General features: G+C 71.9%; 63 protein-coding genes (1 of these 63 running past the window's edge). 31 read left to right on the forward strand and 32 right to left on the reverse strand.

Translation table 11 applies throughout. The features are described from left to right. Window positions 1-292 (reverse strand): DnaJ domain-containing protein (locus N2041_RS09395; RefSeq protein ID WP_297678114.1); only part of this gene is annotated, 292 nt, incomplete at its 3' end. A gap of 196 nt (window positions 293-488) precedes the next feature. On the opposite strand from N2041_RS09395, the gene N2041_RS09400 reads away from it, so the two are divergent. The 7 genes from N2041_RS09400 to N2041_RS09430 all read left to right on the forward strand — a co-directional run bounded on the left by N2041_RS09400 (window position 489) and on the right by N2041_RS09430 (window position 6,433). After that, window positions 489-926 (forward strand): Rrf2 family transcriptional regulator, encoded by a 438-nt coding sequence (locus N2041_RS09400; protein ID WP_297678116.1) that lies wholly within the window; start codon window positions 489-491, stop codon window positions 924-926. Continuing rightward, the gene (cysK, locus tag N2041_RS09405) at window positions 923-1,858 is read left to right on the forward strand and encodes a cysteine synthase A (RefSeq protein WP_297678118.1); all 936 of its coding nucleotides are present in this window, start codon (window positions 923-925) and stop codon (window positions 1,856-1,858) included. The genes N2041_RS09400 and cysK overlap by 4 nt, the downstream gene beginning before the upstream one ends. 85 nt (window positions 1,859-1,943) lie before the next feature. After that, a complete protein-coding gene (gene moeB / locus N2041_RS09410) occupies window positions 1,944-3,050 on the forward strand; it encodes a molybdopterin-synthase adenylyltransferase MoeB (protein ID WP_297678120.1) in 1,107 nt (368 codons plus the stop codon). 42 nt (window positions 3,051-3,092) lie between these two features. Beyond that, complete coding sequence (locus N2041_RS09415) at window positions 3,093-3,389, forward strand: MoaD family protein (protein ID WP_270057483.1); 297 nt, start codon at window positions 3,093-3,095, stop codon at window positions 3,387-3,389. A gap of 10 nt (window positions 3,390-3,399) precedes the next feature. Next, a complete protein-coding gene (locus N2041_RS09420) occupies window positions 3,400-4,344 on the forward strand; it encodes a PLP-dependent cysteine synthase family protein (protein ID WP_297678123.1) in 945 nt (314 codons plus the stop codon). Between the two features lie 90 nt (window positions 4,345-4,434). Beyond that, window positions 4,435-5,460 (forward strand): DUF4328 domain-containing protein, encoded by a 1,026-nt coding sequence (locus N2041_RS14920; RefSeq protein WP_367187716.1) that lies wholly within the window; start codon window positions 4,435-4,437, stop codon window positions 5,458-5,460. A gap of 52 nt (window positions 5,461-5,512) precedes the next feature. Next, the gene (locus N2041_RS09430; protein WP_297678127.1) at window positions 5,513-6,433 is read left to right on the forward strand and encodes a DUF4328 domain-containing protein; all 921 of its coding nucleotides are present in this window, start codon (window positions 5,513-5,515) and stop codon (window positions 6,431-6,433) included. Window positions 6,434-6,508: 75 nt separating this feature from the next. Here the strand turns inward: N2041_RS09430 and N2041_RS09435 are convergent, their stop codons facing one another. Continuing rightward, window positions 6,509-7,051 carry a ferritin gene (locus N2041_RS09435; RefSeq protein ID WP_297678129.1) on the reverse strand — a complete coding sequence of 181 codons (543 nt, stop codon included), beginning with the start codon at window positions 7,049-7,051 and terminating at the stop codon, window positions 6,509-6,511. A 166-nt stretch (window positions 7,052-7,217) separates the two neighbouring features. On the opposite strand from N2041_RS09435, the gene N2041_RS09440 reads away from it, so the two are divergent. Beyond that, complete coding sequence (locus N2041_RS09440) at window positions 7,218-7,991, forward strand: type III pantothenate kinase (RefSeq protein ID WP_270057478.1); 774 nt, start codon at window positions 7,218-7,220, stop codon at window positions 7,989-7,991. A gap of 17 nt (window positions 7,992-8,008) precedes the next feature. Beyond that, window positions 8,009-9,232: a bifunctional phosphopantothenoylcysteine decarboxylase/phosphopantothenate--cysteine ligase CoaBC gene (coaBC, locus tag N2041_RS09445; protein WP_297678131.1), complete on the forward strand. Its 1,224-nt coding sequence runs from the start codon at window positions 8,009-8,011 to the stop codon at window positions 9,230-9,232. A 12-nt stretch (window positions 9,233-9,244) separates the two neighbouring features. Here the strand turns inward: coaBC and N2041_RS09450 are convergent, their stop codons facing one another. Beyond that, window positions 9,245-10,150, reverse strand: a complete 906-nt coding sequence (locus N2041_RS09450) for a TVP38/TMEM64 family protein (protein ID WP_297678133.1) — start codon at window positions 10,148-10,150, stop codon at window positions 9,245-9,247. An 87-nt stretch (window positions 10,151-10,237) separates the two neighbouring features. Between N2041_RS09450 and N2041_RS09455 the strand changes: the two genes are divergently transcribed. From N2041_RS09455 to N2041_RS09465, 3 genes are all read left to right on the forward strand, one after another. After that, entirely contained in the window at window positions 10,238-10,798 is a 561-nt protein-coding gene (locus tag N2041_RS09455) for a GNAT family N-acetyltransferase (RefSeq protein WP_297678134.1), read from the forward strand. A 118-nt stretch (window positions 10,799-10,916) separates the two neighbouring features. Further along, the gene (locus N2041_RS09460; RefSeq protein WP_297678136.1) at window positions 10,917-11,537 is read left to right on the forward strand and encodes a hypothetical protein; all 621 of its coding nucleotides are present in this window, start codon (window positions 10,917-10,919) and stop codon (window positions 11,535-11,537) included. Then, complete coding sequence (locus tag N2041_RS09465) at window positions 11,534-11,764, forward strand: hypothetical protein (protein WP_297678138.1); 231 nt, start codon at window positions 11,534-11,536, stop codon at window positions 11,762-11,764. The genes N2041_RS09460 and N2041_RS09465 overlap by 4 nt, the downstream gene beginning before the upstream one ends. Here the strand turns inward: N2041_RS09465 and N2041_RS09470 are convergent. Together N2041_RS09470 and N2041_RS09475 are read right to left on the reverse strand one after the other, a co-directional pair. Further along, window positions 11,761-12,597 carry a hypothetical protein gene (locus tag N2041_RS09470; protein WP_297678139.1) on the reverse strand — a complete coding sequence of 279 codons (837 nt, stop codon included), beginning with the start codon at window positions 12,595-12,597 and terminating at the stop codon, window positions 11,761-11,763. The genes N2041_RS09465 and N2041_RS09470 overlap by 4 nt on opposite strands. Beyond that, window positions 12,594-13,016 carry a DUF983 domain-containing protein gene (locus N2041_RS09475; RefSeq protein ID WP_297678141.1) on the reverse strand — a complete coding sequence of 141 codons (423 nt, stop codon included), beginning with the start codon at window positions 13,014-13,016 and terminating at the stop codon, window positions 12,594-12,596. The genes N2041_RS09470 and N2041_RS09475 overlap by 4 nt, the downstream gene beginning before the upstream one ends. Before the next feature lie 32 nt (window positions 13,017-13,048). Between N2041_RS09475 and metH the strand changes: the two genes are divergently transcribed. Beyond that, window positions 13,049-16,588 (forward strand): methionine synthase, encoded by a 3,540-nt coding sequence (metH, locus tag N2041_RS09480; RefSeq protein WP_297678143.1) that lies wholly within the window; start codon window positions 13,049-13,051, stop codon window positions 16,586-16,588. A gap of 66 nt (window positions 16,589-16,654) precedes the next feature. Next, window positions 16,655-17,587 carry a TIGR03619 family F420-dependent LLM class oxidoreductase gene (locus tag N2041_RS09485; RefSeq protein ID WP_297678145.1) on the forward strand — a complete coding sequence of 311 codons (933 nt, stop codon included), beginning with the start codon at window positions 16,655-16,657 and terminating at the stop codon, window positions 17,585-17,587. Window positions 17,588-17,624: 37 nt separating this feature from the next. On the opposite strand, the gene N2041_RS09490 is transcribed toward N2041_RS09485, so the two are convergent. The 5 genes from N2041_RS09490 to N2041_RS09510 are packed head-to-tail and all read right to left on the reverse strand — an operon-like array spanning window position 17,625 to window position 20,181. After that, a complete protein-coding gene (locus N2041_RS09490; protein WP_270057468.1) occupies window positions 17,625-17,813 on the reverse strand; it encodes a hypothetical protein in 189 nt (62 codons plus the stop codon). After that, window positions 17,813-18,316 carry a GNAT family N-acetyltransferase gene (locus N2041_RS09495; RefSeq protein WP_297678148.1) on the reverse strand — a complete coding sequence of 168 codons (504 nt, stop codon included), beginning with the start codon at window positions 18,314-18,316 and terminating at the stop codon, window positions 17,813-17,815. Before N2041_RS09495 ends, N2041_RS09490 begins: the two co-directional genes overlap by 1 nt. A gap of 4 nt (window positions 18,317-18,320) precedes the next feature. Further along, on the reverse strand, window positions 18,321-19,106 hold the full coding sequence (locus N2041_RS09500; protein ID WP_270057466.1) for an enoyl-ACP reductase: 786 nt from the start codon (window positions 19,104-19,106) through the stop codon (window positions 18,321-18,323). Between the two features lie 44 nt (window positions 19,107-19,150). Continuing rightward, complete coding sequence (locus N2041_RS09505; protein WP_297678150.1) at window positions 19,151-19,552, reverse strand: TIGR03618 family F420-dependent PPOX class oxidoreductase; 402 nt, start codon at window positions 19,550-19,552, stop codon at window positions 19,151-19,153. After that, complete coding sequence (locus N2041_RS09510) at window positions 19,537-20,181, reverse strand: MBL fold metallo-hydrolase (RefSeq protein ID WP_297678152.1); 645 nt, start codon at window positions 20,179-20,181, stop codon at window positions 19,537-19,539. The genes N2041_RS09505 and N2041_RS09510 overlap by 16 nt, the downstream gene beginning before the upstream one ends. A 121-nt stretch (window positions 20,182-20,302) precedes the next feature. Between N2041_RS09510 and N2041_RS09515 the strand changes: the two genes are divergently transcribed. After that, window positions 20,303-20,518, forward strand: coding sequence for a hypothetical protein (locus N2041_RS09515; RefSeq protein ID WP_297678154.1), 216 nt, complete (start codon window positions 20,303-20,305; stop codon window positions 20,516-20,518). Here N2041_RS09515 and N2041_RS09520 read toward each other — a convergent pair. Further along, window positions 20,485-21,081: an AAA family ATPase gene (locus N2041_RS09520; RefSeq protein ID WP_297678156.1), complete on the reverse strand. Its 597-nt coding sequence runs from the start codon at window positions 21,079-21,081 to the stop codon at window positions 20,485-20,487. The genes N2041_RS09515 and N2041_RS09520 overlap by 34 nt on opposite strands. Further along, the gene (locus N2041_RS09525) at window positions 21,071-21,949 is read right to left on the reverse strand and encodes an alpha/beta fold hydrolase (RefSeq protein WP_297678158.1); all 879 of its coding nucleotides are present in this window, start codon (window positions 21,947-21,949) and stop codon (window positions 21,071-21,073) included. Before N2041_RS09525 ends, N2041_RS09520 begins: the two co-directional genes overlap by 11 nt. 65 nt (window positions 21,950-22,014) lie before the next feature. On the opposite strand from N2041_RS09525, the gene N2041_RS09530 reads away from it, so the two are divergent. After that, window positions 22,015-22,299 (forward strand): type II toxin-antitoxin system Phd/YefM family antitoxin, encoded by a 285-nt coding sequence (locus N2041_RS09530; protein ID WP_297678160.1) that lies wholly within the window; start codon window positions 22,015-22,017, stop codon window positions 22,297-22,299. Next, complete coding sequence (locus N2041_RS09535; RefSeq protein WP_297678163.1) at window positions 22,296-22,679, forward strand: type II toxin-antitoxin system VapC family toxin; 384 nt, start codon at window positions 22,296-22,298, stop codon at window positions 22,677-22,679. Before N2041_RS09530 ends, N2041_RS09535 begins: the two co-directional genes overlap by 4 nt. 3 nt (window positions 22,680-22,682) lie before the next feature. Here N2041_RS09535 and N2041_RS09540 read toward each other — a convergent pair whose 3' ends face one another. The 3 genes from N2041_RS09540 to N2041_RS09550 form a co-directional block, all read right to left on the reverse strand. Continuing rightward, window positions 22,683-23,846, reverse strand: coding sequence for an acyl-CoA dehydrogenase family protein (locus N2041_RS09540; RefSeq protein ID WP_297678165.1), 1,164 nt, complete (start codon window positions 23,844-23,846; stop codon window positions 22,683-22,685). Between the two features lie 78 nt (window positions 23,847-23,924). Next, the gene (locus tag N2041_RS09545) at window positions 23,925-25,814 is read right to left on the reverse strand and encodes a PAS domain-containing sensor histidine kinase (protein ID WP_297678167.1); all 1,890 of its coding nucleotides are present in this window, start codon (window positions 25,812-25,814) and stop codon (window positions 23,925-23,927) included. Between the two features lie 74 nt (window positions 25,815-25,888). Next, the gene (locus N2041_RS09550; protein ID WP_297678169.1) at window positions 25,889-27,208 is read right to left on the reverse strand and encodes an acetyl-CoA hydrolase/transferase C-terminal domain-containing protein; all 1,320 of its coding nucleotides are present in this window, start codon (window positions 27,206-27,208) and stop codon (window positions 25,889-25,891) included. 87 nt (window positions 27,209-27,295) lie between these two features. Between N2041_RS09550 and N2041_RS09555 the strand changes: the two genes are divergently transcribed. Continuing rightward, a complete protein-coding gene (locus tag N2041_RS09555) occupies window positions 27,296-27,856 on the forward strand; it encodes a DinB family protein (RefSeq protein WP_297678171.1) in 561 nt (186 codons plus the stop codon). Here N2041_RS09555 and N2041_RS09560 read toward each other — a convergent pair. The 3 genes from N2041_RS09560 to N2041_RS09570 are packed head-to-tail and all read right to left on the reverse strand — an operon-like array spanning window position 27,850 to window position 31,371. Beyond that, window positions 27,850-29,241, reverse strand: coding sequence for a hypothetical protein (locus tag N2041_RS09560; protein WP_297678173.1), 1,392 nt, complete (start codon window positions 29,239-29,241; stop codon window positions 27,850-27,852). The two genes, N2041_RS09555 and N2041_RS09560, sit on opposite strands and share 7 nt — an antisense overlap. Beyond that, window positions 29,238-30,203 carry a 4-hydroxythreonine-4-phosphate dehydrogenase PdxA gene (gene pdxA / locus N2041_RS09565; protein WP_297678175.1) on the reverse strand — a complete coding sequence of 322 codons (966 nt, stop codon included), beginning with the start codon at window positions 30,201-30,203 and terminating at the stop codon, window positions 29,238-29,240. The genes N2041_RS09560 and pdxA overlap by 4 nt, the downstream gene beginning before the upstream one ends. A gap of 37 nt (window positions 30,204-30,240) precedes the next feature. Continuing rightward, a complete protein-coding gene (locus N2041_RS09570; RefSeq protein WP_297678177.1) occupies window positions 30,241-31,371 on the reverse strand; it encodes an acyl-CoA dehydrogenase family protein in 1,131 nt (376 codons plus the stop codon). Between the two features lie 107 nt (window positions 31,372-31,478). Here N2041_RS09570 and N2041_RS09575 point away from each other — a divergent pair, with 107 nt between their 5' ends. From N2041_RS09575 to N2041_RS09585, 3 genes are all read left to right on the forward strand, one after another. Continuing rightward, a complete protein-coding gene (locus N2041_RS09575) occupies window positions 31,479-33,167 on the forward strand; it encodes an aldehyde ferredoxin oxidoreductase C-terminal domain-containing protein (RefSeq protein WP_297678179.1) in 1,689 nt (562 codons plus the stop codon). A gap of 61 nt (window positions 33,168-33,228) precedes the next feature. Beyond that, a complete protein-coding gene (locus tag N2041_RS09580; RefSeq protein ID WP_297678182.1) occupies window positions 33,229-34,128 on the forward strand; it encodes an enoyl-CoA hydratase-related protein in 900 nt (299 codons plus the stop codon). A 5-nt stretch (window positions 34,129-34,133) separates the two neighbouring features. Next, a complete protein-coding gene (locus N2041_RS09585; RefSeq protein ID WP_297678184.1) occupies window positions 34,134-34,562 on the forward strand; it encodes a PaaI family thioesterase in 429 nt (142 codons plus the stop codon). Here N2041_RS09585 and N2041_RS09590 read toward each other — a convergent pair. Beyond that, window positions 34,559-35,209: a hypothetical protein gene (locus tag N2041_RS09590; RefSeq protein ID WP_297678186.1), complete on the reverse strand. Its 651-nt coding sequence runs from the start codon at window positions 35,207-35,209 to the stop codon at window positions 34,559-34,561. The two genes, N2041_RS09585 and N2041_RS09590, sit on opposite strands and share 4 nt — an antisense overlap. Before the next feature lie 80 nt (window positions 35,210-35,289). Here N2041_RS09590 and N2041_RS09595 point away from each other — a divergent pair, with 80 nt between their 5' ends. From N2041_RS09595 to N2041_RS09605, 3 genes are read left to right on the forward strand one after another with little or no spacing between them, the layout of a single operon-like run. After that, window positions 35,290-35,685: a nuclear transport factor 2 family protein gene (locus N2041_RS09595; RefSeq protein WP_297678189.1), complete on the forward strand. Its 396-nt coding sequence runs from the start codon at window positions 35,290-35,292 to the stop codon at window positions 35,683-35,685. A gap of 27 nt (window positions 35,686-35,712) precedes the next feature. Further along, the gene (locus tag N2041_RS09600; protein WP_270057443.1) at window positions 35,713-35,886 is read left to right on the forward strand and encodes a hypothetical protein; all 174 of its coding nucleotides are present in this window, start codon (window positions 35,713-35,715) and stop codon (window positions 35,884-35,886) included. Window position 35,887: 1 nt separating this feature from the next. Continuing rightward, window positions 35,888-36,982, forward strand: coding sequence for a glycerate kinase (locus N2041_RS09605; protein WP_297678192.1), 1,095 nt, complete (start codon window positions 35,888-35,890; stop codon window positions 36,980-36,982). 1 nt (window position 36,983) lies between these two features. Here the strand turns inward: N2041_RS09605 and N2041_RS09610 are convergent, their stop codons facing one another. After that, entirely contained in the window at window positions 36,984-37,262 is a 279-nt protein-coding gene (locus N2041_RS09610) for a metal-sensitive transcriptional regulator (RefSeq protein ID WP_270057441.1), read from the reverse strand. A 112-nt stretch (window positions 37,263-37,374) separates the two neighbouring features. Here N2041_RS09610 and trxA point away from each other — a divergent pair, with 112 nt between their 5' ends. The 3 genes from trxA to N2041_RS09625 all read left to right on the forward strand — a co-directional run bounded on the left by trxA (window position 37,375) and on the right by N2041_RS09625 (window position 39,092). Beyond that, entirely contained in the window at window positions 37,375-37,701 is a 327-nt protein-coding gene (gene trxA, locus N2041_RS09615; protein WP_270057440.1) for a thioredoxin, read from the forward strand. Between the two features lie 76 nt (window positions 37,702-37,777). Then, a complete protein-coding gene (trxB, locus tag N2041_RS09620; RefSeq protein ID WP_297678195.1) occupies window positions 37,778-38,722 on the forward strand; it encodes a thioredoxin-disulfide reductase in 945 nt (314 codons plus the stop codon). A gap of 70 nt (window positions 38,723-38,792) precedes the next feature. Beyond that, on the forward strand, window positions 38,793-39,092 hold the full coding sequence (locus N2041_RS09625; protein WP_297678197.1) for an FmdB family zinc ribbon protein: 300 nt from the start codon (window positions 38,793-38,795) through the stop codon (window positions 39,090-39,092). 12 nt (window positions 39,093-39,104) lie between these two features. Here the strand turns inward: N2041_RS09625 and N2041_RS09630 are convergent, their stop codons facing one another. From N2041_RS09630 to N2041_RS09675, 10 genes are all read right to left on the reverse strand, one after another. Further along, entirely contained in the window at window positions 39,105-39,923 is an 819-nt protein-coding gene (locus N2041_RS09630; protein ID WP_297678199.1) for an aldolase/citrate lyase family protein, read from the reverse strand. After that, window positions 39,920-40,465, reverse strand: a complete 546-nt coding sequence (locus N2041_RS09635; RefSeq protein WP_297678201.1) for a DinB family protein — start codon at window positions 40,463-40,465, stop codon at window positions 39,920-39,922. The genes N2041_RS09630 and N2041_RS09635 overlap by 4 nt, the downstream gene beginning before the upstream one ends. Window positions 40,466-40,538: 73 nt before the next feature. Continuing rightward, window positions 40,539-41,867 (reverse strand): glutamine synthetase family protein, encoded by a 1,329-nt coding sequence (locus N2041_RS09640; protein WP_367187718.1) that lies wholly within the window; start codon window positions 41,865-41,867, stop codon window positions 40,539-40,541. Between the two features lie 49 nt (window positions 41,868-41,916). Continuing rightward, window positions 41,917-43,260: a 30S ribosomal protein S12 methylthiotransferase RimO gene (gene rimO, locus N2041_RS09645; protein ID WP_297678204.1), complete on the reverse strand. Its 1,344-nt coding sequence runs from the start codon at window positions 43,258-43,260 to the stop codon at window positions 41,917-41,919. Beyond that, window positions 43,260-44,177 carry a helix-turn-helix domain-containing protein gene (locus tag N2041_RS09650; protein WP_297678206.1) on the reverse strand — a complete coding sequence of 306 codons (918 nt, stop codon included), beginning with the start codon at window positions 44,175-44,177 and terminating at the stop codon, window positions 43,260-43,262. The genes rimO and N2041_RS09650 overlap by 1 nt, the downstream gene beginning before the upstream one ends. 89 nt (window positions 44,178-44,266) lie before the next feature. Continuing rightward, window positions 44,267-45,091, reverse strand: coding sequence for an isocitrate lyase/PEP mutase family protein (locus tag N2041_RS09655; protein ID WP_297678208.1), 825 nt, complete (start codon window positions 45,089-45,091; stop codon window positions 44,267-44,269). A gap of 74 nt (window positions 45,092-45,165) precedes the next feature. Continuing rightward, entirely contained in the window at window positions 45,166-46,065 is a 900-nt protein-coding gene (gene prmA / locus N2041_RS09660; protein WP_297678210.1) for a 50S ribosomal protein L11 methyltransferase, read from the reverse strand. Between the two features lie 9 nt (window positions 46,066-46,074). After that, window positions 46,075-47,208, reverse strand: a complete 1,134-nt coding sequence (gene dnaJ / locus N2041_RS09665) for a molecular chaperone DnaJ (RefSeq protein WP_297678212.1) — start codon at window positions 47,206-47,208, stop codon at window positions 46,075-46,077. Window positions 47,209-47,276: 68 nt separating this feature from the next. Continuing rightward, a complete protein-coding gene (locus tag N2041_RS09670; RefSeq protein ID WP_297678214.1) occupies window positions 47,277-48,026 on the reverse strand; it encodes an SDR family NAD(P)-dependent oxidoreductase in 750 nt (249 codons plus the stop codon). Window positions 48,027-48,132: 106 nt separating this feature from the next. Then, window positions 48,133-49,533: an amidase gene (locus N2041_RS09675; protein WP_297678216.1), complete on the reverse strand. Its 1,401-nt coding sequence runs from the start codon at window positions 49,531-49,533 to the stop codon at window positions 48,133-48,135. 195 nt (window positions 49,534-49,728) lie between these two features. On the opposite strand from N2041_RS09675, the gene N2041_RS09680 reads away from it, so the two are divergent. The 4 genes from N2041_RS09680 to N2041_RS09695 all read left to right on the forward strand — a co-directional run bounded on the left by N2041_RS09680 (window position 49,729) and on the right by N2041_RS09695 (window position 53,067). Beyond that, window positions 49,729-50,181 (forward strand): CBS domain-containing protein, encoded by a 453-nt coding sequence (locus N2041_RS09680; protein ID WP_297678218.1) that lies wholly within the window; start codon window positions 49,729-49,731, stop codon window positions 50,179-50,181. Continuing rightward, a complete protein-coding gene (locus N2041_RS09685; RefSeq protein WP_297678220.1) occupies window positions 50,178-51,578 on the forward strand; it encodes an FAD-dependent oxidoreductase in 1,401 nt (466 codons plus the stop codon). The genes N2041_RS09680 and N2041_RS09685 overlap by 4 nt, the downstream gene beginning before the upstream one ends. A 45-nt stretch (window positions 51,579-51,623) precedes the next feature. Then, on the forward strand, window positions 51,624-52,226 hold the full coding sequence (locus tag N2041_RS09690) for a PilZ domain-containing protein (protein ID WP_297678222.1): 603 nt from the start codon (window positions 51,624-51,626) through the stop codon (window positions 52,224-52,226). A 64-nt stretch (window positions 52,227-52,290) separates the two neighbouring features. After that, window positions 52,291-53,067 carry a DUF169 domain-containing protein gene (locus N2041_RS09695; protein WP_367187719.1) on the forward strand — a complete coding sequence of 259 codons (777 nt, stop codon included), beginning with the start codon at window positions 52,291-52,293 and terminating at the stop codon, window positions 53,065-53,067. 7 nt (window positions 53,068-53,074) lie between these two features. On the opposite strand, the gene N2041_RS09700 is transcribed toward N2041_RS09695, so the two are convergent. Beyond that, entirely contained in the window at window positions 53,075-54,031 is a 957-nt protein-coding gene (locus N2041_RS09700) for an alpha/beta hydrolase (protein WP_297678236.1), read from the reverse strand. A gap of 121 nt (window positions 54,032-54,152) precedes the next feature. Continuing rightward, window positions 54,153-54,176, reverse strand: partial view of a hypothetical protein gene (locus N2041_RS09705; protein ID WP_297678226.1) — the final stretch only. The gene runs 231 nt beyond the window's last position; 24 of the gene's 255 nt are visible here — the last part of the coding sequence; its start codon lies off the right edge, out of view; its stop codon occupies window positions 54,153-54,155.

Below are 54,176 nucleotides of genomic sequence, written 5' to 3' on the forward strand. Positions count from 1 at the left end.
GCGCAGTCCCCTGGCCCGCGGCGCCGGCCGCCCCCGGCCGGCCGCCCCGCGCCCCCGCGAACGCCCGCGCCGCCCCCGCCGGCCGCGAGCGGTCGTACTCGGCCCGCCGCGCCGGGTCGCGCAGCACCTCCCACGCCTCGTTGATGCGGCGCATCCGCTCCGCCGCCTCCGCCGAAGGGTTCACATCCGGATGATGCGCCCGCGCCAGCCGCCGGTACGCCGCCCGCACCTCCTCGAACGGCGCCGTCGCCGCCACCTCCAGCTCCGCGTAGTAATCCCGTCGCTGCGCCACGTTCCCAGTATCCCACCCGGAGGTTGGAGGTTGGAGGTTATCCTCCCTCCCCGGTTCCCGCCTCCCGCCTCCCGCTTCCCGCCTCCCGCCTCCCGCCTCCCGCTTCCCGCCCCCTCCCTTGCATCCCCGCCGCCGGCGCCCTACCATTGTTGAGCGAGTTACTCGACTTTCCCCGAAGGAGGGCACCCCGGCCACCATGCGCGTCTCCACCCGCGGCGACTACGGCCTCCGCGCCCTCATCGAGCTCGCCGCCAACTACGGCGGCGGCCCCCTCCAGTCCTCCGAAATCGCCCTCCGCCGCCACATCCCCGAGCAATACCTCGACCAGCTCCTCGCCACCCTCCGCAAAGCGGGGTTCATCCGCAGCGTCCGCGGCCCCTCCGGCGGCCACGAACTCGTCCGCCCGCCCGACCAGGTCAGCGTCAAAGACGTCATCGAGGCCCTCGAAGGCTCCCTCTCCCCCGTCGCCTGGCTCGATGAACCGCCCGAGATGACCGACCACCCCCACCAGTGCGGCCAGCGCGAAATCTGGGAGCGCATCCGCAGAGCCACCGAAGAGATCCTCGCGTCCTACACCCTCGCCGACCTGCTCGAACGCGAGCCCACCGCCACCGCCGGGAGATGGGTCATATGACCGCCGAAACAGGCCGCCCCCGCATCGCCGATTCCGTCCTCGACCTCATCGGGGGCACGCCCCTCGTTCGTCTCAAGCGCGTCATCCCCCAGGACGCCGCCGCCGTCCTCGGCAAGATGGAGAGCCTCAACCCCGGCGGCTCCGTCAAAGACCGCATCGCCCTCGCCATGATCGAAGAAGCCGAGCGCAGCGGCCGCCTCCAGCCCGGCTCCACCATCGTCGAGCCGACCTCGGGCAACACCGGCATCGGCCTCGCGCTCGTCGCCGCCGTCAAGGGCTACCGCCTCATCCTCACCATGCCCGAAGACATGTCCGTCGAGCGCCGCCGCCTCCTCGAGCGGTACGGCGCCGAGCTCGTCCTCACGCCCGCCATCGAAGGCATGACCGGCGCCGTGTTCGCCGCCCAGGAGCTCTGCCGCGAACACCCCGACTACTTCATGCCGCAGCAGTTCGAAAACCCCGCCAACCCCGACATCCACGCCCGCACCACCGCGCGCGAAATCCTCGAGGCCACCGGCGGCCGCATCGATGCCTTCGTCGCCGGCGTCGGCACCGGCGGGACCATCACCGGCGTCGGCCACGTCCTCCGCAGCGAACTCGGCGACCGCGTCCGCATCGTCGCCGTCGAACCCGCCCGCTCCCCCGTCCTCTCCGGCGGCCGCGCGGGCATGCACGCCATCCAGGGCATCGGCGCCAGCTTCGTCCCCGGCGTCCTCGACCGCACCGTCTACGACGAAATCATCCGCGTCGAAGACAAGGACGCCATCCAGTGGTCGAAGCGCCTCGCCCGCGAGGAAGGCATCCTCGCCGGCATCTCCGCCGGCGCCAACGTCTTCGCCGCCCGCAAAATCGCCGAACGCCTCGGCAGCGGCAAGACGGTCGTCACCGTCATCTGCGACACTGGAGAGCGCTACCTCAGCGTCAACATGTAGCCCGCCCGTCACGCCCGCGCCGCGCGCAGGGAGCGTTGCTATGTGCAACCATATTCCAGCTGACCAGAGCCGAAGGAGGACCCCCGTGTCAGTCAACGTCTACATCCCCACCCCGTTCCGCCACCTCGTCGGCAACCGGGCCAGCGTCCGCGCCACCGGCGTCACCGTCCGCGACATCATCGAAGACCTCGACCGCCAGTTCCCCGGCTTCCGCGCCCAGCTCGTCGATTCCACCGGTGAGCGCGCCCGCCACATCAACATCTACGTGAACCAGGTCGAAATCGAAAATCTCGCCGGCGAAGCCACCGAACTGAACGAAGGCGACGAAGTCGCCGTCATCCCTGCCCTCGCCGGCGGCGCCCCTACCGCCCTCACCCCCGAAATGGTCGAGCGCTACAGCCGCCACATCATCATGCCCCAGGTCGGCAGTGCCGGGCAGCGCAAGATCATCGAATCGAAGGTCCTCATCATCGGCGCCGGCGGCCTCGGCTCCCCCGTCGCCCTCTACCTCGCCCTTGCCGGCGTCGGCACCATCGGCATCGTCGATTTCGACGTCGTCGACCGCTCCAACCTCCAGCGCCAGATCCTCCACCAGACCGACGACATCGGGAAGCCGAAAGTCCAGTCCGCCCGCGAAACCCTCCTCGCCCACAACCCGAACATCGAGGTCGTCACCCACGAGACCCCGATCACGAGCGACAACGCCTTCGAGATCATCAGCCAGTACGACATCGTCGTGAACGGCGCGGACAACTTCGCCACCCGCTACCTCGTCAACGACGCCTGCTACCTGCTCAAGAAGCCGCTCGTCGATGGCTCCATCCTCATGTTCGACGGGCAGGCCACCACCTACCTCCCCGGCAAGGGCTGCTACCGCTGCCTCTACCCCGCGCCTCCGCCCCCGGGCATGGTCCCCTCCTGCGCCGAAGCCGGCGTCCTCGGCGCCATGTGCGCCACCATCGGCAGCATCCAGGCCACCGAGGTCCTCAAGCTCATCCTCGAAATCGGCGACCCCCTCGTGAACCGCCTCCTCCTCTACGATGCCCTCACCCTCGAATTCCGCATCGTCAAAGTCCGCCGCGACCCGAACTGCCCGCTCTGCGGCGATAACCCCACCATCCACGAACTCATCGACTATGAAGCCTTCTGCGGCGCCCCCATCCCCCACGCCGCCGCGCCCTTCGGCGGCTGAGCCCGCGCCCGCATCCCACCAACGGAGACCATCCCACCAGCCATGACCAGCACCTCCACCCCCACCGTCAGCGTCCGCGTCACCGCCGTCCTCCAGAAGCTCACCGGCGGCCAGAAGACCATCGAAGCCGCCGGCCGCACCGTCGCCGAAGTCTTCGACGACATCGAAGCCCGCTATCCCGGCTTCAAAGCCCAGGTCTACGGCCCCGATGGCAAGCCCCACCGCTTCGTCAACATCTACCTCAACGACGAAGACATCCGCTACACCGGCGGCATCGAGACCGCCCTCAAGGCCGGCGACGTTCTCGATATCCTCCCCGCGCTGGCCGGCGGCCAGTAAGCCCCGCGCCATGGCGCTCTACCGCTCCGTCCTCGAACTCATCGGCAATACCCCGCTCGTCGAGATGCGCCGGCTCTCCCCGCGGCCGGGCATCCATCTCTACGCCAAGCTCGAGGGCCAGAATCCCACCGGCTCCGTCAAAGACCGCATCGCCAAGTACATGATCGAGGCCGCCGAAGCCCGCGGCGAACTCAAGCCCGGCGATACCATCCTCGAGCCCACCTCCGGCAACACTGGCATCGGCCTCGCCATGATCGGCCGCGTCAAGGGCTACCGTGTCGTCTGCGTCATGCCCGAATCCGTCAGCGAAGAGCGCACCTTCCTCCTCCGGGCCTACGGCGCCGAGATCATCTACACCCCCGGCGAACTCGGCTCCAACGGCGCCATCGCAAAAGCGAAAGAGATCGTCGAAGCCAACCCCGGCAAGTACTACTTCCCCTACCAGTACGGCAACGAAGCAAATCCCCGCGCCCACTACGAAACCACCGGGCCCGAAATCCTCCGCGACCTGCCCGAAGTCACCGTCTTCGTCGCCGGCCTCGGCACCGGCGGCACCCTCACTGGCACCGGCCGCTACCTCAAGGAGAAGAAGCCCGGCGTCAAAGTCATCGCCGCCGCGCCCCACCCCGGCGACCTCGTGCAGGGCCTCCGCGCCCTCGAAGAAGGCTTCATCCCGCCCGTCTTCGATGAAACCGTGCTCGACGGCAAGATCGTCGTCGATAGCCGCTCCAGCTTCGCCATGTCGAAAGAGCTCACCCAGAAAGAAGGGCTCTTCGTCGGCATCAGCTGCGGCGCCGTCGTCAAAGCCGCCCTCAAGGCCGCCGAGCGCCTCGAAGGCGAACAGCACATCGTCTGCCTCCTCGCCGATGGCGGCTGGAAGTACCTCTCCTCCAACCTCTGGACCACCGACTGGGAAGACCTGCCCGAGGACATCGAAAGCAAGATCTGGTGGTAGCCTCGCCCGCCGCCCTCCGCGACAGCACCTGACGCGCACCCGTGGTAGATTCCCCCGCCGTCATCCTGCTGTCGTGAGGTCTGCCCTATCGTGTACTGCACGTCCTGCGGTGAAGGGCTCCCTGCCGGGGCCCGCTACTGCGCTGCCTGCGGCGCCCGGGTAAAAGTTCCCGCCGCCCAGGCACCCGTCGAATCCATCGCCCCGCCCGTCGGCTATCCGGCGCCATCCCCCAATGGGTCCCCGCCGCAGCGTCGAACGCCGCGGGTGCGTGTGTGGGGAGCGTCCTCCCCGCCTGCGGAACAGACCGCAGCCCGCCGGACCGGCACCATCCAGCGGTCGCGGTCTTCCAGCGACGCTCCAGCCGATACCCCGGTTATCGGGGCACCCCCGGTCGAACGTTCCGAACCGGGCCGCGCAGACGGCCCCTGGCCGCTCCTCATCTCCCGCGATGGCTGGGTCTACCGCTCGGCATCCGGCCTGGCACTGACCATCACGATCATCAGCGCCGTCTCGGCTGTTGCAGGTCTACTCGGTGCGCTATGGACATTTCAGGCGTTTGCCTCCACTGGGCCGTGGGAGTCGGGCCCCGACCCCGAGGAGCTCGACCCTGCAATGATCACCTTAGCTATACCGTCGCTTGCCTATTTCTTCGACTTGCCGCTGCTCATCGCATGGACTCGCCGCGTCACAGGCAACCTTAAGCCTTTTGGTGCGGAACTTGAGTTGGGCACCGGTTGGGCCATCGGTTCCTTTCTTTTGCCAGTCGTTTCCTTCTGGTTCCCCGTACGCCTTTGGAATCAGGCATGGCGTGCGACTGACCCCGGACTCCAACCCCCGGTAGGATGGTTCTACCGTAGTCTCCGCGGTCGTCATCTTCACTGGGTCGTTTGGGCTCTCTGGGTCTTCATGGTGCTAGCGGAGCGGGCGTTTGGACAGACGCGGTTTGATTCAGTCGACGAACTCGGTCAGGGGCTCGTAGTCCTTGGTCTGGGCTTCGCCGCCGCGCATTTCTTGCTCATCCTCCTCGTCCGCGGCCTCACCGCCCGCCAGGATACCTATGCCCGCATCTGGGCCGCCGCGCCGCTCGCCGCCTCGCCCGCGCCGCCCGGAGGGTGACGCCTTCATCGCCCGCACGCCACAATTCCCCCATCCCACGGAGGTGCGCCTGATGTACTGCACCCGCTGCGGCGCCTGGAATGCGCAGGGAGCCGCCTTCTGCTGGAAGTGCGGCGCCAGCCTCGCCCCCGCCGCCCCGTCCCCGCCGCCCGCCCCGGCAGCGCCCGGCGCACCGTCCGAATCCCCGGCCGCAGGAGCCCCGCCCTCGCCACCCCCGCCCGCCGGCTACGGCCAGCCCCCGGTTCAGCCCCCGGCCTGGCCCCAAACCCCCTACGCGACCTACCCGCCGCCGGCAGCGCCGGTCTACGGGCCGCGGTGGTTCTACCTCTCCGCCTCCGGCCTCGCGCTCGGCATCTCCATCACCGCCGCCGTCGCCGCGGTCCTCTACGGCATCGCCGCCGGGCTCGGCCTCGCCGGCGCCGCTACGGACGACTGGGACGCGCTCGAAATCTCCGGCGCCTTCATCGGCCTCGGCTCGCTCGCCGCCATCGCCGTCGGCATCCTCCTCATCATCTGGACCCGCCGCATCACCGGGAATCTCCTCCCCTTCCAGCCCGCGCTCGAGCTCGGCACCGGCTGGGCCGTCGGCAGCTGGTTCGTCCCCATCATCAACTACTGGTTCCCCCTCCGCATCTGGAACCAGGCCTGGCGCGCCACCGACCCCGCCATCGCCCCGCCCATCGGCTGGCAGTGGAAGGGCCGCCCTGTCCCCGCCGTCCATGTGCTCAGCTGGGTCGCCTACCACGTCGGGAGCTGGGTCGCCATCATCGGCATCCCCACCGAAGACGATACGAACGCCGCCATCGGCTACGCCGGCTTCGCCGGCGGCACCCTCGTCGCCATGGGCATGGTCTTCCTCATCCTCGTCGTCCGGAACCTCACCGCCCGGCAGGACGAGTACGCCCGCCGCTACCTGCCCGGGCTCGGCGCGCCCGGCGCCGTTCCGCAGGGTCCGGTCTTCCGCGGCGGCTGATCCTGCCGCCCGGGCACGAAACGGCCCGGCTGGCTCTCCGCCTGCCGGGCCATCGAACCGCTGCGCCTGGCCGCCTCAGCCGGCCCCGGCCTCGCCGTCCTCCGCCGCCGCCGCGGCGCTCCTCGCGCCCGCCCGCTGGCCCAGCTCCCGGTCCATGAACAGGATGCCCGTCCGATCCTCCCCAACCATCCGCAGCCGGTCCAGGATGGTCGAGACCGTCGCCTCCTCCTCCGTCTGCTCGTTCACGAACCACTGCAGCAGCGGCAGCGAGGCGTAATCCCGCTCCTCCAGCGCCAGCGCGTACAGGTCGTGGATCGCCTTCGTCACCCGCTGCTCGTGCCGCAGCGCCGCTTCGAACGCCTCCACCACCGTCGCCGGCGTCGGCGCCGGCTTGTCCAGCGCCAGCAGCTCCAGCCGCCCGCCGCGCTCCAGCACGAAGTTGATGAACTTCATCGCGTGCGTGTACTCCTCCGATGATTGCAGCCGCATCCAGTGGCTGAACCCCGGCAGGCTCCGCAATTCGAAATCCCCGCCCATCTGCAGGTACACGAACGACGATTCGAACTCCAGCTTGATCTGCGCGTTGTACGCACGCGTCAGCGATTCCGAAAGCTGCACGATCTACCTCCGGCTCCAATCGAGCACCCCACCAGTCTACCGCACGTGCCGTCCGCTTCCTGTCTCCCGGCTCCCCGTTCCCGCTTCCCGCCCAATCCGCTATCCTGCCCCCGGCACCGGGACCACCCCGCACGACGGCCCGAAGCCAGGATGGTTCACCCGCTTCATGCTCCTCGCCTTCGATATCGGCAACACCTCCATCCATATCGGTCTCTGGGACGGCGACCGTCTCGTCGATACCTGGCGCATCGGCGTCGAGCGCGAAAAGCTCCCCGATGAGTACGGCGTCCTCATCCTCTCCCTCCTCGACTACAGCGGCATCGATTCCGGCGCCGTCACCGCCTGCATCATCGGCTGCGACGTCCCCCCGCTCATCCCCACCTTCGAGCAGGTCTGCCGCAAGTACTTCCGCGTCGAACCCCTCCTCGTCGGCCACGGCCTCCGCACCGGCGTCCGCATCCTCTACGACAACCCCCGCCAGCTCGGCGCCGACCGCATCATCGACGCCGTCGCCGCCAGCCGCCTCTACGGCACCCCCGTCATCGTCGTCGACTTCGGCACCGCCACCGTCTTCGATGCCGTGAACGAACACGGCGACTACCTCGGCGGCGCCATCGCCCCCGGCATCGGCATCGCCAGCGAAGCCCTCTTCTCCCGCGCCGCCATGCTCTACCGCGTCCAGCTCGAACGCCCGCCGGCCGCCATCGGCAAGAACACCATCCACGCCATGCAGTCCGGCATCCTCTTCGGCTACGTCGGCCTCGTCGAAGGCCTCGTCGCCCGCTTCAAACAGGAGCTCGGCGGCAACCCGCCCGTCGTCGCCACCGGCGGCCTCGCCTCCCTCGTCGCCTCCGAAACCGACTGCATCGACATCGTCAACGGCGACCTCACCCTCATCGGCCTCCGCCTCATCTACGAACTCAACACCGACCGCGACTGACCCGCCGGGGTACCCGCATGGCCGACTTCACCCTCCGCGACCTCCCCCTCCAGGGCCGCCACATCGTCCTCGGCGTCACCGGCTCCATCTCCTGCTACAAAGCCGCCGACCTCGCCAGCAAGCTCCGCCAGGCCGGCGCCGCCGTCGAAGTCGTCATGACGCCCGCGGCCGCCCGGTTCATCGCCCCGCTCACCTTCAAGTCGCTCACCGGCCGCGATGTCGTCATCGACATGTTCGAGGCCGCCGAAACCGAGGCCCACGTCGAAGTCGCCCGCCGCGCCGACGCGATGGTCATCGCGCCCGCCACCGCCGATTGCCTCGCCAGCCTCGCCCACGGCCTCGCGGGCGACATGGTCGCGCTCACCGCCCTCGCCACCGCCGCCCCCATCCTCGTGGCCCCTGCCATGGATAGCCAGATGTGGGAGCACCCCGCCACGCAGGAGAACGTCGCCACCCTCCGGGAGCGCGGCGTCGAGGTCGTCGGCCCGATGATCGGCCGCCTCGCCAGCGGCCGCAGCGGCCCCGGCCGCCTCGCCGAGGTGCCCGATATCCTCGGCGCCCTCCGCCAGCTCCTCGGCCAGCGCACCGGCGATCTCCGCGGCCGCCACATCGTCGTCTCCGCCGGCCCCACCTACGAACCGATCGACCCCGTCCGCTTCGTCGGCAACCGCTCCACGGGCAAGATGGGCTTCGCCATCGCCGAAGCCGCCCGCGACCGCGGTGCCTTCGTCACCCTCGTCGCCGGCCCGGTCGCCCTCGAGACCCCCTGGGGCGTCCACCGCGTCGATGTCCAGACCGTCGCCGAGATGCTCGTCGCCCTCGAACAGGCCACCGCCGACTCCGACGCCGTCATCATGTCCGCCGCCCCGGCCGATTTCCGGCCCGTCAGCCCCGCCGACCACAAGATCAAGAAGGCCCCCGGGCAGGAAACGCTCGCCATCGAACTCACCCAGAATCCCGACATCATCGCCAGCCTGCCCGGCGGCGGCGTCCGCGTCGGCTTCGCCGCCGAGACCCGCAACGTCGCCGACTACGCCCGCCAGAAGCTTCCCGCCAAGCGGCTCCACTTCATCGTCGCCAACGACGTCTCCGCCCCCGGCTCCGGCTTCGGCACCGAGACCAATGAGGTCGTCATCTTCCACGACGACGGCCGCGTCGAGGAGTTCCCGCTCCTCTCGAAGTACGCCGTCGCCCACCTCATCCTCGACCGCGTCCTCGAGCGCCTCCAGCCGGCCGGCTGAACCCGCCCCTGCCTACGCCCCCGGCGTCGGGTCGCCGGCGCTGAGCATCCGCCCCACCCACTCCCGCGGCGGCGGCAGCTGCTTCCGGTAGCGCAGGTAGAACACCGTCGCCGGCACCGCCAGCGCCACCGCGATCAGCCCCGCCGACACCGCCTGCGCCTCCCACGACTTCCCGAACGAATCGCCGAACGCGACCACCACCGTCGTCGGCACGATGGACCCGAGGAACACCAGCGTCGTGAACAGCCGGAACGACATCCCCGTCAGCCCCGCCGCGTAGGCCGCGAAATCGAACGAGACCGGCATCATCCGCCACCAGAACACGAGATGCGGCCCCATCTCCTTCGCCAGCTGGTCCACCTTCTCCGCGCCCTCGTGCCCGATGAGCCGCGGGATGAACCGCCGCCCGAACTTTCGCGAAATCGCGAAAATCACCACCGACCCCAGCAGCTGCCCGATGACCGCGTAGACCACCCCCCAGAACGTCCCCCACGCAATCCCCGCCGCGATCATGAACGGCGGATTCGGAATCGGCGCCACAATCATCGCCAGCGCCAGCACGAGAATCAGCAGCACCGGCCCCCACGGCCCGAGGTCGCGGATCCAGCTCCGCACCTTCTCGACATCGATGTCGCCCGTCAGCAATCCCAGCAGGATCACGCCGCTCGCGCCGCCCAGCGCCAGCACCCCCAGCACCCGCCGCCGGAACTTCCGGTTCATCAGCAGCGGCGTCCCCGGCGCCAGCGGCTCGTCCCGCCGCCCGGACCCGAACAGGTCCGTCAGCTCGCCCCACGCCACGTACGCGACGACCACCCCGAGCCCGATCGCGACCGACCGGGAATGCAGGTACTCCAGCCCGAGCAGCGTGACGGCCGCCCCCAGCGCCAGCGCAAAAAGCCCGATGAGTCCGTCGCGCATCCGCCCAAAATCCTACGGCATCGCCGTCATCGCACAATGAACGCGCAGAGAAACCCGTTCGAAACCTTTCCGCAGTACCCTCCCGCAGTGGAGATCGCGCAGGTCCGCATCCGTCCCGCCCGCGAGGCCGACCTCCCGGCCATCAACCGCATCTACAACGACGAAATCCTCCACGGCACCGCCACCTGGGACACCGAGCCCTGGTCCGAAGCCCGCCGTCTGGCCTGGTGGCAGGCCCACGGCGACGGCCTCCAGCCCGTCCTTGCCGCCGAGTCCCCGGACGGCCGCCTCCTCGGCTTCGCCTATCTCACCTTCGTCAGCGACAAGCCCGGCTGGCGGTTCACCCGCGAGGACACCATCTACCTCGACCCTGCCGCGCGCGGCCTCGGCCTCGGCCGCCACCTCCTCGCCGCTCTCCTCGACGAAGCCCGCCGCATCGGCGTCCGCACCGTCCTCGCTTCCATCACCGCAACCAATACCGCCAGCATCCGCCTCCACGAACGGCTTGGCTTCGAACGCGTCGGCGTCCTCCGCAGCGCCGGCTACAAATTCGGCCGGTGGCTCGATACCTGCTACTACCAGCTCGACCTCGGCGAACCGCCGCCCGGCGCGCCTGCCTGGGACACGCCGGTCGGGCGCGCGACATAAAGCTTTGCGGAAGGTCCAAAAAGGTCGGACGAAGGCCTTCGCAGCGCCCCCGCGCCCTGCGGAACGGCGAAAACCGGGCGTATATTTCGGGAGAAACAGGTGAACCCGGGGCCGCCTCATGCGCTTCCCTCTCCGCAAGTCCTCGCCGCAGGAACCGCCGCCCCCGGAGGCGCCGGCAGCCCCGCCGCCCATCCCCTTCCCCGCCGGCCACGACGCGCCCGGCACCTGGGATGAGCTGCTCCAGCCGCCCCGGCCCGCTGCCGCGCCCCTGAAAGGCCAGGCATCCGCCGCCGACGCCCGCGCCGAGCGCCTCATCCGCCAGGTCCGCAAAGACCTCGACCGCCTCCAGGCCAGCCTCGACCGCCTCGCCGTCGAACAGGCCGACCTCCTCGCGGTCGACCCCGCCGCCGCGGCCGCCGCGCCCGAAGCCGCCGCCGCGCTTCCGCCCCCCGCCCTCGTCCGCGCGCTCGTCGCCCTCCACGAGGAGAACCGCGCCCTCCGCAAGCAGCTGCGCAAGGCCCGCAAGCAGCGCGACCGCGCGCTCCAGCTCGCCCGCTCGCTCGAACTCACCGCCGCCGGCCGCGATGCCCGCCTCGCGGCCCTCGAAGAGGTCATCGCCGCGCTCCACGGCAACCTCCAGGATCTCCGCCAGCACCGCGACCTCCTCGTCCAGCGCGAACCCGCGGCCCTCCGCGAACCCGGCGCGGGCACGCTGCCGCCGCCGGGCGGTCCGCGGTGAGCGCCCTCCTCCGTCCAGCCGACCTCCGCGCCGACATCGAGGCCGTCCGGCGCGACGCCCTCGCGCGCGTCACCGAGATGGACCTCCTCGTCGCTACCCTTCGCGATCACATCCGCGACCTCCAGGCCGAACGCGACCAGCTCCGCGCCGAGCTCGCCCGCCTCCGCCGCGAGCGCCTCCTCGAGGCCGCCCGCTGGCTCCACCGCGGCCTCCAGCCCCAGCGCTAGGCCTCGTCCCCCTCGCCGTCTGCCGGCAGCCGCCGCAGCACCCGCCGGAACACGCCGCCTTCCAGCTGCCAGAGCCGGTCCTCGAGCGCCCTCCGGTGCGGGAGCGTCCGCGGCCCCGCCGCCAGCTCGCACGTGTGAAAGCCGTTCGTCTCCGCCCACTCCCGCGCCCGCTCCACCATCCACACCTCGAGCCCCCGCCCCTCGTACGCCGGCTCCAGCACCGGCTCCGAAACCCGCGCCAGCCCGCCGCCGGCATCCGCGGCGTGCACGACCCCGACGACCCGTTCCCCGTCGGCTGCGACGAACCAGCCCGGCCGCGCGCCCTGTTCGAAGACCCACGGGTCCATCCCGGTCAGCCGCCCGATCGCCGCCGCGTCCGCCCTTCGCTGCTCGCGCACCGTCAGGAGCGGCAGCCGCCGCTCGAGCACCGCGAGCCGCTGCCCGGCATCGTCCCGCGTATGCCCCACCGGCAGGTAGCCGAGCCGCGCGAAGTAGGCTGCCATCCCCGGCGTGTCCGGCGCCGCGCAGCGCACCGTGCGCAGCCCCCGGTCCTGCGCCGCCCGGCCGACCGCCCGCACCAGCTCCGCCCCCGCCCACGGCTCCAGCGACCGCAGCAGGTCGAACCACGCAACCCCCTCCTCCTCCCTCCACCGCACCGCTCCCGCGATGCCCGCGTCGTCCTCCGCCAGCAGGAAGGCCGCCCCCGTCTGGAGCAGCCGCGCCGCCTCCCCCGCATCCCGGGGCGCGCCCGCCAGCCCGCTCCCGGCGTGCAGCTCCGCCAGCGCCTCCGCGTCCTCCGCGCCGGCCGCCCGGACCCGGAACCGCCCCGTCATGCCCCGTCGTCGCTCACGAACGTCGCCGGGTTGAAGTACGCATCGATCTGCATCCACGCCACCCGCGAGTAGTGGAACGCGGCCGGCGTCACCAGCCCGACGAGCACGAACGCCGCCGCCACGATCGTCCCGAACGGCGCCCCCGCCAGCAGCAGCCACAGCCACACCGGCAGCGTGACGAACAGCCCGATGAAATAGCTCGCGTACATCGCCCCCGTGAAATACCCCGGCTCCCGCTCGAACGCCAGCCCGCACACCGCGCACCGCGCGCGCATCCGGAACGGCCTGGCCCACACCGCCCCGCGGCAGCACCGCGGGCACCGCATCGCCAGCGCCGCCCGCACCCGCCGCACCACCCCGAACTGCGGCCACGCCGCAGCGCCCGCTTCAGCGCCAGCCGCTGCTGCCCGGTTCTCCACTGCCTTCTATGGTGTACGCTTGAATCCCACCGATGTACAGGCCGCGCGACCTCCCGCTGCTCAACCGCCTGCGGGACCAGGTGCTTTACGCCGCCGGTCCCATCGGCTCCAGCCTGCTCGCCCTCAACCTCGGCCCCGAAGCCTACGTCGCCCCCGACGGCGAAGCCCACGACGGCTGCCCCGAATGGCTCAATGTCGCCAACCCCGGCATCCTCGAAGGCATCTACGCCTCCTTCTACGAAGTCGGCGTCGACGCCGTCGATAGCTGCTCCTTCGGCGCGAATCCCGTCGTCCTCGCCGAATTCGGCCTCGCCGACCGCACCCGTGAGCTCAACCGCCTGGCTGCGCAGGTCATCGGCCGCGTCCGCGACCGCTACTCAACCCCCGAATGGCCCCGCTACGCCTTCGGCACCATCGGCCCCGGCACCCGCCTCCCCTCCCTCGGCCACATCACCTACCGCGAAATCCGCGAAGGCTGGCGCGAGCAGTGCATCGGTCTCCTCGAAGGCGGCATCGACGTCCTCAAGATCGAAACCTGCCAGGACCTCCTCCAAACGAAGGCCGCCCTCGCCGCCGCCGAGGACGCCATGGCCATCACCGGCCGGCGCGTCCCCGTCATCGCCTCCGTCACCATCGAGAGCACCGGCACCATGCTGCTCGGCTCCGATATCGCCGCCGCCCTCGCCGTGCTCGAACCGCTCGACGTCGTCGACATCATCGGCATCAACTGCGCCACCGGCCCCGAGCAGATGGTCGAGCACGTCCGCTACCTCGCGAAGAACTCCCGCCGGCCCGTCTTCATCGGCCCCAACGCCGGCCTGCCCGAGGTCATCGACGGCCGCGCCTGCTACACCCTCTCTCCCGAAGAGTTCGCCCGCTACCACGACATCTTCGTCAACGAATTCGGCACCTCTATCGTCGCCGGCTGCTGCGGCACCACCCCGCCCATGTTCGCCGAGGCAATCCGCCGCATCGGCCGGCCCCGCCCCAAAGAGCGGCCCACCCGCTACGTGCCCGCCGCCGCCTCCCTCTACACCGCCGTCCCCATCGAGCAGGAGACCTCCTTCCTCGTCGTCGGCGAACGCACCAACGCCACCGGCTCCCGCGCCTTCCGCGACCTGCTCCTCGCCGAGGACGTCGACGGCATGGTCGCCCTCGCCCGCGAACAGGCCGCCGAAGGCGCCCACGTCATCGATGTGATGGTCGACTACGTCGGCCGCGACGGCGCCGCCGATATGGCCCGCGTCGTCTCCGCCTTCCGCACCCAGGTCGCCGTCCCGCTCGTCTTCGACAGCACCGAAGTCGCCGTCATCGAAACCGCCCTCGAACTCTACGGCGGCCGCGCCATCGTCAACTCCATCAACCTCGAGGACGGCGAACGGAAGATCACGAAGCTCCTCCCCCTCATCAAGCAGCACGGCGCCGCCGCCGTCGCCCTCACCATCGACGAAGAAGGCCAGGCCCGCACCGCCGACTGGAAGCTCCGCGTCGCCCGCCGCATCTACGACCTCGCCGTCGAACGCTACGGCATGGAGCCCGGCGACCTCCTCTTCGACTGCCTCACCTTCCCCATGACGAGCGGCCAGGAAGAGCTCCGCCGCGACGCCATCGAAACCCTCGAAGCCATCCGCCGCGTCAAAGAGGAGCTCCCCGGCGTCCACACCATCCTCGGCGTCTCGAACTGCTCCTTCGGCCTCAAGCCCGCCGCCCGCCGCGTCCTCAACTCGGTCTTCCTCCACGAAGCCATCCAGCACGGCCTCGATGCCGCCATCGTCAACGCGAAGCAGATTCTCCCCCTCAGCCGCATCCCCCAGGAGCAGCTCGAAACCGCGCTCGACCTCATCTACGACCGCCGCCGCGAGGGATACGACCCCCTCACCCGCTTCATCTCCCTCTTCGAAACCGCGGAAAAAGAGAAGCCCGCCGCCTCCGCCTCCGCCGCCCGCCTCCCCGTCGAAGAGCGCCTCCGCCGCCGCATCATCGACGGCGACCGCCGCGGCCTCCACGACGACCTCGACGAAGCCCTCGCCCGCTTCGACCCCCTCACCATCATCAACGAACACCTCCTCGCCGGCATGCGCGAAGTCGGCGACCTCTTCGGCGCCGGCAAGATGCAGCTCCCCTTCGTCCTCCAGTCCGCCGAGACGATGAAGGCCGCCGTCGCCTACCTCGAGCCCCACATGCCCCGCGTCGAGGGCCAGTCCAAGGGCAAAGTCGTCCTCGCCACCGTTCGCGGTGACGTCCACGATATCGGCAAGAACCTCGTCGATATCATCCTCACCAACAACGGCTACACCACCTACAACCTCGGCATCAAACAGCCGATCGCCAACATCATCGAAAAAGCGCAGGAAGTGCAGGCCGACGTCATCGGCCTCTCCGGCCTCCTCGTCAAGAGCACCGTCGTCATGCGCGAAGACCTCGAAGAGCTCAACGCCCGCGAGCTCTTCCACTACCCCGTCATCCTCGGCGGCGCCGCCCTCACCCGGAAGTACGTCGAAGAAGAGCTCCGGCAGGTCTACAAAGGCCGCGTCTACTACGCGCAGGATGCCTTCGAAGGGCTCTCCACCCTCGACCGCATCATCCCCGCCCTCCGCGAAGGCAAACCCCTCCCCGAACTCACCCGCGGCGGCCGCGAAGTCACCCCACAGGACACCGGCTACGACCCCGTCGGCGACCCGAACGCCGCCGCCGCCCCCTCCGACCGCGACTACGCTCCCTCCGACGTCGAGCGCGGCGTCCCCATCCCCACGCCCCCCTTCTGGGGCTCACGCGTCGTCCGCGGCATCCCGTTGCGCGACATCTACCCCTACATCAACGAGGTCGCCCTCTTCCGCGGCCAGTGGCAGTACCAGCGGGGCGAGCGGAGCGAAGAAGAGTACGCCCGCTTCATCGAAGAAGAGGTCCGCCCCATCTACCGCCGCTGGCAGGAGCGCGCCATCGCCGAGCAGCTCCTCATCCCGTCCGTCGTCTACGGCTACTTCCCCGCTCTCGCCGAGAAGAACGACCTCATCGTCTGGCCCGGCCTCGAAGGCGGCGAGCCCGCCGGCGAGCCCGTCCGCTTCCACTTCCCCCGCCAGCCCTCTGGCCGTCGCCTCTGCATCGCCGACTTCTTCCGCTCCGTCGAGGAAGTCGCCGCCGACCCTGCCGGCCCCCGCTTCGACGTCGTCGCCATCTCCCTCGTCACCATGGGCCCCCGCGCCAGCGAATTCGCGCGCCAGCTCTTCGAAGCCAACGAATACCGCGATTACCTCCACTGGCACGGCTTCTCCGTCGAAGCCGCCGAGGCCCTCGCCGAGTACTGGCACAAGCGCATCCGCGAAGAGCTCGGCATCGCCGGCAAGGACGCGACCGATATCCGCAAGCTCTTCGCCCTCGGCTACCAGGGCTGCCGCTACAGCTTCGGCTACCCCGCCTGCCCCGACCTCGAAGAGCAGGCGAAGATCGCGGCCCTCCTCCGGCCGGAGCGCATCGGCGTCGAGCTCTCCGAGACCTTCCAGTGGCACCCGGAGCAGACCACCGCCGCCGTCATCGTCCACCACCCGGGCGCCCGCTACTTCGTCATCCGCTGAACCCCTCGCGCGCCGCGCGCTGCCCCGCTAGGCTGTCCCCGCCAGCACATCCCGCGGAGGCTTCCCATGCCGCCCATCCACTTCGGCGTCACCATCCCCCAGATCAAGCGCACCTGGGAGGAAGCGAAGACGAACGCCCGCGAGTTCGAAGCCATGGGCTTCGATTCCCTCTGGGTCGGCGACCACCTCTACGGCCCGCAGTCGCCACAGATCCCCATCCTCGAAGCGTGGTCGCTCGTCAGCGCCGTCGCCGCCATCACCGACCGCGTCGAAATCGGCACCCTCGTCACCCCCGCCGGCATGCGCAACCCCGCCCACCTCGGCAAGGTGATCGCTACCATCGACAACATCGCCGGCGGCCGCATCATCCCCGGCCTCGGCGCCGGCTGGATGCCTCGCGAATTCACCGACTTCGGCGTTCCCTTCCTCCCCATCGGCGCCCGCATGCGCCAGCTCCGCGAAACCCTCGACCTCCTCACCGCCATGTGGACCGAGCCTGAGGTCACCATGCAGGGCGAATTCGTGAAGGTCCAAAACCTCGTATGCGAACCGAAGCCGGTCCGCAAGCCCCCCATCCTCGTCGGCGGCGCCGGCGAAAAAGTCCTCCTTCGCATCGCCGCCCGCCGCGCCGACATCTGGAACAACCTCGCCGCCCACCACCACGCCCTCCCCCGCAAAATCGACGTCCTCCGCGATCACTGCCAGGCCGTCGGCCGCGACCCGGCCTCCATCACCATCAGCCAGCAGTGCCTCGTCGTCATCGCGCCCGATGACGCCGCCGCCCAGCCGATGATCGAAACCGCGAAGAAAATCTTCGGCGGACACATGGGCGACCCGACCGGCCCGCTCGCCATCGCCGGCAGCCCCGCCCGCGTTCGCGAGCAGATCCAGCGCCACATCGACCTCGGCTGCACGATGTTCGTCATCGAGTTCTTCGGCCGCGACACCCGCGAGCCCGCCCGCCTCTTCGCCGAGACCGTCCTGCCCCACTTCAAGTAGCCGCCACGCCGCCCGGGCGCGCCTCAGCCGCCCCGGCCTACCACCACCCCTCCTTGTACCACCACCCCTTGTGCTCCCGGCCTGCCTGGCCCGCCTCCTTCAGCCGGGCCAGGTGCTTCCGGCAGAGGTGGACGGTCAGCCGCTCGCGCTCCTCGCCGCGCCACTTCAGCACCGCCACCTCCTGGTACGGCGGCTCGATACACCACAGGCACCGCATCCGCGCCATCAGCGCGCCTCCTTCCCGTGCTCCTCGAATTCCATCACGAACCCCCACTCCCGGCTCTGCCACGGGTCCGGGGCATACCGGAACCGGTTCCGCCGGAAGCCGCACCGCTCGTACAGCCGGTGCGCATGCTCGAACGCCACATCGCTGAACAGCACCAGCCGCCGCGCGCCCGCCTCCCGCGCCATCCGCACGACCTCCCGCGTCAGCCGCTCCCCCAGTCCCTTCCCCCGCGCCGCCGGCAGCAGGTACAGCCGGTGCAGTTCGAACTCCCCGCCGCCCTCGTCCGTCAGCCCGATGCAGCCGACCACCTCGCCCGCCGGTGATTCCGCCACGAGGAACCAGCCCGTCGGGTAGTGCGCCTCCGGCCGCAGCACGTCCGCGTCGTAGTCCGCCTCCGCGAACGGGAAACCGTACTCCTCGAACACCGCCGCCACCACCCGCCACGGCCCGTCCCCGTGCCGCGCCCGGTCGTACGGCACGACCCGGTAGCCGTCTGCCTCCACGGGATTACCCCCGCTCCTCCGCCACCAGCCCCATGATGTTGTAGCCGCTGTCCACGTACAGGATGTCCCCCGTCGTCCCGCTCGACATCTCGCTCCCGAGGAACACCGCGGCCTCGCCGACCTGCTCGATCGTCACGTTCCGGTGCAGCGGCGCGATATCGGCGAACGCCTTCAGGTAGTCGCGGAAGCCCGAAATGCCGCTCGCCGCCAGCGTCCGGATCGGCCCCGCGCTGATCGCGTTCACCCGGATGCCCTCCGGCCCGAGGTCCCACGCGAGGTAGCGCACCGTCGCTTCCAGCGCCGCCTTCGCCACGCCCATGACGTTGTACTTCGGCGCCACCTTCTGCGACCCGTAGTACGTCAGCGTGATGATGCTGCCTCCGTTCGGCATCAGCGGCCGCGCCGCCCGCGCCAGCGCCACCAGCGAGTACACCGACACGTTGTGCGCCAGCAGGAACCCCTCGCGCGAGGTATCGATGAACCGACCCGCGAGGTCCTCCCGGTTCGCGAACGCGATCGCGTGCACCAGCACGTCGATCGTCCCCAGCCGCTCCTGCGCCGCCGCGAACACCCGCTCGATGTCCTCGTCCTTCGTCACGTCGCACAGCTCGATGAAATCCGCGCCCACGCTCTCCGCGAGCGGCCGCACCCGCTTCTCGAGGTTCTCCGCCGCGTACGAAAACGCCAGCTTCGCCCCCTCGCGGTGGAACGCCTGCGCGATGCCCCACGCAATCGACTTATCGTTCGCGACGCCGAAAATCAGCGCTGTCTTGCCATCGAGCTTTCCCATGGCTCGCTAGGGTACGGCCTGCCCAACCGAGGGGGAAGGCGCGCTCACCACTGGCCCCACCAGCGCGCCGGCCGGAGCCGCACGAGCACCATCGCGTCGTGGCCGCCCTTCGCCACCTCCTCCCGCGCGACCGTCTCGCCCCGGTAGTGCGCCCACAGGGCGAACCGGTCCTCGAGCCGCAGCGGCTCGATGGCCGCCGGCCCCTCGGCCGTCAGGTAGCGCCAGTCGTCGAGCCACGTCAGCGTCGCCCGGCCGCTCCGCTCGAGGTTCCGGTGCTTCTGCGAGCCGCGCCCCGTCACGATGTGCGCTTCGCCGTCCCGCCACAGGTACCAGACCGCCGCCGCGTGCGGCCGCCCCTGCCCGTCCACCGTCCCGAGCACGGCCGTCCGCGGCTCCCCCAGCCGCCCCGCCCACCAGCCCTCAGGCGGCGCTACGAGTTCAGCCACGTGACATCCCCGCAGAGGTCAGGCGCGTGCTCGCGGCTCGCGAACACCGCGTACTCCGCCTTGCTCGCCCCGATGGTCGTCGTCGGCCCATGGCCGGGGTACACCACCGTATCGTCCGGCAGGCGGTACAGCTCCCGCACGATCGAGGCGATCTCCTGCTGCAGCGCCGCGTTGTCCTTCGAGCGGCCCGGCCCGCCGGGGAACAGCGTATCGCCCACGAACACACTCTTCCCGCACAGGTAGGCCGTGCTCGCCGGCGTGTGCCCCGGCACGCTCAGCACCCGGAACCGCAGGCTCCCCACCGCGATCTCCTCCCCGTGGTGCACCGGCACGTCCAGCTGCCCCTCCTTCAGGCCCGGCTCCGCGGGGTCGGCGTACAGCTTCGCGCCGTAGGCCGCCTTCAGCGCATCGATCGCCGGCGTATGGTCGAAGTGCCCGTGCGTGAGCAGGATCCGCGTCGGCCGGACCCCGGCCGCTTCGGCCGCGGCCATGTTCGCTTCCGGCTCGCCCGGCGCGTCGATGAACGCTGCCTCCCCGGTCGCCCGGTCCACCACCACGTAGACGTTGTTGCCGTAGCCCGTCGGCCCTCCGATCACGATCTCGAGGTCGCCGTCACGAATCCGTTCCATCGAACCCTCCCGCGCGTGGTGCCCCCATCCTACCGCGTCCGCTCCCGCCCCCGCGCCGCGACGTCGGCTGACGCCTGCCCCCGGTATCCTCGCCGCGAACGTCTCGCGAGGAGGTTGCTCGATGCCCGCTGAACCCGAACAGCCCGGCCGGCAGCCCGCCCCGGCGCCTCGAGGCCCCGCGGCGGAGGATCCCGCGAACCAGGCCGTCATCTGGTTCGTCGGCCGCCCGATCGGCCCGCTCGTCCGCGGCTCGCGCCCTGCCGCCGGCTCCGGCGACGCAACTGCCGCCAGCCCGCAGGACGGTCAGCCGGCCGAACCCGGCTCCCCCGAAAGCTGAGCGTTCCGCAGCACGTAGGCGGCCTGTCCCGGCGTCCGTAGCCGGTACAGCCGTGTCCCGGGCCGCCGCAGCGTCTCTAGCGATGCGGCGATGCTGCGGCGGCTCCGCCGGAACGCCGTCAGCCCCCACAGCAGCATCGAATCCCGCGACAGGAACGTCTGCCGCAGCGTCTCCCGGTTCCCGTTCCACAGCTCCGCGCCCCGGAACGACCGTGACACCGTCCGCCGCGCGAGCCGCCCGTACACCACCGGGAACGGCAGGTCGAGCCACACCACCGTCTCCGCCCGCGGCAGGATGAGGTCGCGCACCAGCCCGTAGTTCCCTTCGAAAATCCAGCCGCCGCGGTGCTGCTCCAGCAGCGCCGCTACGGCCGCCCGGAACTCCTCCCGCGAAAGGTCCTGCCAGCCAGGCCGTGCGTGGTAGACCGCGTCGAGTTCGATGACCGGCAGCCCCAGCCGCTCCCCCAGCGCCCGCGCGAGCGTCGATTTCCCGCTGCCCGACGGCCCGTAGACCGCGACCCGCCGGCCGAACGGCACCGGCCGTTCGGCGCGCTCAGCCGCCATCCGCCTCCCGCGCCAGCGCAGCCATCGCGTCCGTTATTTCCGGCCAGAGCTGCTTCGGCAGGTCGTGCCCCATCCCGGAGAACGTCAGCAGCCGCGCCCCGGGCACCGCCTCCGCCGTCGCCTGCCCGCCGCTCAGCGTCACGAGCGGGTCGGCCTCCCCGTGGATGACCAGCGTCGGCACGCGCACCCCGCGCAGCCCCTCCGTCCGGTCGCCCGTCGCGAGGATCGCGACCAGCTGGCGGGCCGTCCCTTCCGGGTAGAAACACCGGTCGTAGTCGCTCGCGATGCGCGCCCGCAGCTCCGCCTCGTCCGGCGGGTAGCCCGGCGAGCCGATGATCGTCCAGGTCTTCAGCCCTTGCTCGATGGCCGCCTCGCGCGTCGCCGGCGGAGGCGCCAGCAGCGCCGCCATCGCCTCCGGCTGCGGCTGCCCCACCGCCGGGTTCCCCGTCGTCGACATGATCGACGTCATCGAGCGCACCCGGCCGCCGTGCCGGATCGCCATGCACTGCACGATCATCCCGCCCATCGAGGCGCCCGCGATGTGCGCCCGTTCGATGCCCAGGTGATCCAGCAGCCCGGCCGCATCGTCCGCCATGTCCCAGAGCGTGTACGAAGCCGTCGAATGGTCGCCCGCCATCGCCTTCGCGATATCCGGCTGCGGCCCGCCCTCGATCTTCGACGACAGCCCGACGTCCCGGTTGTCGAACCGGATGACGTAGAACCCCTTCTCCGCGAGCAGGTCACAGAACGCCGGCTCCCAGAGCGTCATTTGCGCGCCGAGCCCCATCACCAGCAGCAGCGGCCGGCCGCCCGGGTCGCCGTGCGTCTCGTAGTACAGCTGGAGTCCATTCGAAGGTGCGTACGGCATGCACGGGATTCTACGCGCGGCCGCCCCGCCCGCAAGCTCGCGTCCTGCCCTGCTACGATGGACCCATGCCCCGCATCGTCAGCATCACCGAGGCGAAGACCCACCTGTCCGAGCTCATCGACGCCGTCGCCCGCGGCGAAGAGGTCGTGATCGCCCGCCGCGGCCGCCCGGTCGCAGCGCTCCGCCCCGCCCCCTCCCCCGAAGAGATCGCGGCCCGCCGCGCCCGCGGCTTCGGCGCCCTCCGCGGCAAGGTCGTCATCCACGACCCCGACTGGTGGAAACCGCTGAGCGACGACGAGCTGCGCGACTGGTACGGTGACGATTTTGCGCCCGGCAGCCCGCCCTCGTGAACTTGCTCGATACTGCGACGCTGCTCTGGGCCGCCACCAGCCCTGGGCTTCTGTCCCCTCGCGCCCGCGACCTTCTCTCCAGGGCCGGCAGCGTCCTCGTGGTCAGCCCCGTGACCACGTACGAGCTCGCGCAGAAAGCAGCATTCGGGAAGATCGACCTGGCAGTCCCGGCTCCCGGCTTCGTGGAAGCCGCCGCCGACCTCCTCGGCGCCGTGTTTCTCCCGGTCGAACAGCGCCACATGGCCGTGCTCGCCGGGCTCCCCTGGCGCCACCGCGACCCCTTCGACCGCATCCTCGCCGCGCAGGCGATCGCCGAGGGCCTGGCCATCATCTCGCCCGACGCGCCCTTCGATGCCCTCGGCGCGCCCCGCGCCTGGTGACCGTCAGCCGTACACCAGGTTCCGGTCGATGAGCGCCCGGCTGATCACCACGCGCTGAATCTGGCTCGTCCCCTCCACGATCATCAGCTGCCGCGCATCGCGGTAGTGCCGCTCCAGCGGGTGGTCCTTCATGTACCCCTGCGCCCCCAGCACCTGCAGCGCATCGAACGCCACCCGGTTCGCGACCTCCGTCGCGTACGCCTTCGCAATCGAGAGATGGTGCGCATATTCCCGCGTGTACTTCCCCTGGTCCACCAGCCACGCCGCCTTGTAGACGAGGTTCCGCGCCGCTTCGATCTGGATCGCCATGTCCGCGAACATGAACTGGATCGCCTCGAAGTCGATCACCGAGCTGCCGAACGCCTTCCGCTCCCGCGCCCACTCCAGCGCGTAGGCTGCCGCACCCTCCGCCAGCCCCACGCCCCGCGCGCCGACCGTCGGCCGCATCGAGTTCAGCGTCAGCATCGCCACGTTGAACCCCTGCCCCTCGACCCCGCCGAGCAGGTTCTCCGCCGGCACCCGCACGTCCTGGAAGCTGAAGTGCGCCGTCGGGACGCTCCGCACGCCCATCTTGTCGTCCGTACGGTCGATCCGCACCCCCGGCGCGTGCGCGTCCACCACGAAGGCGCTCACGCCCTTCGCGCCCGGGCCGCCGGTCCGCGCGAACACCGTCAGGTAGTCCGCCACCGTCCCGCCGGAGATGTACACCTTGTTCCCGTTCAGGATGTAGTCGTCCCCGTCCCGCACCGCGCGCGTCTCGAGGTTCGCCGCATCCGACCCGTGGTCCGGCTCCGTAAGGCAGAAGGCGGCCTTGGTTTCGCCGCTCGCCAGCCCCGGCAGCCACCGCTGCTGCTGCTCCGGCGTCCCGCCGAAGACGATCGGCCGCGTCGGAAGCCCGCTCAGCACCAGCATCAGCCCCGCGCCGCACTCGTACTTCGCCACCTCCTCGATGGCCAGGCAGAGCGGCAGGATGCCGTTCCCCGTGCCGCCCATCGATTCCGGGATCGCCATCCCCAGCAGCCCGGCCTTCTTGAACGCCTCGAAGAAGTCGTGCGGGTACTCGCCCGTCTCATCGACCTCCTTCGCCCGCGGCGCGATGACCTCGCGCGCAATCCGCCGCGCCGTCTCCTTGATCAGCCGGTGCTCTTCGCTGAGTTCGAAGTCCATCGGGTCGTGCCTCCTGCAGCCTTGCCGGGCTATTGAAGCACGCCCCGCCCGAAAAGGCATGGCAGCCGCGCGCCGCCCTTACTCCCCCGCGGCCGGCAGCAGCAGCACCGCCAGCGTCCCCCGCCCCGGCGCCGATTCGAGCCCCACGAAGCCCCCGTGCCGGCGCGCGATGCCGAGCGCCGCCGGCAGCCCCAGCCCCCGCCCCTGGAACCGGGTCGAATGGAACGGGTCGAACGCCCGCGCCAGCGCTTCGGCATCCATCCCCTCTCCCCCGTCCTCGATGAATACCGCCACGTACCGGCCCGGCGGCGGCTCTGCCGGCTCCCACCGGTGCGGCCGCCGCGGCTGCAGCGCCCCAGCATCGACGAGCGCCGTCCGCACCTCCACCGCGCCCGGTCCGGCTTCCAGCGCATTGTCGACCAGGTTCGCCACCGCCTGCGCCAGCCCCTCCGCCTGCCCCGCGACCGGCGGCAGGCTGGCCGCCAGCGCCACGGAGAGCCGCTGCCGTTCGCCGGGCCCGAACCGCGCCAGCGCGTCCGCCACGCACGCGTTGACCTCCGCAGTCGAGCCAGGATTGCCCGCTGGCGCCGAGTACGCCCGCAGGTCCTGCACCAGCTGCGCCGCCTCCCGCGCCACCGCCTGGATCTCCGCCACCGATTCGAGCTGCTCCGCGGTCAGGTTCTCGCCTTTGCTCAGCAGCCACGCGTTCCCGATGACCGCCGTCAGGTGGTTGTTCAGCCGGTGGGCTACCCCGCCCGAAAGCGCCGCCAGGCTCTCCAGGTGCCGCGCCCGCGCCATCGCCTGCTCCAGCGCCCGCCGCTCCGTGATGTCGTAGAACGTCGTCACGACCGTCTCGACGTCCCCGCCAGGCCCGCGCTCCAGCGGGCTCGCGCTCACGAGCAGCCACTCCAGCCGGCCGTCGCCCCGCCTCACCCCCATCACCACCCCGTGCACCGCCTGCCCCGTTCGCAGCGCCTGCTCGGCCGGGAACTCTTCGAACGGCATCGGGCTGCCGTCCTCCCGCATCGCCTGCCACGTCTCGGCGCTCAGCGTCAGCTCCGCCAGCCGCTCCTGTGCGATGCCGAGGATCGCCAGCGCCGTCGCGTTCGCCACCGGGAACTTCCGCGCGCGGTCGACCACGATCACGCCCGCGTCCAGCCCTTCCACCAGCCGCCGCCGCTCTTCCTGCTCCTCCAGCGCCAGCATCGCCCGGTGCTCGGCCGTCACATCGAGGTAGAAGAAGACCTGCCCGAGCACCGCGCCCGCCGCGTCCCGGAGCGGCTGCGTCGTCACCCGGACGTACCGGCCGTCCGATGTCTCGAACGTCGCCGCGTAGCTTTGGTCGGGCGTGCTCCGCCACCGGACGTTGAACGCCCGCGCCGCCGCCGGGTCCTTCGCCAGCCCCTCGAGCTTCGCCATCCGCTCGAGCACCGGCAGCCGCGACCACGCCTCGTCCAGCCCAGACATCTCGAAGAACCGCCGGCTCGCCCGGATGAACCGCCCGTCCATCCCCACGACGATGATCCCGAACGGCGACCCCTCGAACTGCGCCTCGAGCAGCCGGCTCGCCTCCTCCAGCTGCCGGCGCGCCCGCACCAGCTCCGTCACGTCCCGGTAGTACCAGGCGCGCCCGGCCTGCCCGCCACCGAGGTCGATGGGCCGCGAGTGCATCTCCAGCGTCCGCCCATCCGCCATCTCCACCAGCCCCTGCACCTGGCTCACACCGTCACCCCTCAGCGCATCGAGCTCGCGGAGGAATGCCCCCGGGTCGCGCACCAGCCGCGCCGCCGCTTCCCGGGGCGGGACCGGCCGTCGAAGGGCCATGACCTCGTCGCTCAGCCCCCACATATCCAGGAACGCCCGGTTCCAGAGCACCGCCCGACCCGCGGCATCGACCACGATCATCCCGTCCGGCGCCGCCTCGAAAGCGCCCCGAAGTAATTCGACCGCCGCATGCTCCACGTTCACGCGTCCTCCCCCGCTCGGATCGTCAGCATCTGGTGACCCGCCCGGCATCGGGGAATTCCCGCACTTTGACCCGCTCAGCTCCGCCGCAGCGCCCGCCGGAGCTCCGCCCGGTGGTCCGGGTGGGCCACGGCGATGAGCTCCTCCGCCCGCTCCCGGTCGCTCTTCCCGAACAGCCGCGCCACCCCGTACTCCGTCACGACGTAATCGACGAACTGCCGCGGCACCGTCACCACCGTGCCCGGCGGGTGCTCCGCGACGATGCGGCTGACCGTCCCGTCCTTCGCCGCCGCCGGCAGGAGCGTGATGCTCCGCCCGCCCTTCGCGTACATCGCCCCGATGACGAACTCCAGCTGCCCGCCCGGCCCGCTCCACATCGCCGGCCCGATCGATTCCGCCGCCACCTGCCCCGTCAGGTCGATCGTCATCGCGTTGTTGATCGCCGCCATGTTCTCGTGCGCCGCGATGACCTGGATGTCGTTCGTGTACGCCACGTCCCGCAGTTCGTAGACCGGGTTCTCGTGGATGAACTCGAGGTCCCACTCTGTCGTTGCCGAGAGCGCCGTGGCCACGAACTTGCCCGGGTTCACCGTCTTCCGCGCGCCGGTGATCACGCCCTTCGCCACCAGCTCGTTCAGCCCCGGGATGCTCACCTCGCTGTGCACCCCGAGGTCGACCAGCCCGTCGAACGCCCCCGCCCGCGCCAGCGGCAGCGTCGAAAGCCCGGTCCCGATCTGCAGCGTGTCCCCGTGCCGCAGCAGCTCATTGACGTACCCCGCCATCGCCGGGTGAAACGGGTTCGATTCCCGCGCCGCGCGCACCGGCGGCAGCTCGCCGCCCTCCACGAACGCCGCGATTTCGCTCACGTGAATCCGGTTGTCGCCGCCCGTGCGCGGGTAGCCCGCGAACACCTCCGCCAGCACCGTCCGCGCTCGCCGCGCGTAGCTCCCCTTGTTCCATACGCTCGTCCCGAAGCTGCAGTAGCCGAACCGGTCCGGTGGCGAAACCCCGATGAAGACCACGTCGACGGCGAACCGCCCGCCGCCCCGCTCGTCCTCACCCTTGAACCGCCGGCTGAACGGGATCGAGACGAAATCCGTCGCCCCGCGCACCATCGAGGCCCGCGCCACCGCCGTGTTGAACAGCTCCACGTGCGTCCGGAAGGCCGGGTGCCCCGGCTCATACCAGCCCGGGTCCACGAACGGCGCGCAGGCCAGCACGTCCACGTCGTGCAGCTCCTCCCGCCGCTCCCACAGCGCCGCGCACAGGTTCGGCGTAATCGCCCCGATCGGGATGACCACCGTGTCGCCCGGGCGCACCAGCTGCGCCGCCTCGGCCGGCGTCATCAGCTTCGCGGCGTACTCCTCCGGCCAGTCGAGGTAGCGCGACCGTTCCACGGCGGCGGAGTATACGCGCCCCGCCCGCCCCCGCACGGCCGCCGTCTGGCACAATCCCCCCACCCCTGCACGCGAGGTTCGCTGTCCATGACCCAGGTCCCCAACCTCCCCGGGATGGGCAACCCGCCCGATACCCCCACCCAGCTCGCCGTCGTCGTCGGCCGCGTCCTCCAGTACGCGCTCCGCGCCACCGACGGCCTCACCGTCGACCAGCTCTGCGACACCCGCGGCGGCCTCACCAACTCCATCGGCTGGGACGTCTGGCACGTCGTCCGCACCATCGACAACATCATCCACTTCGTCTTCGAGCGCGAGCAGCCGGTCTGGCTCCAGCACGCCTTCCACGAGCGCTGGGACCTCCCCCGCGTCGACCAGGGCACCGGCCAGGACCCGCGCGACGCCTACAGCATGCGCTTCCCGCCCCCGGCCGAATTCGACGAGTACACCCGCGCCGTCGAAGCCGCCGTCGTCCCGCGCATCGCCGCCATGAGCGAGGCCTACCTCCGCGAAGTCCAGGTCATCCGCCCGTGGGGGCCTGTCCCCCGCATCGAAGCCATCCTCCACGGCCTCATCGGCCACGGGAACGGGCACCTCGGCCGCGCGAGCTACGCCCGCACCCTCTTCGGCCTGCCCGGTCTCCCTTACTGAGGCCGGCCGTTCGGCCCCAGCGCCGCGGCCTCGATGGCGGCGAGGTTCCGCCCCTCGTTCCGCGCCGCGCGCAGCACGTCGGCCGCGAACAGCGCGATCGCCAGCCACCCCAGCGCGCCCGCGAGCGTCGAGCTGTGCATCCACGCCGTGTACGAGACCGCCCCCGAGGCGAGCCCGGCCCCGGCGCGGATGCCCAGCGCCGCCAGCAGCAGCCAGAACGGCGCCCGCTCGAGCCACCCCGCCGCCCGCGCCTCGGTGCGCGCCACCGCGAACACCGGCGCGATCAGCCGCGCCATCCCGAGGATGAGCAGCGTGATCGGCCCCAGCCCGAAGAGGTGCCGCGCGGCATCGCGCAGCGGCGCCGCCGCATAGCTCCCGTCGGCCAGCATCGCCGCGCCGGCGGCCGCCATCAGCGCCCCGGCCGCCACGCCGGCGAGGTTCGCCGCCAGCACGAACCGCGCCGCTGGCCGCGCCCGCGGCCGCAGCCGGTGCGCCCGCCCCCGCACGGCCCCGGCCAGCGGCAGCCCCCAGAAGAGCCCGGCGCCGCTCAGCGCGAGGCCGGCTCCCGCCAGCCGCGCCGCCGCCGCCCCACCGGCCGCCATCGCGAGCACGAACAGCAACGCGCCGCCGTTCAGCAGCAGCCCCGGCCCCGCCATCGCCGCCCCTGGCGGCGGCCGGCGCCCGAAGAACACCGGCACCGACCGGCTCTGCACGCCGAGGATGAAGTTCCCGATCGCCCCGAGCATCACCGCCCACGCCATCGCATCGTCGAACGCGGCCGGCGCGAGCCCGTCCCCCTCCGCCGCGCGCCCGCCCCACCACGCCGCCAGCGGCGCCCACGCCAGCCACCAGAGCGCCCCGGCCGCCGCGAAGCCCCACCACGCCTCGCCGCGGCCCCGGCCGCCGCGCAGCAGCGTCCAGCCCAGCACCGCCGCGACGCCCGCGCACCCCGCGGCCGTCAGGAGGCCCGCCGCCAGCGCCGCCGCGCCCGCCGCCTCTCCATCGAGCCACGGCACCGCGAACAGCCGCAGCGCCAGCGGCGCGGCCAGCAGCCCCAGCAGCGGCACCGTCACCCGCCCGGTCACCGGGCGCCGCCCCGCGAACCGCGGCACGATGCGGATGGCCATCCCCGCGACGAAGAGCCCCGCCCACCCCTGAAGCTGCAGCCAGCCGTGCGCCTGCACCAGCCGCGGCGCCCGCTCGATGCCCGGCACGGCGTCCGTCGCCGCCAGCGGCATCCAAACCGCCAGCGCGAACCCGCCCAGCAGCGCGCTCGCGAGCGCCGCCGCCACGTATCCGAGGTAGGTCCGGTCCTCCTTCGCGGGCGCCGCGCCCGCCCCCCGCACGAGCGGCGGTTCGAGCGGGATGTCGCCCGCGCGGCTCATGCGGGCCCCTCTGCCGCCATCCCCCGCCCGGCCGCCAGCCGCGCAGCGAGCAGGATCGCCTCCGCCATGCTCGCCCCGCTCGCGATGCCGCGCCCCGCGATGTCGAACGCCGTCCCGTGGTCCACGCTCGTCCGGGTGAACGGCAGCCCCAGGTTCACGCTCACGCTCCGTTCGAAGCCGTGCACCTTCACCGCGATGTGGCCCTGGTCGTGGTACATCACCAGCACGGCGTCGAACTCCCCCGCGATCGCCCGGGTGAACACCGAATCCGCCGGGAACGGCCCCCGCGCATCGATGCCCTCTGCCTGCGCATCCCCCACCGCCGGCGCGATCTCGTCCAGCTCCTCCCGGCCGATGAGCCCGCCCTCCCCGGCGTGCGGGTTCAGCGCCGCCACCGCAATCCTCGGCCCGGCGAACCCCCACCGCCGAAACTCCCGGTCGGTCAGCCGCAGCGCCCGGAGCACGTTCGCGCGCGTCACGTAGGCGCACGCCTCCCGCAGCGGCTTGTGCGTGCTCAGGTGCACGCACCGAAGCCCGCCCGTGGCGAGCATCGTCAGCACCTGCTCCGCGCCGCTCACCCGCTGCAGCACCTCCTGGTGCCCTGTGTCCCGGATGCCCGCCCCCGCGAAGGCCGCCTTGTTCACCGGCGCGGTCACCATCCCGTCCGCCCGGCCGGCGAGGCACGCCCGCGCCGCGAACTCGACCCACCCGTGCGCGAGCTGCCCCGCCGCTGCATCCACCTCCCCGTGCCGCACCGCGAAGCCGTCCCCGGGCAGCGGCTCGATGACCTCGACCTCCCCGCCGCCGAACCGCTCCAGCCACGGCGCGAGCACGGCGCGCAGGCCCACCACGGCGAGCTCCGCCGCTGCGCGCACGTCCGCCCGCGCGAGCGCTTTCGCCGTCACCTCCGGCCCGATGCCGTTCGGGTCGCCCATCGTGATCAGCAGCCGCGGCCGCGCCATGCGCCGAGTATAGGCGTCCGCGCCGGTGCCGCGCGGGTCAGTCCGCCAGCAGCTCCGCGCCCCGCGGCGCCAGCACGGTCGGCCGGATCGCCCCGTGCTGGCCCGCCGTCAGGAGGTCGCGCCACGCCCGCCCGGCCTCGCTCGCGCGCTGGTTCAGCCCCATCCCGCCGATCGGCGCGAGCAGCCCCGCCGCCCGCAGCGCGCTCGCGGCCGCGAAGTTCGCGCCCAGCGACAGCCGCGCCAGCGTCGCCGCGGCCGGCCGCCCGGCCTCCGCCCACGTCTGCCGCGCGGCGTCGAACAGGAGCGTCCGCCCGGCTTCGATGCCGATGAGCGCATCCGCCAGCCGCGCCCGCACGTCATCCCGCTCCGCCAGCAGCCGCGGCCCGCCGTATTCGCCCCGCTCCCGCGCCGAGTCGGCCACCAGCTCGAACAGCCGCAGCGCGATGCCCGGCAGCACCGCCGCCGTCGTCGCCTCCGCGAACTCCACGAACGGCACCCGGAAGACGGTCCCCGGGTGCCACGGTTCGCCCTCGAACACCGAGAACATCCGCTCCTCGGCCACGAAGGCGTCAGCGACCTCGATGTCGTGGCTCGCCGTGCCCCGCATCCCGTTCGCATCCCACGTCGAAAGAGTCCGCACCTGCGCCGGCTCGAACGCCATCGCCCGGATGAGCGGTCCACCGTTCGCGCCCGGCACGGGCTGCCCGCCCTCGGTCACCACGCAGTTCGCCGTAAACGTCGTCGCCCACGGCGCGCCGCTCGCCCACTGCCACCGCCCGCGCACCCGGAAGCCGCCGGGCACCCGCTCCGCCGTCCCGCGCGGGTTCCCCGAGCCGGCGATGACCGCCTCCTTCGGGTCGAACACGGCGTGCGCGGTCGCCTCCTGCATCAGCCCGGCGAACACGCCGCCCCCGGCGCCGATCATCACGCTCCAGCCGAACGAGCCGTCGGCCCAGCCCGCCGCCTCGAACAGCCGCAGCCCGGATTCGAGGTCCAGCTCCAGCCCGCCGAACTCCCGCGGCACCCACGCCTTGAACCAGCCCCGCTCGACGATCGCCGCGACCTGCGCCGGCGTCAGCGCGCTCCGCGCCTCGGCCTCCGCCGCCTCCGCGCGCGCCAGCTCCGCGACCTCCCGGCCGATGACCGCTTCCGGCTCCCACCAGCGCATGCCCCGAGTATACCCGCCCTCCCTGCTCCGCCCCGCCCCGCGCGCTGACCCTCCACCGCCGATTGTGTAGGATGCCCGCTACATAAACCCCAACCCCCGGAGCCTCCATGGAGATCGACCGCATCGTCCGGGTCGATATGACCACGGGCGACATCCGCGAAGAGCGCGCGCCCGCCCACCTCCGCTACCTCGGCGGCCGCGCCCTCGGCGCCCGCCTCCTCCTCGAGGAGACCGACCCGGCCATCCACCCCCTCCACCCGGCAGCCACCCTCGCCATCTGCCCCGGCTTCCTCGGCGGCACCGCCGTTACCACCAGCGGCCGCACCTCCTTCGTCTTCAAGAGCCCGCTCACCGGCGGCATCAAAGAAGCCAACGTCGGCGGCCAGCTCGGTCACCGCCTCGCCCGCCTCGGCATTAAAGCCCTCCTCATCACCGGCGCCTCCCCTTCCGGATGGCAGCGCCTCGATATCGACAGCGCCGGCATCCGCCTCCGCCCGGCGCCCGACCTCGCCGGCCGCTCGAACTACGACCTCCACCGCGAACTCGTCGGCGAAGCGACCGGCTCGCGCGCCGCCGCCACCATCGGCCCCGCCGGCGAGCACCGCATGGCCGCCGCCTCCGTCGCCGTCACCGACCCCGAAGGCCGCCCCACCCGCCACGCCGCCCGCGGCGGCCCCGGCGCCGTCATGGGCGCGAAAGGCCTCAAGGCCATCGTCGTCGACGACACCGGCGCCCCCCGCACCATCCCCGGCCTCCGCAAGGACGACTTCCGCCAGCAGGTCACCAGCTTCTCCAAACTCGTCCTCGAAGACCCCCGCACCCGCAACCTCTCCACCGTCGGCACCGCCGGCGTCGTCCGCTTCGTCAACCGCGACACCATCCAGTCGATGCCCACCCGCAACCACCGCTTCGGCACGTGGGAGCACGCCCACACCATCTCCGGCCAGCACATCGAAGAGCTCGGCGCCAGCCGCGGCGGCAAGATGCTCCCCTGCATGGCCGGCTGCATCATCAAGTGCGCCATCCTCTTCAACGACGAGCACGGCAACCACGTCACCACCGCGCTCGAGTTCGAAACCATCGCCCTCCTCGGCTCCAACCTCGAAATCGGCCCCGCCGACGCCGTCGCCGAGCTCGATCGCCTCTGCGACGACATCGGCCTCGATACCATCGAAATCGGCAACGCCATCGGCGTCGCCATGGAAGCCGGCATCCTCCCCTGGGGCGACTGGGAGGGCACGAAGCGCCTCCTCGAGGAGGTCCGCGCCGGCACCCCGCTCGGCCGCATCATCGGCAACGGCACCGTCCACACCGCCCGCACCTTCGGCATCGACCGCGTCCCCGCCGTCAAAGGGCAGGGTCTCCCCGCCTGGGAGCCCCGCACCCTCAAAGGCATGGGCATCACCTACGCCACCAGCCCGCAGGGCGCCGACCACACCGCCGGCATGGTCACCGCCCGCGGCGTCAACGCCGAAACCCTCGTCAAGCAGAGCCGCCACGAGCAGCTCGTGATGATGGCCATCGACTCCGCCGGCGTCTGCCAGTTCACCAACGCCCTCCCGGCCGACATCGCCGCCTTCGCCAGCACCCGCTTCGATATCCCCTGCGACGACGAAGCCGTCCTCCGCATGGCCCGCGAAGCGATCGACGCCGAGCGCGAATTCAACCGCCGCGCCGGCTTCACCCGCGCCGACGACCGCCTGCCCCGCTGGCTCCGCGAAGAGCCGCTCCACCTCCCCGATGGCCCCGCCGTCTTCGACATCCCCGACGCCCTCATCGACGCCGTCTGGGCCTGAAGCGCCCAGCGCCTGAGCCCCGTCGACATCCCTCGCCCGCCGCGCCACAATCCCCGCTGCCATGAAGGACTACCGCGACATCCTCACCATCAAGCAGCAGCGCCACGGCATCATCCAGCTCAACCGCCCCGAAAAGATGAACGCCCTCAGCCACAACCTCCGCGCTGAGCTCTTCGACGCCGTCAAAGACTTCGAAATGGACCCCGACGTCCGCGTCATCATCATCCGCGGCTCCGGCCGCGCCTTCTCCGCCGGCTACGACCTCTCCGGCATCTCCAAAACCGCCGACGACCGCGACTACGTCGAAAAGCGCTCCGGCCTCCCCAACGTCGGCCCCATCCATCCCGGCCAGGGCCAGTGGCCCCAGCACCTCCTCTCCGGCTACTGGATCCTCTGGGAATGCACCAAGCCCATCATCGCCCAGGTCCACGGCTACTGCCTCGCAGGCGGCACCGAACTCGCCACCATGTGCGACCTCATGGTCGTCGCCGAAGACGCCATCATCGGCTACCCGCCCGTCCGCGCCATGACCCCCGTGGACATCATCTACCACCCCTGGCACCTGCCCATGCGCAAGGTCCGCGAACTCCTCTACACCGGCGACAGCGTCACCGGCCGCGAAGCCGTCGAACTCGGCTGGGCCAACCGCGCCGTCCCCATCGGCCGCCTCTGCGAAACCGCCGAAGCCCTCGCCGAGCGCATCGCCAACATCGATGGCCCGATGCTTCAGATGACCAAGCGCCAAATCAACCGGGCCTACGAAATCATGGGCTTCCGCACCTCCCTCCAGGTCGGTGGCGATATCCAGGAGCTCGGCCGCGTCCGCCCCGGCGGCGAAACCTTCGGCCGCATCGCCCGCGAAAAGGGCCTCAAAGCCGCCCTCGACTGGCGCGACGGCCCCTTCGGCGATTACGGCTGCGCCCCCGCCGACGCCCCCAAACCCGCCGCCGCGACCTGGTAGCCGCCATGGGCGCCGTCCCGCCCCACCTGGCCGAGCGGTTCGCCGCCACCGAACTCCACCGCCTCCTCGGCCTCGAACTCCTCGAGGCGCGCCCCGGCTACGCCCGCATCGCCCTCCGCACCGGCCCCGCCACCCTCTCCGGCGTCGGCGGGGCCGTCCACGGCGGCGTCCTCGCGGCCATGGTCGATATCGCCATGCTCTTCGCTCTCCAGGCCAGCCTCCAGCCCGGCGACGTCCCCAACGGCACCGCCGACCTCGGCATCACTTACCTCCGCCCCGTCCACGGCGCCCGCGCCGAGGCCGAAGCGCACATCGTCCGCAAGGGCCGCACCCTCGCCTACGCCGAAGTCGCCATCACCGACGAACAGGGCAACCTCTGCGCCCGCGGCCGCACCCTCTACGCCCTCCGGCAGGCGCCGCCGGCGCCCGCCTAACCCCCGCCGTCCGCCGCCGCGAACGCCGCATCCACCCGCACGAGCTGCCGCTCCGCCAGCCGCACGAGGAACGCCACGTCCTCCACGCCCGCCACGCTCGTCGCCTGGATCGCGTGCACCACCCGCCCCGTCCGGAAGCAGATCGTCGCGTCCACGAACGTCGGCGCTCCCTCCGAGAACTGCCGCTCGAGGAAGCCGTTCGAACCGTCGCCGAGCTTCGGCACGAGCAGCGGCTCCAGCTGCACGTTCGCCTCTATTGGCAGCCCGCAGGCGAACTCCCGCAGCGACCGCTCCGCCGCCGCCGCGTCCGTGTACAGCGTCGAAATCGCAGTCACCGCCAGCACCGGCCCGAGCCCCTGCGGCCCGAACAGCGTCACGAAGTTCCGCTGCCGCCCCTGCGCCTCCAGCTGCCGCAGCTTCGCCTCCACATCGTCCGTCTGGAACACCGAGGCCCACGCCTCGTTCTCGAACTCCCCCGGGCTCTGCTGTTCGAACCCGGGCGGCAGGTCCGCCGCCTGCAGCGCCATCGCCTCCAGGTCGTACGCATCATCCGCCAGCCCCGCGGGGTAGGCCGTGCCGCCGTCCCCGCAGCCGGCGACCAGCAGCGCCGCGCCGGCGACCAGTGCACCAATCCCGAAACCGCGCATCAGCGTGCCCTTCTCCAGCGATTGCCCTATCGTACGCCAGCAGCCGCCCCGCGGCGCACATCCCCGGAGGTCTCCGCCCCATGCCCCTCAGCGTCGAAGACCAGCTCGCCATCCAGCAGCTCTACGCCCGCTACAACCACGCCATCGATTCCGGCGACGGCGCCGCCTGGGCCGCCTGCTTCACCCCCGACGGCACCTTCTCCTCCGCCACCGGCACCTTCACCGGCCGGGACCAGCTCCAGGGCTTCGGCGCCGCCTTCGCCACCCGCATGAAGGCCCGCCACTGGACCAACAACCTCGTCCTCGAAGGCGACGCCGACGCCGCCCGCGGCTCCTGCTACCTCATGCTCCTCCGCCTCACGCCCGGCGAACAGCCCCCCGCCTCCATCCTCGTCACCGCCATCTACCGCGACGAACTCCGCCGCACCGCCGACGGCTGGAAGTTCGCCAGCCGCACCGTCGTCGGCGACAGCTGAGCCCACGCCCGGCGCGCCGGCCACCGCATGAAGTCGCTCCTCGCCTTCGCCATCGTCACCTTCTTCGCCGTGACCATCGTGATGGCGGTCGTCTTCCGCGACCGGCGCGCCCGCGATACCCTCCGCTTCCTCCGCAACGTCGCCTACGGCTACATCATCGCCATCGTCCTCATCGCCGCCTGGCGCCTCTGGCTCAGCTGACGTGCGCGTCCTCATCGCTCCCCAGGAGTTCAAAGGCAGCCTCGCCGCCGACGAAGCAGCGGCCGCCATCGCCGCCGGCATCCGCGCCGCCCGCCCCGCCTGGCAGCTCGACCTCCTTCCGCTCTCCGATGGCGGCCCCGGCCTCCTCGATGCGCTCCGCCGCGCCGTCCGCGCCGATTCCGCGGCGGCCGTCGTCCACGATCCCCTCGGCCGCCCGGTCCTCGGCCGCTACCTCCGCCTCCGCGAATCCGGCGACGCCGTCATCGAAGCCGCCCAGGCCAACGGCCTCTTCCACCTGAAGCCCGAAGAGCGCGACGCCCTCCGCGCCGATACCTTCGGCGTCGGCGAGCTCATCGCCGCAGCCGCCGCCGATGAACCCCCGCGCATGCTCATCGGCGTCGGCGGCAGCGCCACCACCGACGGCGGCGCCGGCGCCCTCCGCGCCCTCGGCGCCCGCTTCCTCGACGCCGCCGGCGCCGAACTCCCGCCCGGCGGCGGCCCGCTCGCCCGCGTCGAACGGATCGACTGGCGCCCGCCGCCATGGCTCGGCCGCTTCCCCATCGTCGTCGCCGCGGATGTTCGCTCGCCCCTCTGCGGTCCGGCCGGTGCGGCCCGCGTCTTCGCCCCCCAGAAAGGCGCCGCCCCCGCCGAGGTTGACCTCCTCGAAGAGGCCCTCGAACGGTTCGCCGCCGTCGTGCGCCGCGTCACCGGCGTCGACCTCCGGGGTCTCCCCGGCGCCGGCGCGGCTGGCGGTCTCGCCGGCGGCCTCCACGCCTTCCTCGGCGCGTCCATCGAGAGCGGCTTCGACATCGTCGCCGGCGTCACCCGCTTCGCCGACCGCCTCGCCGCCGCCGACCTCGTCATCACCGGTGAAGGCAGCTACGACGAGCAGTCGCTCGCCGGCAAGGTCACCGGCCGCGTCCTCGAGGCCGCCCGCGCCGCTGGCAAGCCCGCGGTGGTCTTCGCCGGCCGCGCCAGCCTGCCCGGCGCCCGCACCATCGCCGAACTGGAACCCGACCCTGCCCGCGCCATGGAGCGCGCCGCCGGCCTCCTCCGCCAGCTCGCTGCCGCCTGGGCTGCCGAGCAGGCCGCCTGAATCAGCCGGCCCGCCCGCTGTGCCGGCTCCAGAGCCGCAGCGTCTCCCGCAGCCGCTCCGCCGTCCGCTCGTCCACCGCCCCTTCCCCCAGCACGCAATCGTTCAGGTGCCGCTCCAGCACCAGCTGCCCCGCGCTCTCCAGCCCCGACCGCGCCGCCAGGAGCTGCGTCAGCACATCCTCGCAGCACCGCTGCTCCTCCAGCATCTTCCGCAGCCCGCGCACCTGCCCCTCCACCCGCGCCAGCCGGTCCAGCAGCCGCTTCATCTCCTCATCGTTCACGCGCCGCCTCCATCCCGGGGCTTGACTCGGTATACCCCTCGGGGGTATAGTCGCACTACCGGTCCATCACCGCAATCCCCGCGGCAGCCACGCCGGGAAAGGAACCACCCACATGTCCGAAGTCCGCGAAGTCACCGACGCCACCTGGGAACACGACGTCGTCAAGTCCGACCTGCCCGTCCTCGTCGATTTCTGGGCGCCCTGGTGCGGCCCCTGCCGCATGGTCGCCCCCATCGTCGAAGAGCTCGCCCAGGAGTACGCCGGCAAGGTCAACTTCCTCAAGATCAACACCGACGAAAACCCGATGGTCCCCGCCAAGTTCGGCATCCGCTCCATCCCCTCCCTCCTCATCTTCAAGGGCGGCGAACTCAAGGGCACCATCGTCGGCTTCCGCCCCAAGAGCGACCTCAAGAAGCGGCTCGACGAAGCCCTCGCTTGAGCCCGGCACCCCACCGGCACCACCCCCAGCGGCCGCCCGGGCAACCGGCGGCCGCTTCCACTCCCCGGAGCACCCCATGAGCGACTACGACATCGCCATCATCGGCGCCGGCGGCGCCGGCCTCACCGCCGCCATCTACGCCGCCCGCGCCCGCCGCAAGACCATCATCTTCGAAGGCAAGGTCATCGGCGGCCAGATCGCCACCACCGACATCGTCGAAAACTTCCCCGGCTTTCCCGACGGCGTCAACGGCTTCGACCTCGCCCAGCTCATGTTCCGCCAGGCCGAGAAATTCGGCGCCGAATTCGCCTACGAGCCCGTCGACCGCCTCACCCCGCTCCCCGGCGGCGGCTTCGAACTCGCCACCTCCGAGCGCACCATCACCGCCCGCGCCGTCATCGTCACCGCCGGCGCCGATTACAACAAACTCGGCGTCCCCGGCGAAGCCGAATTCACCGGCCGCGGCGTCTCCTACTGCGGCACCTGCGACGCCGCCTTCTTCGCCGGCAAAGACGTCATCGTCGTCGGCGGCGGCGATTCCGCCATCGACGAAGGCCTCTTCATCACCCGCTACGCCAGCACCGTCACCGTCGTCCACCGCCGCGATACCCTCCGCGCCAGCGCCATCCTCCAGGAGCGCGCCTTCGCCGAGCCGAAGATGCGCTTTCGCTGGAACACCGTCGTCGACGCCATCGAAGGCACCGAGAGCGTCGAGCGCGTCCGCCTCCGCAACGTCGTCACCGGTGATACCGAGACCGTCCCCATCGACGGCGTTTTCATCTTCATCGGCCAGACGCCCAACTCCCACCTCCTTCAGGGCCTCATCCCGCTCGACCCCGGCGGCCACGCCATCGTCGACCTCGACATGACGACCGCCCTCCCCGGCCTCTTCGTCGCCGGCGACCTCCGCACGAAGGCCGCCCGCCAGCTCATCAGCGCCGCCGGCGACGGCGCCACGGCCGCCATCAGCGCCGAACACTACCTCGCCGAACTCGACGCGCGCCCCGAGCGCCACGCATAACGCACGCCCGGGCCGGCGAAACCCGCCGGCCCGCCTTCGCAAGCCGCCCGCGACCCGCTAGGATCCGCGCATGCCGCTCTACGAGTTCAAGTGCGCGAAATGCGGGGCCATGGCCGAGGTCTTCACCCGCACCGTCCTCGCCCAGGTCGAGCCGCCCCCCTGCCCCGAGGCCGGCGGCCAGCGCGGCCACGAGATGCGCCGCATCGTCAGCGCCTTCGTCCGCCACCAGACCCTCAAGGACAAGATCGCCGAGGCCGAGGCGAAGTACGGCAAGGAAGTCGATGCCGCCATGGGGCCCGCGCCCGACGTCGGCAAGTACGCCCGCCGCTACGAAAAGCTCGCGAAAGACCTGCCGCCCGAGCCGAACTGACCGCCCGCCCGCCTACTCCCCGATGAGGTGGCGCAGCTTCCGCGCCGCCTCCGCGTCGATCACCTCGTCTTCGAACCGCGCCGCCCACGCCCCCTCGGCGCGCGCCGCCTCGTACGCCTCCACCGCCGCGTTCGCCCGCTCCTTCACGAGCGGCCCCGGCGCAAACGCCGCGTTCGCCGTCACCACGTACCGCACGTCCGGCAGCACTGCCCCCGCGAAGCCGTGCTGCGCCAGGTACGTCAGCTCCAGCCCGTCGCTCGTCACCAGCGGCATGATGCCCAGCCCCCGGCAGACGGCCACCACCTTCCCCCGCGCGTATGCCAGCCGGTCGCCCCGCTGCTCCGGCCGTGCGCCGAGGTCGCGCGCCAGCCGTTCGGCGTGCAGCACCAGCCCGCCCACGCGCGGCGCGGCCATTGCGATCTGCTCCGCGTGCAGCAGCCCGCGCGCCGTGTCGATCACCGGGAAGACCGCCGTGTCGCCGGGCTCGATCCCCCGCCGCAGCTCGAACTCCCGCAGCGCGACCGCCATGTCCCGCACGTCCTGCGGCTCCACCGCGTGGGGGAGCAGCACCCCGCGCACCAGCGGGCTCAGCAGCGCATCGAGGTCGTCGCGCAGCAGCCGCGTTTTCGGGTGGTTCACCATCACGAGCGCGGCCTTCTCCGCCTGCCCGGCGGCACCCAGCACCGCCGCAGCGTTTCGCCGCGCCTCGTCCAGCGGCACCCGCGCATCCGCCACGCTCAGCAGCAGCGCGTCCGCCGCCGAGCCGAGTGCCTCCTGTGCGGCGTCCAGCCCGCCGCTCCCGATGGCGACGATGCTGCGCAGCCGCCTCACCGGTTCGCCCCGCCGCCGATGTAGCCGCCCACGATGATCGGCGGCGGCTCCAGCGCCGCGAGGTGGAGGTCGCCAACCAGCGCCATCACCCCCTGCAGGTGGTCCAGCGCGTGGCGGTACATCACCTCCGCGATCCACTGGCAGGTCAGCGGCCCCCAGCGCGTATCCGTCCGGTAGCGCGTCCACGTCGCATCGCCCATCGCCCGGAAGATCGCCAGCTCCTCATCCCGCATCCGCTGGATGTCGGCCATGATCGTCCCGACCGGCTCATCCGGGTCGTACCGCCGCTCCCGCCACTCCCGCCGGCTGTAATCGCGCGGGTCCAGCATCTCCGGCACCGTCGCCCACCGCAGCAGCGGCAGGTAGACCTCCTGCTCCATATCGCGCAGGTGCGAAAGGTGCTCGTGGATCGACCACTCGCCCGGCACCGGCCGGTAGTGCGCCTGCTCCGCCACGAGCCCCCGCACCACCCAGGCCAGGTCGTCGGTCACCGAACGCAGCCGCGCCGTCAACTCCGTACGGTACGTCCCGATTTCGCTCACGTGCGCCTCCATCCCCGCTGGGCGCCAGTCTACGCGAAATCGATCACCAGCGCGAGCAGTTTCCGCCTGCCGCCTACAGGATCGGCAGGTACTCCCGCAGCTCGAAATCCGTCACGTGCCGCCGGTAGCGCTCCCACTCGATCCGCTTGTTCGCGATGAGGCTCTCGAACACATGGTCCCCGAGCGCCTCGCGCAGGAAGCTCGACTTCTCCGCCACCTCGATCGCTTCGATGAGCGAGCCCGGCAGCATCTCGATCCCCCGCGCGGCCCGTTCCGCCGGCGTCATCTCGAAGACGTTCTCCTCCACCGGCGGCGGCAGCGGCCGCTCGTTCTCGATCCCGTCCAGCCCCGCCGCCAGCATCACCGCAAACGCGAGGTACGGGTTGCAGGCCGCGTCCGGCGAGCGGTACTCGATGCGCGTGTGGATCTCCTTCCCCGGCTTGTACTCCGGAATCCGAATCAGGTCGCTCCGGTTCCGCCGCGCCCAGCTCAGGTAGACCGGCGCCTCGAACCCCGGCAGCAGCCGCTTGTAGCTGTTCACCCACTGGTTCGTCACCAGCGTGATCGCCCGCGCATGGTGCAGCAGCCCCGCGATATACCCCTTCGCCACCGCGCTCAGGTGGTACGGGTCGTCCGGGTCGAAAAAGGCGTTCCGCTCCCCCTTGAAGAGCGACTGGTGGACGTGCATCCCGCTCCCGTTCACCCCTTCGATCGGCTTCGGCATGAAGGTCGCGTACACCCCGTTCGCCGCCGCGATCTCTTTCACCACCAGCCGGTACGTCATCGCCGCGTCCGCCATCGTCAGCGCGTCGGTATACCGCAGCGTGATTTCGTGCTGGCTCGGCGCTACCTCGTGGTGGCTGTACTCCACCTCGATCCCCATCGCCTCCAGCGTCAGCACCGTCTCCCGCCGGAGGTCGCTTCCCCCGTCGCTCATCTGGTCGAAGTACCCGCCCCGGTCGAGCGGCACCGGCTCGCTCTCCGAGGCGAAGTAGAAGTACTCCATCTCCGGGCTGACGTAGAACGTGTAGCCGAGGTCCGCCGCCCGCTTCAGCTGCCGCTTCAGCACGTACCGCGGGTCGCCCTCGAACGGCTCGCCCCCCGGGTACGTGATATCGCAGAACATCCGCGCCACGCTCGCCTCTTTCGGACGCCACGGCACCAGCTGAAACGTCGCCGGGTCCGGCTTCGCCACCATGTCCGACTCATCGATGCGGGCGAACCCCTCGATGCTGCTCCCGTCGAAGCCCATCCCCTCCTCGAGCGCCTTCTCCAGCTCCTCCACCGTGATCGCAAAGCTCTTCAGCGCCCCCACGATATCCGTGAACCAGAGGCGGATGAACTTCACGTTGTGTTCGCGGCAGGCAGAGAGGACGTACTCAGCGGATTCGTTCATCGGCAGCGGCTCCCGGCGCGCCCCGCGCGCCACCCGGCAGTGTACCGAACCCGTGTTACGGGGAGATTGCCCGGCCGCGCCGGCGCGGCCCTCCCCCGTTCAGCACCCGCCCGAAGAGGTCGTACTCCGCGGCATCCTCGATGCGCACCCGCACCCGCTCCCCCGGCTCGGCCCGGCCCCGCGCGAACACCAGCCCGTCCACTTCCGGCGCTTCCCGGTAGGTGCGCCCGGCGACGACCGGCCGGCCGTCCTCGTCCTCCCCGGTCCCCTCGACCAGCAGATCCAGCTCCCGGCCGATGAACCGCGCCGCCCGCCGCGCCGAGATCGCCTGCTGCATCGCCATGAACCGCTCCCGCCGCTCCGCCTTCACCTCGTCCGGCACCTGCCCGTCCATCCCGTACGCCCCCGTCCACTGCTGCCGCGAATAGGTGAAGCAGCCCGCATGGTCGAACTCCACCGCCTGCGCGAACGCCAGCAGCTCCTCGAACTCCGCCTCCGTCTCCCCCGGGAACCCGGCGATGAACGACGTCCGCAGCACGATGTCGGGCATCGCCGCCCGCAGCTCCTCGATGAACCGGTACACCTTCTCGAGGTTGTGCGGCCGCTTCATCCGCCGCAGCACCGCCTCGCTCCCGTGCTGCAGCGGCACGTCGAGGTAGTGCACCACGTTGGGCAGCTCCGCCATGGCCGCGATCAGCTCCGGCGTCACCCGGCTCGGGTAGGCGTACATCAGCCGCAGCCACGTCCCCGGCACCGCCTCGCTCAGCATCCGCAGCAGGCCCGGCAGCCCGCTCCCCACCGGCATCCCGAGATCCTCGCCCCACGCCGTCGTGTCCTGCCCGACGAGCACCAGCTCCTTCGCGCCGGCGCCAGCCAGCCGCTGCGCCTCCTTCACCAGCAGCCCCGCCGGTGCGGAGCGCAGCCCGCCCTTGATTTTCGGAATCACGCAAAACGTGCACGGCGCATCGCACCCGTCCGAAATCTTCAGGTACGCGCTCGGCCCCGCGACCCGGACGTTGCTCTCCGGGATGTCGTAAATCGCCTCCACGTCCACCTGCAGCAGCTTCGCCACCTCGTGCCACTGCCCCACGCCGAAGACGTGGTCGATGCCCGGTGTCCCCTCCTTCACCTCCCGCCCGTACAGCTGCGTCATGCACCCGGCGACGATGAGCGTCTGCCCGTCCCGCTTCGCCGCCGCCAGCTCCTTCACTGCCGCCATCGATTGGGCCTGGCTCTGCTCGATGAACCCGCAGGTGTTCACGATGATCGCGTCCGCCTCCCGCGGGTCTGCGACCGGCAGCAGCTCGCCGCCCTCCAGCAGCCGCGCCAGGTGCGAGCTGTCCACGTCGTTCTTCGGACAGCCCAGCGTCACGAGGTGATACGTCCGCGGCACCGCCATCACTGCCCCTCGCTCACGACGATCTGCACCCGGGAGCCGGCCGCCATCTCCACGTCCGGCGCCGGCGACTGGTCGATGACCGTCCCCGCCGGCTGATTGCTCTTCACCCGCTGCACCAGCGGCTCGTACCCCGCCTCCCGGATCGCCAGCACGGCCACGCTCTCCTGCACGCCGCGGACGTCCGGCACGAGCCCCGGCGTCACCGGCAGCCCGCTCGAACCCGTCGGCGTCGAACCCGCCGCCTGTGTCGGCACCGGCGTGTTCCCCAGCGAGCCCGGCGGCGTCGTATCGTTGCCCCCCGCGAGGTTCGCGAGCAGGTAGGCCACGAACACCACCCCGAGGATCGCCGCGATCGCCACGATCGCGATGAACGCCGAGCGCGTCTGCGCCGCCGGGTCCGGCTTGATCCGCCGCGCCGGCGCCGGCACCCCGATATCGACCCCGATGATCGGCTCGTAGCTGCCCCCGGCAGGCTCGGCCGCCGGCCGCCGCGGCGGTGCCGCCCGGCCGATCACGGGCTCCTCCTCGCGCGGTGCCGGCCGGCCCGGTCCCGGCCGCGGCCCGCCCGGTCCCGTCGCGGCCGCCGCGCCCGGCTTCGTCCGCCATGCCGGCCGCGAGGCCGAGACCGGGCTGATCGGCCGGTCCATGCTCGGCCGCTGCGGCTCCGCCTCCCGCCCGTACGGGTCGTCGTCCTCCCGCGGGAACATCGCCAGCATCTCCTGCGGGTCCAGCCCCAGGTACTGCGAATACGACCGCAAAAACCCGCGCGCATACACCGGCGCAGGTATCACATCGAACTGCTCCGCCTCCAGCGCCGCCAGGTAGCGGCGCGAAATGCGCGTGTCGCGTTCAGCATCCTCGAGCGTCAACCCGCGCGCCTCCCGCGCGCGCGTCAACAGGCTCCCCAGTTCACCCATAGGCCGTCGTGCCCCAGCAGGGGTATCGCGAACGTATCAGGTTCCACCCCTAAACGGTAGACGAACGAAAACCGCCCTATCCCATCCCGTCATTCGCCGTCTTCCCGGTCCAGCAGCCGCGTGATCCACTCCACGCCCGCCCCGGGGCCGAGCGCCACCTGCCCCGTCGCCCGCAGCTCCTCCAGCGCCCGGCGGAACTCCTCGAAGTGCCGCAGCATCACCCCCAGCTGCAGGTAGACGCGGTAGCCCAGGGCCGCCGCCTCCGCCGGCGTCAGCAGCCAGGAATTCAGCACCATCGGCACGTCCGCCAGCTCTGCCGCTGCCCAGGCGATCGTTTCCCGGTCCTTCAGCCCGTCGAGGAAGACGAGATCCGCTCCGGCAGCGAAATACCGGCGCGCCCGTTCGGCCGCCGCCTCCCGCCCCAGCGGGGCCAGCGCATCCGTCCGCGCGATGATGACCGTCGCCGGGTGGCGCCGCGCCCGCACGGCGGCCCGCACCTTCAGCTCCATCTCCTCCGCCGGGATGGCCCGCTTCCCTTCGAGGAAGCCGCACCGCTTCGGCCACTCCTGGTCCTCGAGGTGCAGCGCAGCGACGCCCGCCCGCTCGTACAGCTCCACCGTCCGCGCCACGTTCGCCTCGTTCCCGTAGCCCGTATCGGCATCGGCGATGACCGGCACCCGCACCGCTCCCGCCACCCGCGCCGCGTTCGCCGCCATCTCGCCCAGCCCGATGAGCCCCCGGTCCGGCAGCCCCCACGATGCCGCCGTCCCGAAGCCGCTCATGTAGACCGCCGCGAACCCTGCCGCCTCCGCCAGCCGCGCCTGCACGCCGTCGAACACGAACGGCGCCACCACCAGCCCCTGCTCCATCAGCGCGCGCAGCCGCGCCCCCGGAGATTCGCCTGGCGCGCTCACCCTGTCGTCCTCCCGGCCGTCGCGGTCCGCATCGCGCGCGGATTCTCGGCCTGCCCGGCCGCCATGTCCACCGCTCACCCGGCCCGCCGGAGGTGGATCGCCGCCCAGTCCCGCTCCAGCCGCGTCTCGACCGCTTCGAACCCCGCCGCCGCGCACGCTGCCGCCACCCGCGGCACGTCCGGCTCGAGCACGCCCGAGAGCAGCAGGTCGCCGCCCGCGCGCACCGCCCGCTCGAACACCGGCACGAGCCCGATGTTCGCGTCCGGGCTGATGTTCGACACGACGAGGTCGTACGCCGCCGCGATGTCGCCAGGCTCGAGCCGCCCTGCCCGCACCCGCACCTGTCGCTCGACGCCGTTCGCCGCGCAGTTCGCGGCCGCGACCTCCGCCGCCACCGGGTCGATGTCGATCGCGTCGACTGCCGCCGCGCCCAGCTTCACGGCCGCAATCGCGAGGATGCCCGACCCCGTCCCGACGTCCAGCACCCGCGCCCCGGGCCGCACGAGCCCGTCCAGCATCGCGAGGCAGAGCCGCGTCGTCTCGTGATGGCCGGTGCCGAACGCCTGTCCCGGGTCGAGCCGGATGACGATCTGCCCGTCCGCCGGCTCGTGCTCCACCCACGACGGCACCACCACCACCCGGCCGCCCGTCTCCACCACCCCGAAGAACTCCCGCCACGAAACGGCCCAGTCCTGCTCGTAGATCGGCCGCGCGCTCAGCTCCACCGACGGGTACGCCTCCATCGCCCGCCGCAGGTCCTCCACCAGCACCGCCCCCAGCTCCGACGACGGAAGGTAGCAGCGGATCAGCACCGGCTCCCCGCCCCGCACCCGGAACCCCTGCTCCGGCCCGAGGATGTCGACCGGCTCCTCGATGCTGATCCCGCCCGGCGAGACCCCGCGCACGATGTCCGCTACCGCATCGGCCAGCGCCGGCGGCGTTTTCGCCGTGATTTCGAACCAGAGGTGCGTCACCCGGCTGCCTCAGCCCGCCATCGCATCGCGGATCCGCTCGAAGAACCCCTTGTGCCGCTTCGGCAGCGTCGGCGTTCCCATCGTCTCCGCCAGCTCTTCCAGCAGCTTCCGCTGGTGGTCGGTCAGCTCCTCCGGCACCACCACCGTCACCCGCACGATGAGGTCGCCCCGCCCCGCGCCCCGCAGGTGCGGCACGCCCTTCCCGCGGATGACGAACTCCTCGCCGCTCTGCGTCCCCGCCGGGATCTCGAGCGCCATCTCGCCCTCGAGCGTCGGGATCGTCACCTCCGCTCCCAGCGCCGCCTGCGCGATGTTCACCGGCAGCTCCAGCACGAGGTGGTCCTCCACCCGGTGGAACCGCTCGTGCGGCGCCACGCTCAGCGCCACGTACAGGTTGCCCGGCTCCCCGCCCCGGGGCCCGGCCTCCCCTTCGCCCGTTAGCCGGATCTGCGCGCCGTCATCGACGCCCGCAGGCACCTTCACCACGATCCGCCGCGCCTCCCGCGTCCGGCCGCTCCCCCGGCAGACGGCGCACGGGTTCGTGATCACCCGGCCTTCGCCCTGGCAGCGGGGGCACGTCATGACGTTGACGAACTGCCCGAAGAAGCTCTGCTGCGCCCGCCGGATTTCGCCCGCGCCGTTGCATTCCGGGCAAACCGCCGGCGCGCTCCCCGGCTCCGACCCGCTCCCGCCGCAGGCCGCGCACCGCTCCAGCCGCTGGTACTCGATCTCCTTCTCGCAGCCGAAAACCGCCTCTTCGAACGTCAGCCGCAGCGTGTAACGGAGGTCGTTCCCCCGCTGCGGGCCGCGCCGCCGCCCGCGCCGCGCCGACCCCCCGAAGAACGCATCGAAGATGTCGCCGAAGCCTTCGAAGTGCGCGAACCCGTCGAAGCCCGCCGCGCCGCCGGCGCCACCCTCCACCCCGGCGTGCCCGAAGCGGTCGTACATCGCCCGCTTCTGCTCGTCCCCGAGCACCTCGTACGCCTGGTTGATCTCCTTGAACTTCTCGGCAGCATCGGGCGCCGGGTTCCGGTCCGGGTGGTACTCCATCGCCAGCTTCCGGAACGCCCGCTTGATCTCGGCCTGGTCCGCCGTCCGCGGCACGCCGAGCACGTCGTAGTAGTCGCGCTGACCCGTCGCCATCGATTAGCAGTGTAGCAAACCGAGTGCCAACGCCCCCGGCAGCGGGCCAGCGCCTCCTGCCGCGCCCCCTACCGGGCGATGAAGCCGCCGTCGACCGGCAGCGCCGCGCCCGTCACGAACGACGACTCATCGCTCGCCAGGAACAGCGCCAGCGCCGCCACTTCTTCCGGCGTGCCCATCCGGCCCACCGGTTCCGTCGCCGCCAGCTGCGCCTCCGCATCCGGCGAGGTGCTCGTGAACCGCTCTACCATCGGCGTCCGGATGACGCCCGGGCAGATCGCGTTCACCCGGATGCCCTGCAGCGCGTACTCGAGCGCGGCCGTCTTCGTCATCTGCACCACGGCCCCCTTCGAGGCCGTGTACCCCACGATGCCCGGGAAGCCCACCAGCCCCGCCACCGACGCCGTGTTGATGATCGAGCCGCCGCCCGTCTCCAGCATCAGCGGGATGCCGTACTTCATCCCGAGGAAGACGCCCTTCGCGTTCACCGCCAGCACCCGGTCGAACTCCGCCTCCTCGTAGTCCGCCGTCGGCGCCTGCGCCCCTTCGATGCCCGCGTTGTTGAACAGCACGTCGAGCCGCCCGTAGAGCGCCTTCGTCCGCTCCATCATCTCCCGCACATCGGCCGCCTTCGAGACGTCGACCGTCATCGCCGCCGCCTGCGCCGGCCCGATCTCCATCGCCGTCGCCGCTTCGGCGCCCGTCACGTCGGCGCAGACCACCTTCGCGCCCTCGGCCGCGAACAGCTTCGCCGCCGCCTTGCCGATGCCCGAGCCGGCGCCCGTCACGATCGCCACCTTGCCGTCCAGCCGTCCCATTCCGGTCACCTCCAGTGCATGCTTCGCGGGCATTCTGCCCCATCCGCATGAACCGATTCGCGTCCGAACGGCCGCTCCCCGGCGTCCCTTCGGCCGGTTCGCCGGCTCAGTCCTGCCCCGGGTACCGCCACGGGCTCGCCGCCTCGTAGGCCGCGCTCACCCGCAGCAGGAACGCATCCGCGAACCGCGGCGCCACCGCCTGCAGCCCGACCGGCAGCCCGTCCGGCGCCAGCCCTGCCGGCAGCGAGGCCGCCGGCAGCCCGAGGAAGTTGAACGGGTAGGTGAACGGGATGAATCCCGCTGGCCCCACCTCCTTCCCCCCGATGACCGAGGGCGGCGGACCCTCCGCCGCGAACGCCGTCGCCGCCGTCGTCGGCGTCAGCAGCAGGTCGTACTGCGCGAAAAACCGCGTCATCTGCCGGTTCACCTGGTGCCGCTGCTCCAGCGCCCGCGCCACGTCCACCGCCGTGAACCGCCGCCCGACCTCCGCGAACCGCACGAAGCCCGGCTCCAGCTTCGCCCGCTGCTCCGCCGGCATCTCGTCCACCAGCCGCGTATCGCCCGCCGCCGCAATCGTCATCCAGGCCTCCATCGTGTCGCCGAATCCCGGCTGCGCCTCTTCCAGCTCTGCCCCGACTGCCGCCGCCAGCCGCTCCGCCGCCGCCCGCGCCACCCGCGCCACGTCCGGGTCGACCGCCGCATAGCCGAGGTCCGCGCTCCACGCCACCCGCCGCAGCCGCGGCGCCGGCCCGAGCACGGCCGCCTCGAAGCCGGTCGGCCCGTCCAGCACTTCCGGGTCATCCGGGTGCGGCCCCGCCGCCGCGTCCAGGTAGCGCGCGGCATCCCGCACGGTCCGCGCCATCGGCCCCAGCGTCGAAAAATACCCCCACGTCGGCGCGTGCTCCCCCGCCCGCGGGATGCGGTGCGCCGTCGGCTTGATGCCGTAGCAGCCCGTCATCGCCGCCGGGATCCGAATCGATCCGCCGCCGTCGCCCGCCGTCGCCAGCGGCACCATCCCGGCCGCGACCGCCGCGCTCGAACCCCCGCTCGAGCCGCCCGGGGTCTTCGCCGGGTTCCACGGGTTCCGCGTCGGCCCCCACAGCCGGTTCTCGGTGAACCCCTTGTAGCCGAACTCCGGCGTGTTCGTCTTCCCCACGATCACCGCCCCCGCCGCCCGCAGCCGCGCCACCTGTACCGAATCCGCCTCCGCCACCTGCCCTTCGAACGCCCGCGAGCCGTAGGTCATCACCAGCCCCTTCGCCGGCTCGAGGTCCTTCACGCCGATCGGCACCCCCGCCAGCGGCCCCGGGTCCTCGCCCGCCGCCACCAGCGCATCGATCGCCTCCGCCTGTCGCAGCGCCCCCTCCGCATCGACCTGGATGAAGGCGTTCAGCGGCGGGTTCAGCTCCGCGATGCGCGCCAGCGCCCGCTCCGTCACCTCCCGCGCCGTCCACTCCCCGCGCCGCACCCGTTCCGCGATCTCCCAGGCCGGCATCCATCGGTCCATTCGTGCGTCCCTCCGTGCGTGCTGCGCGCCGCCCCGCGCCCCGCGCATTGTAGCCCTCGCGTCCGCCGTTTCGGGGCCGCCCGGCCCCTCTCCTGCCGCCTCCCGCCGCCTACGCTGTCTCGGGGTTCCCCCGATTGCCGGGGCATGCCCGTCCGTGGTTCCCTCGATGCGGCCCGCCAGCCGCGGAGGTTCGCCGTGAAGCTTGCCGAAGTCCTCGCTACCAAAGGCACCGGTGTCGCCTGCATCGCCGCCGATGCCCCGGTCTCCGCCGCCATCGCCGAGCTCGCCGCCCGCAACATCGGCGCCCTCGTCGCCCTCGATGCCGCCGGCGCCGTCGCCGGCATCCTCTCCGAACGCGACATCGTCCGCGCCCTCGCTGCCGGCCGCCCGCTCGACCGTCTCGCCGTCGCCGACCTCATGACCCCCGGAGTCATCTGCGGCCGCCTCGACGACGACCTCGAACCGGCCCTCGCCGCCATGACCGACGGCCATTTCCGCCACCTCCCGGTCGTCGATGGCAGCACCCTTGTCGGCCTCGTGACCACCGCCGACCTCGCCCAGGCGCTCCTTCGCAGCCTCGCCGGCCGCCTCGTCACGCTCGAGCTCCGCCTCGAGGCCGAAAGCGACGAATCCGGGGTCGGCCGGTGACCGCCGCCGCCCCGCTCCGCGTGGCGGTCATCGGCTCGGGTCCGGCCGCGATGTACACCGTGGAACACCTCCTCGCCGCCAGCGCGAACCTCTCCATCGATGTCTTCGAGCGCCTCTTCGCGCCCTACGGCCTCGTCCGCTACGGCGTCGCCCCCGACCACCAGAAAATCAAAGGCGTCACCCGCGCCTTCGAACCCCTCCTCCACGACCCCCGCGTCCGCCTCTTCGCGGCCGTCGACGTCGGCCGCGACCTGGCCCTCGACGACCTCGCCCGCCGCTACCACGCCGTCGTCGCTGCAGCCGGCGCCCGCGCCGACCGCCGCATGGGCGTCCCCGGCGAAGACCTCCCCGGCTCCCTCCCCGCCACCGCATTCGTCGCCTGGTACAACGGCCACCCGGATTTCACCGGCCTCGCCATCGACCTCCAGCGCGAATCTGCCGTCGTCGTCGGCGTCGGCAACGTCGCCATCGATGTCGCCCGCATCCTCGTCCTCACCCCGGATGAGCTGCGCCGCACCGACATGCCCCCCTACGCCATCGAGGCCCTCGAAGCGAGCCGCATCCGCGAGGTGCACATCCTCGGCCGTCGCGGCCCGGCGCAGGCCGCCTTCACCGCGCCGGAGCTGAAGGAGCTCACGACCCTCGCCGGCGCCGCCCTCCGCATCGACCCCGCCGAGGCCGCCCTCGACCCCGCCAGCGCCGCCGAAGTCGAGCGTTCGCCCGACCGCACCCTCGCCCGCAAGGTCCAGCTCATCCAGGAAATCGCCGCCGCGCCCGTGCCCTGCCGCCCGCGCACCATCCACCTCCGCTTCTGCGTCTCTCCTCTCGAGCTCCTGCCGGGGCCCGACGGCGCCGTCGCCTCGGTCCGCGCCGTCCGCAACCGGCTCGTCGCGTCCCCCGCCGGCGGCATCGCCGCCGAGCCCACGGGCGAGGAAGAGACCATCCCCGCCGGCCTCGTCTTCCGCAGCGTCGGCTACCGCGGCCTCCCCATCCCCGGCCTCCCCTTCGACGAGCGCCTTGGCGTCATCCCCAACCGCGCCGGGCGCGTCATCGACCCCGCCAGCGGCGCACCCCTCCCCGGCCGCTACGTCGCCGGCTGGCTGAAGCGCGGCCCCACGGGCGTCATCGGCACCAACAAGCCCGACGCCGCCGAGACCGTCCGCTGCCTCCTCGAAGACGCCGACGCCGGCTGTCTCCCCGCGCCCGCCGACCCCGACCCGGCCAGCGTCGAAGCCCTCCTCCGCGGCCGCGGCGTCCAGTGGCTCGATTGCAGCGACTGGCAGCGCATCGACGAACTGGAACGCGCCGCCGGCGCCCGCGAAGGCCGCCCCCGCGTCAAGTTCACGTCCCTCGCCGCCGTCCTCGAAGCCCTCGGCCGGGCGGCCCCCGCTACCTGAGCCGTCCCCCTCAAGGAATCCCCCAATCCTGCCGTCAATTTCGGGGTGGACGACGACCTCGGCCCCATCGCGGCGCCCGTCATCGGCGCGCCCGCCATCGTCATCCCCCGCGGCGAAGCCCCCGGCGGCCGCGGCACGCTCGCGGCCGAGCGCCTCTTCGCCGTCGTCGTCGCCGTCGAGGAAGCCCCCTGGGACTACGGCGATGAGGTCATCATCTCCGTCGGCGAACGCGGCGCGGCCGTCGCTGCCCTCGCCCGCTTCCGCGAGGCCCGCCCCGGCCAGGCCGTCTTCACCCGCCAGAGCCCCTGGCGCCCCTTCGACCGCCGCGCCTTCGACCGCTACCCGGTCGCCATCGCCGCCGCCATCGCCGCCCCGCCCGAGCGCCTGCCGGCCACCATCGTCGACCTCTCCCTGGGCGGCTGCGCCGTCGAAGTCGACGCGCCCGCGCCTCCGCCCGGCGCCGCTCTCGAGCTCGAATGGCCCGGCCTCGCGGCCCCCGTCCGCGCCGTTCTCGTCCGCGGCCGCCCCGCCGCCGGGGGCCGCTACGCCTGGCACCTCCGCTTCGAACCTCTCACCCCAGAGGCCGAGGCCGTCCTCCGCGAACTGATCGCCGCGCTCGCCGCCGCCCTCGAAACGCCCGCCGCCTGAGCGCGCTACCATACCGGCACCCTCGCCCCGGAGGTGCCGCGTGTCGACCATCCACCCGGACGCGATCCCGCTCGAAGAGCCCGCCAGCTACGACTGGCCCGCGCTCGTCGCCTCCCTCGAGCGCCTCCTCCGCCTCCGCACCCCGCCCATCGGCATGAAGCTCTTCGAAACCGTCGAGGCGATGGAGGCCGTCCCCCGCATCCGCCGCCCCGCCGCCATCCACACCACCGACCAGGTCGTCGCCCAGGCCGCCCGCCTCGGCTGGACCGTCGGCATCACCGCCGACGACCTCGTCGGCGCCCAGTGCGGCGCCGTCATCGGCCTCCATCCCCAGGACGAGGAGTGGCGCTCCGGCCGCCGCATGGCCGGCGTCTGGTTCGAAACCCCGGAAGACGCCGCCGCCCACCAGGCCGCCATGGACGTCGTCCCCTTCGGCCGCTACCGCGCGATGGCCGTCTCGCCCCTCGCCAGCGGCCGCCTCGACCCGCCCGATATCGTCCTCATCTACCTCACGCCCGGCCAGGCGATCATCTTCATCAACGGCCTCCAGTGGAGCGGCTACCGCAAATTCAGCTGGGGCGTCGTCGGCGAATCCGCCTGCGCCGACAGCTGGGGCCGCGCCCTGGCCACCGGCGAACCGAGCCTCGCCATCCCCTGCTACGCCGAGCGCCGCTACGGCGGCGTCCTCGATGACGAGCTGCTCATGGCCCTGCCGCCCGCGTACCTCCCCCGCGCCATCGCGGGGATGGAGCGCCTCGCCGCCAACGGGCTCCGCTACCCCATCCCCCAGTACGGCATCCAGGCCGACGCCCGCGCCGGCCTCGCCCGCAGCTACGGCTGAGCCCGGCCTACAGGCTCCGCAGGAACCGGATGAGCGCCTCGTTCACCGCCTCCGGCGCCTCCTGCTGCACCCAGTGGCCCGCGCCCGGCACCAGCACCAGGTCCTTCAGGTTCGGCACGTGCTGCCGGATGTTCGCCTCCGGCGCGAACCCCCGCACCGGGTCCTTCTCCCCCGTGATGAACAGCGCCGGCACCGTCACCTTCGCGTTCCGCCACGCGCCCATCAGCTCCCAGTTCCGGTCGATGTTCCGGTACCAGTTCAGCCCGCCCCGGAAGCCCGTCCGCTGGAACTCGCCGACGAAGAAGTCGAGGTCCGCCTCGCTCAGCCACGGCGGCAGCTCCGCCGGGTCCACCATGTTGTCGAGGAACTTCGCCGTTTTCGGCCGCGGCTGCCCCATCTCCGGCGTCGGCACCAGGTTCCCCGAGGCCGAGTACAGCAGCTTCCGCATCGTCACCCGCACGTCCGCCTCCAGCTCCGCCTCCGCCTTCCCCGGCTCCTGGAAATACAGGATGTAGAAGAAGTTGTCCCCGAAGATCGCCTTCATCCCGTCCGTCGGCCGGACGTCCCCCCGCGGCCCGTAGGGCACGCTCATCCCCACCACCGCCGGGAACCGGTCCGGCCGGAGCAGCGCCGAGTTCCACGCTACCGGCGCTCCCCAGTCGTGCCCGACGATCACCGCCGTCTCCTCCCCGAGAGCGTCCAGCAGCCCGACGATGTCCCCCACCAGGTGGAGCTGCGTGTACTTCTCGATCTCCTGCGGCGCCGTCGTCTGCCCGTAGCCCCGCTGGTCCGGCGCCACCGCGTGGTAGCCCGCCTCCGCCAGCGCCGTCAGCTGGTGCCGCCACGAATACCACGACTCCGGCCACCCGTGGCAGAGCACCACCAGCGGCCCGCTCCCCGCCTCTGCGATGTGCATCTGGATGCCGTTCGTCGAAACCGTCCGGTGGGTGATTGCTGTCATCATCACGCCCCTGCGAAGTCTCCGGCTGCGCCGGGAAGCCGTAGCCTAGCCGACTCCTTCGCATGACACAAAAGACCCCGCTCGCGCGCGGCGGGGTCTTCGCTTCGCTGTGCCGGGTTGTCGCCTATTCCGAACCGGCCGAGACCGC

The organism is Tepidiforma sp. (assembly GCF_026419595.1).
In the GTDB taxonomy this organism is placed as follows: domain Bacteria; phylum Chloroflexota; class Dehalococcoidia; order Tepidiformales; family Tepidiformaceae; genus Tepidiforma.

Bases quoted from the DNA above. Each gene is read 5' to 3' on its own strand.
- N2041_RS09400 (WP_297678116.1), top strand. From the start codon at position 489: ATGCGCGTCTCCACCCGCGGCGACTACGGCCTCCGCGCCCTCATCGAG.
- cysK (WP_297678118.1), top strand. From the start codon at position 923: ATGACCGCCGAAACAGGCCGCCCCCGCATCGCCGATTCCGTCCTCGAC.
- N2041_RS09415 (WP_270057483.1), top strand. From the start codon at position 3,093: ATGACCAGCACCTCCACCCCCACCGTCAGCGTCCGCGTCACCGCCGTC.
- N2041_RS09420 (WP_297678123.1), top strand. From the start codon at position 3,400: ATGGCGCTCTACCGCTCCGTCCTCGAACTCATCGGCAATACCCCGCTC.
- N2041_RS09430 (WP_297678127.1), top strand. From the start codon at position 5,513: ATGTACTGCACCCGCTGCGGCGCCTGGAATGCGCAGGGAGCCGCCTTC.
- N2041_RS09440 (WP_270057478.1), top strand. From the start codon at position 7,218: ATGCTCCTCGCCTTCGATATCGGCAACACCTCCATCCATATCGGTCTC.
- coaBC (WP_297678131.1), top strand. From the start codon at position 8,009: ATGGCCGACTTCACCCTCCGCGACCTCCCCCTCCAGGGCCGCCACATC.
- N2041_RS09450 (WP_297678133.1), bottom strand. From the start codon at position 10,150: ATGCGCGACGGACTCATCGGGCTTTTTGCGCTGGCGCTGGGGGCGGCC.
- N2041_RS09460 (WP_297678136.1), top strand. From the start codon at position 10,917: ATGCGCTTCCCTCTCCGCAAGTCCTCGCCGCAGGAACCGCCGCCCCCG.
- N2041_RS09470 (WP_297678139.1), bottom strand. From the start codon at position 12,597: ATGACGGGGCGGTTCCGGGTCCGGGCGGCCGGCGCGGAGGACGCGGAG.
- metH (WP_297678143.1), top strand. From the start codon at position 13,049: ATGTACAGGCCGCGCGACCTCCCGCTGCTCAACCGCCTGCGGGACCAG.
- N2041_RS09485 (WP_297678145.1), top strand. From the start codon at position 16,655: ATGCCGCCCATCCACTTCGGCGTCACCATCCCCCAGATCAAGCGCACC.
- N2041_RS09490 (WP_270057468.1), bottom strand. From the start codon at position 17,813: ATGGCGCGGATGCGGTGCCTGTGGTGTATCGAGCCGCCGTACCAGGAG.
- N2041_RS09500 (WP_270057466.1), bottom strand. From the start codon at position 19,106: ATGGGAAAGCTCGATGGCAAGACAGCGCTGATTTTCGGCGTCGCGAAC.
- N2041_RS09510 (WP_297678152.1), bottom strand. From the start codon at position 20,181: ATGGAACGGATTCGTGACGGCGACCTCGAGATCGTGATCGGAGGGCCG.
- N2041_RS09515 (WP_297678154.1), top strand. From the start codon at position 20,303: ATGCCCGCTGAACCCGAACAGCCCGGCCGGCAGCCCGCCCCGGCGCCT.
- N2041_RS09520 (WP_297678156.1), bottom strand. From the start codon at position 21,081: ATGGCGGCTGAGCGCGCCGAACGGCCGGTGCCGTTCGGCCGGCGGGTC.
- N2041_RS09525 (WP_297678158.1), bottom strand. From the start codon at position 21,949: ATGCCGTACGCACCTTCGAATGGACTCCAGCTGTACTACGAGACGCAC.
- N2041_RS09530 (WP_297678160.1), top strand. From the start codon at position 22,015: ATGCCCCGCATCGTCAGCATCACCGAGGCGAAGACCCACCTGTCCGAG.
- N2041_RS09540 (WP_297678165.1), bottom strand. From the start codon at position 23,846: ATGGACTTCGAACTCAGCGAAGAGCACCGGCTGATCAAGGAGACGGCG.
- N2041_RS09555 (WP_297678171.1), top strand. From the start codon at position 27,296: ATGACCCAGGTCCCCAACCTCCCCGGGATGGGCAACCCGCCCGATACC.
- N2041_RS09560 (WP_297678173.1), bottom strand. From the start codon at position 29,241: ATGAGCCGCGCGGGCGACATCCCGCTCGAACCGCCGCTCGTGCGGGGG.
- pdxA (WP_297678175.1), bottom strand. From the start codon at position 30,203: ATGGCGCGGCCGCGGCTGCTGATCACGATGGGCGACCCGAACGGCATC.
- N2041_RS09570 (WP_297678177.1), bottom strand. From the start codon at position 31,371: ATGCGCTGGTGGGAGCCGGAAGCGGTCATCGGCCGGGAGGTCGCGGAG.
- N2041_RS09575 (WP_297678179.1), top strand. From the start codon at position 31,479: ATGGAGATCGACCGCATCGTCCGGGTCGATATGACCACGGGCGACATC.
- N2041_RS09580 (WP_297678182.1), top strand. From the start codon at position 33,229: ATGAAGGACTACCGCGACATCCTCACCATCAAGCAGCAGCGCCACGGC.
- N2041_RS09585 (WP_297678184.1), top strand. From the start codon at position 34,134: ATGGGCGCCGTCCCGCCCCACCTGGCCGAGCGGTTCGCCGCCACCGAA.
- N2041_RS09590 (WP_297678186.1), bottom strand. From the start codon at position 35,209: ATGCGCGGTTTCGGGATTGGTGCACTGGTCGCCGGCGCGGCGCTGCTG.
- N2041_RS09595 (WP_297678189.1), top strand. From the start codon at position 35,290: ATGCCCCTCAGCGTCGAAGACCAGCTCGCCATCCAGCAGCTCTACGCC.
- N2041_RS09600 (WP_270057443.1), top strand. From the start codon at position 35,713: ATGAAGTCGCTCCTCGCCTTCGCCATCGTCACCTTCTTCGCCGTGACC.
- trxA (WP_270057440.1), top strand. From the start codon at position 37,375: ATGTCCGAAGTCCGCGAAGTCACCGACGCCACCTGGGAACACGACGTC.
- trxB (WP_297678195.1), top strand. From the start codon at position 37,778: ATGAGCGACTACGACATCGCCATCATCGGCGCCGGCGGCGCCGGCCTC.
- N2041_RS09625 (WP_297678197.1), top strand. From the start codon at position 38,793: ATGCCGCTCTACGAGTTCAAGTGCGCGAAATGCGGGGCCATGGCCGAG.
- rimO (WP_297678204.1), bottom strand. From the start codon at position 43,260: ATGGCGGTGCCGCGGACGTATCACCTCGTGACGCTGGGCTGTCCGAAG.
- N2041_RS09650 (WP_297678206.1), bottom strand. From the start codon at position 44,177: ATGGGTGAACTGGGGAGCCTGTTGACGCGCGCGCGGGAGGCGCGCGGG.
- dnaJ (WP_297678212.1), bottom strand. From the start codon at position 47,208: ATGGCGACGGGTCAGCGCGACTACTACGACGTGCTCGGCGTGCCGCGG.
- N2041_RS09670 (WP_297678214.1), bottom strand. From the start codon at position 48,026: ATGGGACGGCTGGACGGCAAGGTGGCGATCGTGACGGGCGCCGGCTCG.
- N2041_RS09675 (WP_297678216.1), bottom strand. From the start codon at position 49,533: ATGGACCGATGGATGCCGGCCTGGGAGATCGCGGAACGGGTGCGGCGC.
- N2041_RS09700 (WP_297678236.1), bottom strand. From the start codon at position 54,031: ATGATGACAGCAATCACCCACCGGACGGTTTCGACGAACGGCATCCAG.